At 63.9% G+C, this 42,605-nt stretch carries 42 protein-coding genes and 2 tRNA genes (1 of these 44 cut by a window edge); 31 read left to right on the top strand and 13 right to left on the bottom strand.

Features of this window, described 5'->3' with window-relative positions; all coding sequences use genetic code 11:
• The 3 genes from IEV82_RS13585 to IEV82_RS13575 all read left to right on the top strand — a co-directional run.
• Window positions 1-284: DUF2924 domain-containing protein (locus IEV82_RS13585; protein WP_188482573.1), on the top strand; the 284-nt coding region annotated here is incomplete at its 5' end.
• Window positions 284-1,609, top strand: coding sequence for a recombinase family protein (locus IEV82_RS13580; protein WP_188482572.1), 1,326 nt, complete (start codon window positions 284-286; stop codon window positions 1,607-1,609). The genes IEV82_RS13585 and IEV82_RS13580, both read left to right, overlap by 1 nt.
• Complete coding sequence (locus IEV82_RS13575; RefSeq protein ID WP_188482571.1) at window positions 1,606-1,989, top strand: ParB/RepB/Spo0J family partition protein; 384 nt, start codon at window positions 1,606-1,608, stop codon at window positions 1,987-1,989. Before IEV82_RS13580 ends, IEV82_RS13575 begins: the two co-directional genes overlap by 4 nt.
• 3 nt (window positions 1,990-1,992) lie before the next feature.
• On the opposite strand, the gene IEV82_RS13570 is transcribed toward IEV82_RS13575, so the two are convergent.
• Window positions 1,993-2,829 (bottom strand): protein NO VEIN domain-containing protein, encoded by an 837-nt coding sequence (locus IEV82_RS13570; RefSeq protein WP_188482570.1) that lies wholly within the window; start codon window positions 2,827-2,829, stop codon window positions 1,993-1,995.
• Window positions 2,830-3,227: 398 nt separating this feature from the next.
• A tRNA-Ser gene (locus tag IEV82_RS13565) sits at window positions 3,228-3,317 on the bottom strand.
• Between the two features lie 186 nt (window positions 3,318-3,503).
• On the opposite strand from IEV82_RS13565, the gene IEV82_RS13560 reads away from it, so the two are divergent.
• From IEV82_RS13560 to IEV82_RS13505, 12 genes are all read left to right on the top strand, one after another.
• Complete coding sequence (locus IEV82_RS13560; protein WP_373285221.1) at window positions 3,504-4,397, top strand: SPOR domain-containing protein; 894 nt, start codon at window positions 3,504-3,506, stop codon at window positions 4,395-4,397.
• A 32-nt stretch (window positions 4,398-4,429) separates the two neighbouring features.
• Window positions 4,430-5,602: a D-alanyl-D-alanine carboxypeptidase family protein gene (locus IEV82_RS13555; protein ID WP_188482569.1), complete on the top strand. Its 1,173-nt coding sequence runs from the start codon at window positions 4,430-4,432 to the stop codon at window positions 5,600-5,602.
• Complete coding sequence (gene tmk, locus IEV82_RS13550) at window positions 5,599-6,225, top strand: dTMP kinase (RefSeq protein ID WP_188482568.1); 627 nt, start codon at window positions 5,599-5,601, stop codon at window positions 6,223-6,225. Before IEV82_RS13555 ends, tmk begins: the two co-directional genes overlap by 4 nt.
• Window positions 6,222-7,349 (top strand): DNA polymerase III subunit delta', encoded by a 1,128-nt coding sequence (locus IEV82_RS13545; protein WP_188482567.1) that lies wholly within the window; start codon window positions 6,222-6,224, stop codon window positions 7,347-7,349. Before tmk ends, IEV82_RS13545 begins: the two co-directional genes overlap by 4 nt.
• Window positions 7,350-7,403: 54 nt before the next feature.
• A complete protein-coding gene (locus tag IEV82_RS13540) occupies window positions 7,404-8,207 on the top strand; it encodes a TatD family hydrolase (RefSeq protein ID WP_188482566.1) in 804 nt (267 codons plus the stop codon).
• The gene (locus IEV82_RS13535) at window positions 8,207-9,010 is read left to right on the top strand and encodes an MBL fold metallo-hydrolase (RefSeq protein WP_188482587.1); all 804 of its coding nucleotides are present in this window, start codon (window positions 8,207-8,209) and stop codon (window positions 9,008-9,010) included. The genes IEV82_RS13540 and IEV82_RS13535 overlap by 1 nt, the downstream gene beginning before the upstream one ends.
• Window positions 9,011-9,058: 48 nt before the next feature.
• Window positions 9,059-9,994 (top strand): AEC family transporter, encoded by a 936-nt coding sequence (locus tag IEV82_RS13530; RefSeq protein WP_188482565.1) that lies wholly within the window; start codon window positions 9,059-9,061, stop codon window positions 9,992-9,994.
• Window positions 9,995-10,048: 54 nt separating this feature from the next.
• On the top strand, window positions 10,049-10,699 hold the full coding sequence (locus IEV82_RS13525) for a GntR family transcriptional regulator (protein ID WP_188482564.1): 651 nt from the start codon (window positions 10,049-10,051) through the stop codon (window positions 10,697-10,699).
• On the top strand, window positions 10,696-11,724 hold the full coding sequence (locus tag IEV82_RS13520) for an AbrB family transcriptional regulator (RefSeq protein WP_188482563.1): 1,029 nt from the start codon (window positions 10,696-10,698) through the stop codon (window positions 11,722-11,724). The genes IEV82_RS13525 and IEV82_RS13520 overlap by 4 nt, the downstream gene beginning before the upstream one ends.
• Window positions 11,725-11,815: 91 nt before the next feature.
• The gene (locus tag IEV82_RS13515; protein WP_188482562.1) at window positions 11,816-14,152 is read left to right on the top strand and encodes a Tex family protein; all 2,337 of its coding nucleotides are present in this window, start codon (window positions 11,816-11,818) and stop codon (window positions 14,150-14,152) included.
• Between the two features lie 103 nt (window positions 14,153-14,255).
• Window positions 14,256-15,572 carry an acetamidase/formamidase family protein gene (locus IEV82_RS13510; RefSeq protein ID WP_188482561.1) on the top strand — a complete coding sequence of 439 codons (1,317 nt, stop codon included), beginning with the start codon at window positions 14,256-14,258 and terminating at the stop codon, window positions 15,570-15,572.
• Between the two features lie 115 nt (window positions 15,573-15,687).
• On the top strand, window positions 15,688-16,635 hold the full coding sequence (locus IEV82_RS13505; protein ID WP_188482560.1) for a DMT family transporter: 948 nt from the start codon (window positions 15,688-15,690) through the stop codon (window positions 16,633-16,635).
• A 57-nt stretch (window positions 16,636-16,692) separates the two neighbouring features.
• On the opposite strand, the gene IEV82_RS13500 is transcribed toward IEV82_RS13505, so the two are convergent.
• Window positions 16,693-16,778 (bottom strand) — tRNA-Leu (locus tag IEV82_RS13500).
• 171 nt (window positions 16,779-16,949) lie between these two features.
• On the opposite strand from IEV82_RS13500, the gene lipB reads away from it, so the two are divergent.
• From lipB to IEV82_RS13465, 7 genes are all read left to right on the top strand, one after another.
• Window positions 16,950-17,648 carry a lipoyl(octanoyl) transferase LipB gene (gene lipB / locus IEV82_RS13495; RefSeq protein WP_188482559.1) on the top strand — a complete coding sequence of 233 codons (699 nt, stop codon included), beginning with the start codon at window positions 16,950-16,952 and terminating at the stop codon, window positions 17,646-17,648.
• Window positions 17,649-17,716: 68 nt separating this feature from the next.
• A complete protein-coding gene (locus tag IEV82_RS13490) occupies window positions 17,717-19,645 on the top strand; it encodes a PhoX family protein (RefSeq protein WP_188482558.1) in 1,929 nt (642 codons plus the stop codon).
• Window positions 19,646-19,912: 267 nt separating this feature from the next.
• Window positions 19,913-21,586: a cytochrome c oxidase subunit I gene (ctaD, locus tag IEV82_RS13485; RefSeq protein ID WP_188482557.1), complete on the top strand. Its 1,674-nt coding sequence runs from the start codon at window positions 19,913-19,915 to the stop codon at window positions 21,584-21,586.
• A 118-nt stretch (window positions 21,587-21,704) separates the two neighbouring features.
• Window positions 21,705-21,926, top strand: a complete 222-nt coding sequence (locus IEV82_RS13480) for a type II toxin-antitoxin system CcdA family antitoxin (protein ID WP_188482556.1) — start codon at window positions 21,705-21,707, stop codon at window positions 21,924-21,926.
• A gap of 2 nt (window positions 21,927-21,928) precedes the next feature.
• Entirely contained in the window at window positions 21,929-22,228 is a 300-nt protein-coding gene (locus tag IEV82_RS13475; RefSeq protein WP_188482555.1) for a CcdB family protein, read from the top strand.
• 6 nt (window positions 22,229-22,234) lie between these two features.
• Entirely contained in the window at window positions 22,235-22,726 is a 492-nt protein-coding gene (locus tag IEV82_RS13470; RefSeq protein WP_188482554.1) for a DUF2244 domain-containing protein, read from the top strand.
• An 11-nt stretch (window positions 22,727-22,737) separates the two neighbouring features.
• Window positions 22,738-23,634, top strand: coding sequence for a hypothetical protein (locus IEV82_RS13465; RefSeq protein ID WP_188482553.1), 897 nt, complete (start codon window positions 22,738-22,740; stop codon window positions 23,632-23,634).
• A gap of 38 nt (window positions 23,635-23,672) precedes the next feature.
• Here the strand turns inward: IEV82_RS13465 and IEV82_RS13460 are convergent, their stop codons facing one another.
• Window positions 23,673-24,137 (bottom strand): GatB/YqeY domain-containing protein, encoded by a 465-nt coding sequence (locus IEV82_RS13460; RefSeq protein WP_188482552.1) that lies wholly within the window; start codon window positions 24,135-24,137, stop codon window positions 23,673-23,675.
• 185 nt (window positions 24,138-24,322) lie between these two features.
• On the opposite strand from IEV82_RS13460, the gene carA reads away from it, so the two are divergent.
• Window positions 24,323-25,486, top strand: coding sequence for a glutamine-hydrolyzing carbamoyl-phosphate synthase small subunit (carA, locus tag IEV82_RS13455; protein WP_373285223.1), 1,164 nt, complete (start codon window positions 24,323-24,325; stop codon window positions 25,484-25,486).
• A 65-nt stretch (window positions 25,487-25,551) separates the two neighbouring features.
• Window positions 25,552-27,363 (top strand): glycosyltransferase, encoded by a 1,812-nt coding sequence (locus tag IEV82_RS13450; protein ID WP_188482550.1) that lies wholly within the window; start codon window positions 25,552-25,554, stop codon window positions 27,361-27,363.
• Here the strand turns inward: IEV82_RS13450 and IEV82_RS13445 are convergent.
• On the bottom strand, window positions 27,354-28,004 hold the full coding sequence (locus IEV82_RS13445) for a GntR family transcriptional regulator (protein WP_188482549.1): 651 nt from the start codon (window positions 28,002-28,004) through the stop codon (window positions 27,354-27,356). The genes IEV82_RS13450 and IEV82_RS13445 overlap by 10 nt on opposite strands.
• Window positions 28,005-28,106: 102 nt before the next feature.
• Here IEV82_RS13445 and IEV82_RS13440 point away from each other — a divergent pair, with 102 nt between their 5' ends.
• The 3 genes from IEV82_RS13440 to IEV82_RS13430 all read left to right on the top strand — a co-directional run bounded on the left by IEV82_RS13440 (window position 28,107) and on the right by IEV82_RS13430 (window position 30,351).
• Window positions 28,107-28,751, top strand: a complete 645-nt coding sequence (locus IEV82_RS13440; protein ID WP_188482548.1) for a pyrimidine 5'-nucleotidase — start codon at window positions 28,107-28,109, stop codon at window positions 28,749-28,751.
• Window positions 28,752-28,839: 88 nt separating this feature from the next.
• Complete coding sequence (locus IEV82_RS13435) at window positions 28,840-29,085, top strand: hypothetical protein (protein WP_188482547.1); 246 nt, start codon at window positions 28,840-28,842, stop codon at window positions 29,083-29,085.
• A gap of 69 nt (window positions 29,086-29,154) precedes the next feature.
• Complete coding sequence (locus IEV82_RS13430; RefSeq protein ID WP_188482546.1) at window positions 29,155-30,351, top strand: UbiH/UbiF family hydroxylase; 1,197 nt, start codon at window positions 29,155-29,157, stop codon at window positions 30,349-30,351.
• Between the two features lie 46 nt (window positions 30,352-30,397).
• On the opposite strand, the gene msrB is transcribed toward IEV82_RS13430, so the two are convergent.
• The 4 genes from msrB to IEV82_RS13410 form a co-directional block, all read right to left on the bottom strand.
• A complete protein-coding gene (gene msrB, locus IEV82_RS13425; RefSeq protein ID WP_188482545.1) occupies window positions 30,398-30,871 on the bottom strand; it encodes a peptide-methionine (R)-S-oxide reductase MsrB in 474 nt (157 codons plus the stop codon).
• A 106-nt stretch (window positions 30,872-30,977) separates the two neighbouring features.
• Entirely contained in the window at window positions 30,978-31,547 is a 570-nt protein-coding gene (locus IEV82_RS13420) for a fasciclin domain-containing protein (protein WP_188482544.1), read from the bottom strand.
• A gap of 97 nt (window positions 31,548-31,644) precedes the next feature.
• On the bottom strand, window positions 31,645-32,358 hold the full coding sequence (locus IEV82_RS13415) for an anti-sigma factor (protein ID WP_188482543.1): 714 nt from the start codon (window positions 32,356-32,358) through the stop codon (window positions 31,645-31,647).
• Entirely contained in the window at window positions 32,355-32,897 is a 543-nt protein-coding gene (locus tag IEV82_RS13410; protein WP_188482586.1) for a sigma-70 family RNA polymerase sigma factor, read from the bottom strand. The genes IEV82_RS13415 and IEV82_RS13410 overlap by 4 nt, the downstream gene beginning before the upstream one ends.
• Window positions 32,898-32,986: 89 nt before the next feature.
• Between IEV82_RS13410 and cobS the strand changes: the two genes are divergently transcribed.
• The 4 genes from cobS to IEV82_RS13390 all read left to right on the top strand — a co-directional run bounded on the left by cobS (window position 32,987) and on the right by IEV82_RS13390 (window position 38,364).
• Window positions 32,987-33,973, top strand: coding sequence for a cobaltochelatase subunit CobS (cobS, locus tag IEV82_RS13405; protein WP_188482542.1), 987 nt, complete (start codon window positions 32,987-32,989; stop codon window positions 33,971-33,973).
• Between the two features lie 151 nt (window positions 33,974-34,124).
• Window positions 34,125-36,002, top strand: a complete 1,878-nt coding sequence (cobT, locus tag IEV82_RS13400; protein WP_188482541.1) for a cobaltochelatase subunit CobT — start codon at window positions 34,125-34,127, stop codon at window positions 36,000-36,002.
• A 176-nt stretch (window positions 36,003-36,178) separates the two neighbouring features.
• On the top strand, window positions 36,179-37,960 hold the full coding sequence (locus IEV82_RS13395) for an aminopeptidase P family protein (protein WP_188482540.1): 1,782 nt from the start codon (window positions 36,179-36,181) through the stop codon (window positions 37,958-37,960).
• Window positions 37,961-38,019: 59 nt separating this feature from the next.
• Window positions 38,020-38,364 (top strand): DUF427 domain-containing protein, encoded by a 345-nt coding sequence (locus IEV82_RS13390; RefSeq protein ID WP_188482539.1) that lies wholly within the window; start codon window positions 38,020-38,022, stop codon window positions 38,362-38,364.
• 16 nt (window positions 38,365-38,380) lie between these two features.
• Here IEV82_RS13390 and IEV82_RS13385 read toward each other — a convergent pair whose 3' ends face one another.
• From IEV82_RS13385 to recN, 4 genes are all read right to left on the bottom strand, one after another.
• The gene (locus IEV82_RS13385; protein WP_188482538.1) at window positions 38,381-38,971 is read right to left on the bottom strand and encodes a hypothetical protein; all 591 of its coding nucleotides are present in this window, start codon (window positions 38,969-38,971) and stop codon (window positions 38,381-38,383) included.
• A gap of 98 nt (window positions 38,972-39,069) precedes the next feature.
• Window positions 39,070-39,576, bottom strand: a complete 507-nt coding sequence (locus IEV82_RS13380) for a hypothetical protein (protein WP_188482537.1) — start codon at window positions 39,574-39,576, stop codon at window positions 39,070-39,072.
• 84 nt (window positions 39,577-39,660) lie between these two features.
• Window positions 39,661-41,337: a chloride channel protein gene (locus IEV82_RS13375; protein WP_188482536.1), complete on the bottom strand. Its 1,677-nt coding sequence runs from the start codon at window positions 41,335-41,337 to the stop codon at window positions 39,661-39,663.
• A 117-nt stretch (window positions 41,338-41,454) separates the two neighbouring features.
• On the bottom strand, window positions 41,455-42,605 hold the 3' portion of the coding sequence (gene recN / locus IEV82_RS13370; protein ID WP_188482535.1) for a DNA repair protein RecN. The gene runs 508 nt beyond the window's last position; 1,151 of the gene's 1,659 nt are visible here — the last part of the coding sequence; its start codon lies off the right edge, out of view; the stop codon is at window positions 41,455-41,457.

The raw sequence follows: 42,605 nt of genomic DNA, 5'->3' as shown, positions 1-42,605 counted from the left end.
CTGATCGCGAAACTCGGCGCATGCTGGACCTGCTGGCCGACGAGGTCAGCGGCACCCTGACACGCAAGAGCCAGATCGCCGATCCTCGCAATCCCGTGGTCGGCACGAGGCTGATCCGAGAATGGAATGGGGTCGAGCACACGATCACGGTCCTGCGGGACGGGTTCGAGTGGCAAGGCCGCCCCTACAAATCCTTGTCCGCGATCGCGCGCGCGATCACCGGGACGCGCTGGAATGGCTACCGCTTCTTCGGGTTGCGCGAACGAAAGCGGGGGAATGATTGATGGATCAGCGCGCAAATCCCATCCGCCGCCAGCGCTGCGCCATCTACACGCGCAAATCCTCCGAGGAAGGGCTGGAGCAAGAGTTCAACAGCCTGCACGCCCAGCGAGAGGCCTGCGAAGCCTACATCGCCAGCCAGCGCTCCGAGGGTTGGGTGCTGGTCCGCGATCAGTATGACGACGGCGGCATCTCAGGTGGGACTCTGGAACGGCCCGGCTTGAAGCGGCTACTGGAGGATATCGAGGACGGGCTGGTCGACGTGGTCGTGGTCTACAAGATCGACCGCCTTTCGCGGTCGCTGATGGACTTCTCGAAGCTGGTCGAGGTCTTCGACCGCAATGGCGTGACCTTCGTGTCGGTCACGCAGTCCTTCAACACCACCACCTCCATGGGGCGGCTGACGCTGAACATCCTGCTCAGCTTCGCTCAGTTCGAGCGCGAGGTCACGGCCGAGCGCATCCGCGACAAGGTCCGCGCTTCCCGCATGAAGGGCATGTGGATGGGCGGATATGTCCCGCTCGGGTACGATGTGAAGGACCGCAAGCTCGTGGTGAACGAGGAAGAGGCCGCCACCGTGCGGGGCATCTTCGAGAGGTTCGTCGAGGTCGGATCAGCGACCGTGCTGGCCCGTGAACTGCGCCGCAAAGGCCTCCGCAACAAGCAGGGCACCTTGGTCGACAAGGGATATCTCTACAGGGTGCTGGTGAACCGCGTCTATCGCGGCGATGCGGTCCACAAGGGCAAGGCCTATCCCGGCGAACATCAGGCCATCATCGACGCGCAGCTGTGGGATCAGGTCCATGCCATCTTGCGACAGAACCCGCGAAAGCGCGCCAACAACACCCGCGCGCAGGCGCCTGCATTGCTCAAGGGCCTGATCTTTACGGCCACGGGCGCCGCCATGACCCCGAGCAGCACGAAGAAGGGCGCGCGGCGATACCGGTACTACGTCTCGATGGACGTCATAAAGAATCGCGAACCCAGCGATGAAGGCATCCCGCGCCGCCTTCCGGCCGACCTCGTGGAAGCGGCCGTGGTGACCGAGTTGCGGCGGGTGATGCGCGCGCCCTCGATCACGGCACAGGTCATCGCCCACTTGGCGCGCGAGGGTCACGCCTTCGCTGAGGCCGACGTGATCTCTGCGCTGCAGACGTTCGAGGACGTCTGGGGCCAACTGTTCCCTGCGGAGCAGACCCGGATCGTGCAGTTATTGGTGCGCCGGGTCACCGTCACGTCCGAGGGGCTGGTCATCGATGTCCGGACCGACGGCGTCTCGGGCGTCATGCGCGACATGATGGCACCACGCAAGAAGGTGGCGGCCGAATGACGAATTTCGACGAGTCCATCCAGATCTTCGTGCCGCTCAAGGTCCGCAAGCAGAACGGGCGGCCGAAGATCATGCCGCCAGCAACCTATTTGCCGAGCGAAGACCGGACGCAGGATCCGCATATCCTGCGCGCCATCGGCCGGGCGTGGGGCTGGCGGCGGCGCATGGAGGCTGGCGAATTCAATACGGTCACCGATCTGGCGAAGGCCGTCGGGCTGGCCGAACGCCATGTCAGCCGACAGCTGCGGCTCGCCTATCTCGCGCCGGGAGTCCTCAAGCGCTTGGTTTACAAGCGTGAGGTGCCCGCCGTGACCCTGTTGAAACTGACCGATGTCGCGGCCCTGCCATGGCACGAACAGCCGGAGCGGGTGTTCGACTGAGGCTCAGTGAAAGCTCGCCTGAAACGTCGTCGCGGTCAGGGAGACATGCGCGTCCAGCGGCGGGTGCAGCTCGAACGCCTTCGGCTCGCGTGAGAAATTCCACAGCCGGAACAGACGCCATTCCGACCGTCGCTCCTCGGCCACGGCCAGTTCGTTGCGGGTGATGTGGAAGGGCGTGCGCTCCCATCCGTTCGTCGTCTTGACCTCGATCAGCCGCGAGAGCCCGTCCGGGGCGAAACTCGCGATGTCGTAGCCCGCGCCATCGCCATCTTCCTCCGACACCCAGCGCACCTTGCGCGCCAGATCGTCCCGTCCCGCCGTCCGCAAGGCCGCCCGCTCATGCGCCAGGACGCGCTCTTCGCCCGCGCGGCCGAGTGCCCGGTTGCGCTCGTCCCGGCCCGCCACGTCGAACTTCCGGGCGATGTGCAGCATCTGGTCCAGCTCCTGCGGCGGCGGCTGGTTCGACAGCGTCGGCGGCGGTCCGATCCAGATCTGCGCCGCCTCGCGTAGGCCAGCGGCGGGTTGCAGCCCCGGTTGGCGCCCGAGCCAGGCGGGGTTCAGCGCCAGCCACCGCGCCACGGCATCCACCAAGGTCATCTGGAAATTGAACGCGGGCTTGTAGCCGGGGACCCAGTCCTCGCCGAGCCCCTTCAGCACCGCGCTGATGTTCTGGTGCTTGAACTCGACGGACCCCTCGGACCGGTTGTTCAGCAGAGGCAGCAGCGCGCGGCGATGCGCGGCCTTGCTGTAGCGGCGCGCGGAGATGTCGTCGGCCAGCATCGCGAAGTAATCCGCGACGATCAGGTCGTTCTCTTCATCCGTCCAGGGCCCGTTCGACATTGCGCTAGGCTATGGGCGCGAAGTCTGTTTGTCATCAGAGACTTCCGGCAGGGTTTTCGCTGGTTTCGTCGACCGTACTCACTGCCGCGCTGAGCTCGTGATCGGCCGCCACGGAACCGTCCTCCCAACCGCCCTGCGCCTTCGTGTCAGTCTCCGTTACCAGATTAGCTTGCGAACGGGACGACCCCATGAACGCGGCAACCCATTGGAAATGCGAGGATGTTTTGCGCCGTCCCGTGGCCGTCGAGGGGCGCTCGAAGAGAGACGCAGGCCATTCGGAGACCCATTCCGCGTCAAGCGCCCAGTCTCCGAAGGGCGGATGGCCCTGCCAACGCCCTTTGAAACAAAAAGAAAAAAGGCCCCAATCGGGGCCCCTGGACGGATTCAGTATCTGAATGTGGCGGAGGCTCAGGGATTCGAACCCTGGGGACGCTCTCACGCCCAACGGTTTTCAAGACCGCCGCATTCGACCACTCTGCCAAACCTCCGGTGAGCGTTGGCATAGCGTCACAATTTCGATTCTGAAAGCGGCCGCGGGGGAAAATCTGCGCAAGGGTGCCGTCAGACTTTTCTTGACGCGATGAAGTCTGTAAGCTTCGCGCAAAACAACGAGCGGCGCGGGGCGACAGGCCCGGACATGCGCGCGCCATGGCATAGCAGAAGGCGAGCAGGCAATGGACATCAGGATCACCAACTCTCCGCTGTGGCACAGCTTAAGGACAACCGCGATGTGCGGTGTCGCATTGATCGCGCTTGCCAGCTGCGACGCCGCGACCATGCCCGCCTTCCTGCAGGGTGGCGGGGGTGCCAACGCGCAGGACGGTACGGCCTCGTCGGGCACACGCTCCACGCGGCTGGTCGAGCGGGATGTCGAAGCGCCCGAAGTTTTCCAGGTGAGCGAGAATGGCCTCTGGGACGGTCGCCCGTCGCTGGGTGGTGTCTGGGCGGCGCATCCGGATGTGTCCGAACCCGAACGCGTGATCATCCGCAACGAGGCCAACGGCAATTTCGTCATCGGCGCGCTGTTCCGCAAGGAACGCGAGACGCCCGGTCCGCGCCTGCAGATTTCATCCGATGCCGCCGCAGCCCTCGGCGTTCTGGCCGGTGCGCCGACACAGCTCAATGTCGTGGCCCTGCGCCGCGAGGAGGTGCCCGACGACGCCACCTCCGCCCCGCCGCAAGATGCGCCGGTGGGCGATGGCACTTTCGCCGCACCGACCGATGTGGCCGAAACCACGCTTGACCCGATTGCGGGCGCGGCAGCTGCCGCACTCGATGCCACACCTGCGGCTGCACCGGCCGCCACACCGGAACCTGCGCCTGCCACATCCACGCTGGACAGGCCCTTCATCCAGATCGGCATCTTCAGCATCGAACAGAACGCCAACAATACCGCAACCGCGATGCGTCAGGCCGGAATGGTGCCCACGGTGCTTGAACAATCCTCAAGCGGCAAGACCTTCTGGCGCGTGCTGGTCGGACCGGCACAGACCCGCGCAGAGCGCAGCGCCCTGCTTGCCAAGATCAAGGATACCGGGTTTACCGACGCCTATGCGGTCACCAACTGACCCCTCACCGCAGGTATGACAGGAGAGCTGCCATGATCCGCGACTACCGCGTCCTTGTTTCCGCCACCCTTGCCGCGCTGCTGTTGTCCAGCGTGTCGGCGTCCGCTTTTGACACGCAGGCCTCTGCGGCCTTTGTGCTGGACGAAAAGACCGGCACCGTTCTGCTTGCAAAAAACGCCGATGTGCCCTTGCCGCCCGCGTCGATGTCCAAGCTGATGACGCTGTACATCGCCTTCGAGGCGGTGCGCGACGGTCGGTTGCGCATGGACGAGGAACTGCTTGTATCGGCGCATGCCAATTCCTTTGGCGGCTCCACGCTCTTCCTGCGACAGGGCGAACGGGTGACGGTCGAAGACCTGATCCGGGGCGTGATCGTCCTGTCCGGCAATGATGCCAGCGTGGTTCTCGCCGAAGCGCTGTCACCCGACGGGACGGAAGCCGGGTTTTCGCGCATGATGACCCAGCGCGCCCAGCAATTGGGCATGAGCAATTCGATCTTCAAGAACTCCAGCGGCTGGCCCGCCGATGGTCACGTGATGTCGATGCGCGACCTGACCCTGCTCGCGCAGCGCATCATCGAGGAATTCCCGGATTTCTACAAGATGTTCGCGGAAACCGAGTTTCTCTTCGACGAGGCGGAATCGTCGAACCGGTTCAACCGCAACCCGCTTCTGCCTCTGAATATCGGGGCCGATGGCCTCAAGACCGGCCACACGCAGGAAGCGGGGTACGGTCTGGTGGGCTCTGCCAAACAGGGTGACCGCCGGGTGATCTTCACAATCACCGGGCTTGATACGGCGCGGGCACGGTCCGAGGAATCGGAAGCCATCGTCAACTGGGCCTTCCGTCAGTTCGCCGAAAAGACCGTCACCCGCGCAGGTGCGGTGATCGCGCAAGCCGATGTCTGGATGGGCGCAAGCGACACGGTTGACCTCATGGCCAAAGAAGACGTGACGCTGCTTTTGCCGAACACGCCGGGTCAGGATGTCACAGCGGAGGTGGTCTATACCGGCCCCATCGAGGCGCCGATTTCTGAGGGTCGGCAACTGGCCGAGCTGATCATCAGCCCCGAAGGCCTGCCTGAACATCGCATCCCGCTGTTCGCAGCCAGTGCAGTGCCCGCAAGCGGGTTCCTGTCGCGCATGATAAGCGTGTCGCAGGCTTTGATGGGTCGTCTGCAAGCCCCTGCCGAGGAAACGATGTGAACCGAGCCGGGCTGTTTCTCAGCTTCGAAGGCATCGACGGTTCAGGCAAATCCACACAGGCGCGTATGCTGGCGGACAGGCTGCGCAACGATGGTGTGGACGTGGTGCACACCCGCGAACCCGGCGGTTCTCCGGGGGCTGAGGAAATCCGCGCTTTGGTCTTGCAGGGTGATCCCGACCGCTGGTCCGCCGAGACCGAGATCCTGCTCTTCACAGCCGCGCGACGGGACCATCTGGAACGCACGATCCAGCCCGCGCTTCACGCGGGCAAGGTGGTCATTTGCGACCGGTTTGCCGACAGCACGCGGATGTATCAGGGCCTGTCGCGTGGCAACCTGCGGGCCAAGGTGGATGCGCTGCACGATCTGATGATCGGGGTCGAGCCTGACCTGACGCTTCTGATCGACATGGACCCCGCGCTTGGCCTCAGCCGCGCGAAAGCCCGCAACACGGTCGAGGAACGATTCGAGGATTTCGGCGCCAGTCTGCAAGAGGCGATGCGCGCAGGCTTTCTGGCTCTGGCGCTGGAATATGCCGACCGATTCCGCGTGATCGACGGCGCGCGCGATGCCGACAGCGTTGCAGAGGATGTCTGGGCTGCGGTAAGCCCGCATCTGACATGAGCGACCCAACACAACCAGAACCCGACCGGATCGAGGGCGCGCCGCATCCGCGCGAGACGCATCTTCTTTATGGTCAGGACGCGGCGCAGGCGGATTTCCTGCAGGCTTTCGGCTCGGACCGGCTGCATCACGGCTGGCTGATCACCGGCCCGCGCGGTGTCGGCAAGGCGACGCTGGCCTGGCAGATCGCGAGATTCCTGCTGGCGACGCCCCTTGTGCGGGAGGATGGCCTCTTTGGCGCACCGCCACCGCCCACCGATCTGCACATTGCGCCCGATCACCCTGTGTCGCGCCGCATGTTGGCCGGGTCGGAGGCGGGGCTCTTTGCGCTGCGCCGCCCCTATGACGACAAGGCCAAGCGCCTGAAGGCGCAGATCACCGTGGACGAGGTGCGCCGCCTCAAGGGGTTCTTTGCGCTCTCCTCCGCCGATGGCGGACGCCGCGTGGTGATCGTCGATACCGCTGACGACATGAACGTCAGCGCCGCCAATGCGATCCTCAAACTGCTCGAAGAACCGCCAGACCGCACGACGCTTCTGCTGGTCAGCCACCAGCCCTCTCGGCTTTTGCCCACGATCCGGTCGCGCTGCCGCGAATTGCGGCTGGCCCCGCTCAATGCCGCCGATATGGCGCAGGCACTGGCCGCGACCGAGATCGAACAAGACGTCTCGAACCCCGCGGCCCTTGCCGCGCTGTCGGGTGGGTCGGTGGGCGAGGCCGTGCGCCTGATGCAGCAGGACGGGCTGAAGCTCTACGCCGATCTGGTCAAGCTGCTCTCGACCCTGCCCGACCTCAGCCGTCCCCATGCCATCGCCTTGGCTGAAAGCGCGGCTGGCCGGGGCAAGGAAGACCGGCTTGACCTGCTCTTGGGTCTTTTCGACCGCGCGCTGACCCGGCTTGCCCGCACCGGCGCGCTTGGGCAGCCGCCAGACCCCGAGGCCGCAACACAAGAAGCCCAGACCTTTCAGCGCCTCTGCCCTTCGCCCGCCGCCGCCCGCACATGGGCGCAGATTGCGCAGGATCAGGGCGAACGCCTGCGCCACGGACGTGCCGTGAATGTCGAGGCGGGATCGCTGGTCCTGTCGAGCTTTCTGGCGTTGCAGGACGGCTGCCCTCGGCCCTGATCCGGGCGCAAGCCACGTCTTGACGCCCCTGCTCGCATCCCCGATACCACCCCCATGTTGACACCACGCATCACCGACAGCCATTGCCATCTGGACTTCCCGGATTTCGACGATGAACGCGCCGAGATCATCGCCCGTGCGCAGGATGCGGGCGTGCGGCGGATGGTGACGATCTGCACCCGGTTGCGGCTGGAACCGCAGGTGCGCGCCATCGCCGAAGCGTTCGACCCGGTGTTCTACGCCGCTGGAACCCACCCGATGAGTGCTGCGGATGAACCGCTGGCCACGGTGGAGGAATTGGTCGCACTGGCGCAACATCCCAAATTCGTCGGCATCGGCGAAACCGGGTTGGATTACCACTATACGTCCGACAGCGCCGAGGTGCAGAAAACCTCGCTCCGCGTGCATATCGAGGCGGCACAGGAAACCGGCCTGCCGCTGATCATCCACGCCCGTGCCGCCGATGACGACATGGCACAAATCCTCACGCAAGGCTTCAAGACCAAGCCCTATACCTGCGTGATGCATTGCTTTTCCTCGTCCGCGGATCTGGCCCGCGCGGCTCTGGACCTTGGCTTCTACCTGTCGATGTCCGGCATCGCCGCCTTTCCCAAAAGCCAGGAGCTGCGCGATATCTTCGCGAGCGCACCGGTGGACCGCGTTCTGGTGGAAACCGACAGCCCCTACCTTGCGCCACCCCCGCATCGCGGCAAGCGCAATGAACCGGCCTACACCGCCCACACCGCCCGCGTCGGGGCGGATCTCTACGGCATGGACTACGCCGACTTTGCCGCCCAGACCGAGGCGAATTTCGACAGGCTGTTCTGGAAAGCCGCGCAATACGAGGCTGCCGCGTGATGGGCGAGATGCGCTTTACCATCCTTGGCTGCGGATCGTCGGGCGGTGTGCCGCGCCTTGGCGGTATCTGGGGCGCCTGTGATCCCGACAACCCCCGCAACACCCGCCGCCGCTGTTCCATGCTGGTCGAACGGGTGACCGATGCGGGCATCACCCGCGTGCTGATCGACACCAGCCCCGACATGCGCGCGCAACTTCTGGGCGCCGGGATCGGCGAACTGGACGCGGTGATCTACACCCACAGCCATGCCGACCATGTGCACGGGCTCGACGATCTGCGCATGATCGTCTTCAACATGCGCAAGCGGCTGGCCGTCTGGGCCGATGGCGACACGCAGAACGACCTTTTCTCGCGCTTCGGCTATGCTTTCGTGCAGCCCTCGGACAGCCCCTATCCGCCGATCCTCGACATGCACACGATCAAGGGACCCGTTCAGATCGACGGTGCCGGAGGAGAGATCACCCTGACGCCGTTCAAGGTGAACCACGGCAGCATCGACGCGCTGGGGTTCCGCATCGGCGATCTGGCCTACCTGCCCGATGTCGCCGAGATACCCGAGGATGTCTGGACCGACCATCTGCAAGACCTCGATGTCTGGATTCTCGATGCGCTGCGCCGCGATCCCCACCCCACCCATGCGCATCTGGCCCTGTCGCTCGAATGGATGGCCCGCGCCAGGCCCCGGCGCGGTGTACTGACCAACATGCATGTCGATCTCGACTACGCCACGGTCGAGGCCGAGACCCCGGACCATATCACACCGGCCTATGACGGCATGGTCATCACGCAGCCACTGGAGTGACGCCAACCGCAGGATACGGCGGGCGAACCGAACGGGACATGACCTGACATGCAGGCGCTGATCGACATCATCCTGCCGGTCTTTCTGGTCATCGGTTTCGGCTACGTCGTGGCGTGGCGCGGGTTGATGAGTGAATCGTCCATCGACGGGCTGATGATCTTTACGCAGAACGTCGCGATCCCCTGCCTGCTGTTCCGCGCGATCTGGAACCTCGACATCGGTGACAGTTTCTCGGTGCCGCTGCTCATCAGCTTCTACACCGGGTCGCTCTCCTGCTTCGTCGTCGGCCTGTTTGGTGCGCGGTACCTCTTCAAGCGCGACTGGGAAGACGCGGTGGTCATCGGGTTCACCTGCCTTTTCGCCAATTCCGTCCTGCTGGGCCTTGCGATCACCGAACGCGCCTTTGGGCCGGACTCGCTCTCGGCCAATTACGCGATCATCGCGCTGCATTCGCCGTTCTGCTACGGGCTGGGCATCACGGTGATGGAGTTCGTGCGCGCCCGCGCCGCCAACAAGCCGAACCGTGATCTGCCCAAGATCGTCGCCAAGGCGATGTTCCGCAATGCGCTGGTGATCGGCATTGCCATCGGCGCTTTGTTCAACCTGCTTGACGTAAGCTTGCCCGCGCCTTTCACCGAAGCGCTGGACATGATGGTGCGCACCGCCCTGCCCGCCGCCTTGTTCGCGATGGGCGGCGTGCTCTACCGCTACCGGCCCGAGGGCGACATGCGGATCATCCTCTTTGTCTGCGCGATCAGCCTGCTCTTGCACCCTGCCATCACCTGGAGTGTCGGCACTGCCTTTGCACTGGAAGACAGCGCCTTCCGCAGCGCAGTCCTGACGGCGGCGATGGCACCGGGGGTGAACTGCTACGTCTTCGCCAACATCTATGGCCGCGCGCGCCGGGTTGCCGCGTCCTCTGTGCTGATGGCCAGCGCCCTGTCGGTGATCACCGCGTGGATCTGGCTGGGCACCCTGCCCTGACGCGTCCCGATCTCCGGGCTGTTCATCTTGTATCCAATCGGATACAAGAGCGACATGTCAGATACCGGGAAATCCACCCACTCCAGCGGTGAAGCCGCCTATGCCAGCCTGATCGAGGCCCTTCGCAGCGGCGAGTTCGCCCCCGGCGACCGGCTGCGCGAAGAGGATGTGGCCAAGCGGCTGGACCTGTCCCGCACCCCCGTGCGCGAGGCGCTGCGGCGGCTTGAGAACAACGGCATCGTCGAACACCGCCCGCGCATCGGCGCGGTGATCCGCAAGCTCAGCCGGACCGAGATCGTCGAGCTTTACGAGATGCGCATCGTGCTGGAACGCACCGCTGCGCGCATGGCGGCACAGCACGGGTCAGAGGCCGAGTTCGACGCGCTCGATCACATGAACGCCCGCATCCTCGATGCGCAGGACACCCCGACGCTGGGCGCCGCGATCAACCACGACTTTCACGAAGCGCTCTACCGCGCGGCGCGCAACCGGTTCCTGCTGGCGTCTGCCGAGGCGATCAACAACACGCTGATCCTGCTGGGCCCGACCACCTATCTTGATCCCGACCGCATCCGCATCGTCGTGTCGCAGCATGGCGATGTGACCACCGCCCTGCGCCAGCGCGACGGCGACCTTGCCGCCGATGCCGCAGAGGCGCATCTGCAAACCTCGCTGCGCTACCGGCTCAAGGGGATGTCGACGTGATCGTCCTGTGGCGCACCTTTGCCATCGCGGGTGTTGGGGTTGCGCTGTTCAAACTGCTGAACCTGCCGCTGCCATGGCTGATGGGTCCGCTTTTTGCCTGCCTTGCGGCGGCACTTGCGGGCATCCCGATGCGCGGAGTGCCGCTGCTCAACGACACGATGCGCACGATCCTTGGCGTTGCCGTCGGCGCGACGCTGACCCCCGCCGTGCTGGCGACCTTTCCGGCGATGTGGCCGACGCTGATGATGGTGCCGATCATGGTCACCGTGATCGGGGTGATCGGCGTGCCCTATTTTCAGCGCTTCTGCGGGTATGATTTCGCCACCTCCTATTACGCGACCATGCCCGGCGGGTTGCAGGACATGATCGTCTTCGGCGAAGAGGCGGGCGCGAATGTCCGCACACTCAGCCTGATCCATGCGACGCGGATGCTGGTCATCGTTGTGGCGCTGCCGTTTCTGCTGATCGGCATATGGGACGCCGACCTGTCGAACCCACCCGGTGCCCCGGCGACCAGCGTGCCGCCGCAGGAACTGCTGCTGATGGCGGTCTGCGCGATCACTGGCTGGCAGCTGGCGCAACGGGTGGGGCTGTTCGGCGCGTCGATCCTCGGGCCGCTGATCGTGACCGCCGCGCTGACCCTTGCGGGCGGGTTGCACAACCGTCCCCCGGCCGAGGCGATCTGGGCGGCCCAGTTCTTTATCGGCATGACCATCGGCACCAAATACGCGGGCATCACCATGGCCGAGATCCGCAAGGATCTGGCTGCCGGTCTGGGGTTTTGCCTGATCCTGATCGTGCTGACGCTGATCTTTGTCGAGGCGATCTACGGGCTGGGCTTTGCGCCGGGGATGGAAACCCTGCTGGCCTTTGCCCCCGGCGGTCAGGCGGAGCTGACGGTTCTGGCGCTGATCGTCGGGGCTGACGTGGCCTTCGTGGTGGCGCATCACATGCTGCGGATCTTCGTGGTGATCATGGGCGCGCCCTTGGCGGCGCGGGTGTTCAAAACGCGGTTTGCAAAGTAGCAAAGCCGGGTTTGCAAACCGAACTGCCCCCTTTTCTCTGGCCTTGGCCACGGGTATCAGGGGCGTCCGACCGAAGCAGAGGACAGCTGACGTGACCCAGACCGCCGACCGCATCGCCCGCACCATCGCCACCGATATCAGCGCCCGCCCCGATCAGGTGACCGCCGCCGTGAGCCTGCTGGATGGCGGTGCAACGGTGCCCTTCGTGGCGCGCTACCGCAAGGAAGCCACCGGTGGGCTGGACGACACGCAGCTGCGCACCTTGGCCGATCGTCTGGTCTACCTGCGCGAGTTGGAAGCCCGCCGCGAGAGCATCCTCGGGTCGATCAAGGATCAGGGCAAGCTGACCGACGCACTGGCCCGCGCCATTGCCGGGGCCGAGACCAAGGCCACACTTGAAGACATCTACCTGCCGTTCAAACCCAAGCGCCGCACCAAGGCAATGATCGCCCGCGAAAACGGGCTCGAGCCGCTGCTGCGCGCCATTCTGGACAATCGGCCCGCCGACCCCGAAACCCTTGGCGCTGCGTATATCACCGAGGCCGTGCCCACGACCAAGGACGCGCTGAACGGTGCGCGCGACATCCTGACCGAGGAACTGAGCGAGAACGCCGACCTGCTGGGCCGCCTGCGGTCCTTCATGCACGAGACCGCGCTGATCACCGCCCGTGTGCACCCCGGCAAGGAAGCGGTGGGTGCCAAGTTCTCGGATTATTTCGATCACCGCGAGAAATGGTCCACGATCCCCTCGCACCGGGCGCTGGCGATCCTGCGTGCCGCCAAGGAAGAGATCGTCACCGTCGATATCGCGCCTGACCCCGAAACCGACGCGCCCCGTGCTGTCGGCATCATCGCGGCATCCATCGGCATTCCCGGCAGTGCGCCGGGGGATGCGTGGCTGCGCGCGGCGGCGGACTGGACATGGCGCGTCAAGCTGAGCCTGACGATGTATGTCGACCTGATGGGCGACCTGCGCAAGCGCGCCCATGACGAGGCCATCGCGGTCTTTGCCCGCAACCTGCGCGACCTGCTGCTGGCCGCCCCTGCGGGGCCGCGCGCGACGCTGGGCCTTGATCCGGGCATCCGCACGGGCGTCAAGGCAGCGGTGGTGGATGCCACCGGCAAGGTGCTCGAGACCGCCACGCTTTATCCGTTCCAGCCGCGCATGGATGCGGCGGGCGCGCAATCCGCGATCGCCGCGATGATCCGCCGTCACGGGATCGAGCTGATCGCCATCGGCAATGGCACGGCCAGCCGCGAAACCGAACGGCTGGTGGCCGAGACGCTCAAGCACCTGCCGCAGGGCAGCGCGCGCCCCGCCAGCGTGATCGTGTCCGAAGCGGGCGCGTCCGTCTATTCGGCGTCGGAACTGGCGGCGCAGGAGTTTCCCGATCTCGACGTGTCGCTGCGCGGGGCCGTGTCGATCGCGCGCCGCCTGCAGGATCCGCTGGCCGAACTGGTGAAGATCACGCCGCAATCCATTGGTGTCGGGCAATATCAGCATGATGTGGACCAGCGCCGCCTGACACAGGCGCTCGACGCGGTGGTCGAGGATGCGGTGAACGCGGTGGGTGTCGATCTGAACATGGCCTCTGCGCCGCTTCTGGCGCGGGTCGCGGGGCTTGGACCTTCGTTGGCGCAGGCCATCGTGACGCATCGCGACGCGCATGGGCGGTTTCCGGCGCGCAAGGCGCTGCTCAAGGTGGCGGGGCTTGGCCCCAAGGCGTTCGAGCAATGCGCGGGCTTTCTGCGGTTGCGCGACAGCACCGAGCCGCTGGACGCCACCTCGGTCCACCCCGAAGCCTATGACGTGGCGCGGCGCATCGTGAAGGCCTGCGGGCGCGATATTCGCGCCATCATGGGTGCCCCCGAGGCGTTGCGCGGATTGCGCGCCGAGGCGTTCGTGGATGACCGCTTCGGCCTGCCCACCGTGCGCGATATCCTGTCCGAGCTGGAAAAACCGGGCCGCGACCCCCGCCCCGATTTCGTCACCGCGCGCTTTGCCGATGGCGTCGACGACATCAAGGATCTGCGTCCCGGCATGTCTCTTGAAGGCACAGTGACCAATGTCGCGGCCTTTGGGGCCTTCGTCGATATCGGCGTGCATCAGGACGGGTTGGTGCATGTCAGCCAACTGGCCGACCGGTTCGTCAAGGACCCGCATGAGGTGGTCAAGGCCGGGGACGTGGTGCGCGTGCGCGTGGTCGAGGTGGATGTCCCGCGCAAGCGCATCGGGTTGACCATGCGCAAGGACAACGCAGACGGAGCGGCCCCGGCGCAGGGCAGGAAAGCACCCGAGAAGACGTCAGAGCAGCCACGGTCGCCCAAACCGCAACGGGGGCCAAAGCCTGCACCGCAGGCCGCATCGCAAGGCGCGCTGGGTGATGCTCTGCGCAATGCGATGCTGGGCAAATCGAAATCCGACTGACCGCAGGCTCCGGCACCTGAAACGGTGTCGGATCGTCTTGTCTTATCCGGCACACATCCTAAGGTCCCTCCAACGTCATCACATTTAACGAGGGAAGCCACTCATGCCTGATGGAAGCAGCACGCCGTCGCGGCGCAGCGTTGTCGTATCCGAGTTCACCAACTCGGTTCTCGATCCCGATGCGCCGATGCTCGGCCCGATCGAGAACGGCGGGACGATCATCGCCAACACGGCACCGGGGTGCTGGGGCCCGATGATCACTCCGCGCCTGCGGGGTGGCCACGAGGTCACAACGCCGGTGTTCGTGCAGGGGGCCGAAGTGGGCGATGCCGTGGCGATCCGCATTCGCGACATCACCGTGACCTCCATTGCAACGGCTTCGGGACATGACAGCTCTCCCGAGGGGTTCTGTCTGGGTGATCCCTATGTCGCCGCGCGCTGCCCGGTTTGCGACACGGTCTGGCCGGAAACCCATGTCGAAGGGATCGGACAGGACGCGGTGAAATGCGACGCCTGCGGCAACGCTGTCACACCGTTTGCAATCGTGCATGGCTACACCGTCACCTTTGACGAGACCCGCAGCGTCGGCCTGACCCTGCCGCAAGAGGCCGCCGAAACCATCGCGCGCAATGCCGATCACTATGCCGCCCTGCCCGATGGCAGCCGCCAGCATTCGATCCTGACCTATGCGCCCTCGGACATGCCGGGCACGCTGGTGCGGATGCGCCCCTTCATGGGTCAACTGGGCACCTGCCCGTCGATGGCGATGCCCGACAGCCACAATGCCGGCGATTTCGGGGCCTTCCTTGTCGGCGCGCCGCATGATTACGCCATCACCGAAGAGCAGCTTGTCCAGCACAAGACCGATGGGCACATGGATATCGACGCCGTGCGCGCCGGTGCGATCCTTGTCTGCCCGGTCAAGGTGCCCGGTGCGGGCGTCTATATGGGCGACATGCATGCCGCCCAGGGGGATGGCGAGATCGCAGGCCACACGATGGATGTGTCGGGCAGCGTCACGCTTCAGGTCGAGGTGATCAAGAATTACCCCATCGACGGACCCGTGCTGTTCCCGCTCGAGGAAGACCTGCCGCCGCTGGCCAAGCCGTTCACCGATGCCGAAAAGGCCAAGGGTCAGAAGCTGGCCACCAAGTGGGGCGTGTCCGAGATCGACGCGCTGGCCCCCATTTCGGTGATCGGAACCGCTTCCAATCTGAACGCCGCCATCGACAATGGCCTTGCCCGTGCGGCGACCTTGCTGGGCATGACAGTCGCCGAAGTGCGCAACCGCGCGACGGTCAACGGTGCCATCGAGATCGGCCGTGCGCCGGGGGTCATCCAGGTGACGTTCCTCGCGCCACTGGCCAAGCTGGATGCGGTGGGCCTTGGCGATTACGCCCGCGAGCAATACGGGCTCTAGGACCCGAGATCGGGGCTGCGGCACAGCGATGTGATCCGCAGCCCCTGCCCCTTTGGTGCCGCAAGGCGTCGCAAAAGGCATAGACGCCGCCGGGGCGACGACCTATCCCGTTGGCATGACCACAGCAACTTCGATCCCCCCCTCCACCGACCGCATCCTTGCCGGTGTCGTTCTGATGCTGGGCTTCTGCGTGACCGCTCCCTTGCTGGACGTGGCGGCCAAGCTGGCGTCGAGCAGCATTCCCGTCGGTCAGATCACCACGGCGCGGTTTGTCGTGCAATGCGCGCTGATGGCGCCTTTCGTGTGGCTCATGGGGCTATCTCTGCGGGTGCCACGGGCGCAATGGGCGGCGCTGCTGTTCCGCTCGGCGCTGCTGTTCGTGTCGACCTTCTGCTTCATCGCCGCGATCCGCGTGATGCCTCTGGCCGATGCGCTGGCCATCGTGTTCGTGGCCCCGTTCATCGTGCTGCTGGTGGGCAAGTTCTACCTTGGCGAGGATGTCGGCCCGCGCCGCGTGGGCGCTGCGATGGTGGGCTTTGTCGGTGTGCTCTTCGTGATCCAGCCCAGTTTCGCGGCCTTTGGCAGCGTGGCGCTGTTTCCGCTCGGCACGGCGGTGGGATTCGCGTTCTACATCCTCGTGACGCGCGGGCTGTCGCGCAAGCTGCATCCGGTGGCGCTGCAATTCCACACCGGGCTGATCGCCAGCGTGTTCTGCCTGCCGGTGATGGTGCTGGCGAACGGCAGCGGATCGGCGCTGCTGGACCCGGTCTGGCCCGAGGGGATTGCATGGCTCTGGCTGTTCGGGGTCGGGTTCTTTGCCACGGTCAGCCACATGATGATGACCTACGCGCTGTCGCTCGCCCCTTCCGCCACGCTGGCACCGCTGCAATACCTGGAGCTGCCGGTGGCGACGTTGCTGGGCTATCTCGTGTTCCGGGATTTCCCCAACGCGCTGACACTGACCGGCATCGCGATCATCATCGGAGCGGGGCTCTACATGATCCACCGCGAACGCGTCACCGCGCGGCAGTTGATCACCGAACGCGCCGCGCCGCCGATCTGACGCAAAACCATCTGCCCCAAGGGGCATCTTTGCTTGCTATTCGAAATTTCGGGAAATTGGTGCGGTCGAGAAGACTCGAACTTCCACGGGTGTTACCCCACAGCGACCTCAACGCTGCGCGTCTACCATTCCGCCACGACCGCACTGTCTTGACTGGTAGGCGGGTGATTACCGAAGGTCGCAATCGGGAGCAAGGGCAAATTTCGAGAAACCTTCGCGCCCCCAGGCGATGGCCGTCGAGGGGGTGACATTGCGGCTTGCGGGCGCCATATCCCGATGATCAAGGAGGCGGGGCCGTTGCCCCGGTAGCGCGCATGGTTGAATGGATCATCTCCGACGGGCTGACCGATTACGACGAGGCCGTGGCCACGATGGAGGCCCGCGCGGCGTCGATTGCCGAAGGGTCGGCAGATGAGCTCGTGTGGCTGTTGGAACATCCGCCGCTTTACACGGCGGGGACGAGTGCCAGGATCGAAGACCTGAAAGACCCCGACCGCTTTCCCGTCTACCCCTCCAAGCGCGGCGGGCAGTACACCTATCACGGTCCGGGGCAGCGGGTGGTCTATGTGATGCTCGATGTCGGCAAGCGAGGGCGCGACGTGCGCTGTTTTGTCCAGGACCTCGAACGGTGGGTCATTGCGACGCTGGGAGAGTTCGGTCTGACCGGCCATATCCGCGACGGGCGGGTGGGCGTCTGGATCGAACGTCCCGACAAGAAACTATTGCAGGATGGAAAAATCGCCGAGGACAAGATCGCGGCGATTGGCATCCGTTTGCGCAAATGGATCAGTTTTCATGGCATCTCGATCAATGTGGAACCGGACCTGACCCATTTTGACGGGATCGTGCCCTGCGGGATCACGCAGTACGGCGTCACGTCCTTGGTCGATCTGGGATTGCCGGTCACGATGGAGGACCTGGATGTGGCGTTGCGTCAGAGTTTCGACGGCGTTTTCGGCGGTGCAGCAAAACTGACACGCAGCTGTCACGAATCTGATACGCGAATCCGGTGAATTGCTGTCGACCGGGGCGGCGCCAGTCGCCGCCGACCGGTATAGGCAATCATCATCGGACATGGATCATGACACCCAAAGATATTCACGACCTTTCTGCAGACGAGTGGGACGAACTGAACGACCCGCGCCCCGAAGGCAATGATTTCGACAAGGTGGTCGAGCGCGCGATTTCCCGCCGCGGCTTCCTTGGCGGTGTTCTGGCATTCGGCTCGGGCGCGGCAGTCATGGGCACGGGGCTGCTCAAGGGCACCACTGCAATGGCGCAGCCCGCGTCGCGCTTCCCCTTCACGCCAATCGCGGCCCAGACCGACGGCACCGTGCACGTGCCAGAAGGCTACAGCTGGAAAACGCTGGTCCGCTGGGGCGATCCGCTGTTCTCGGATGCCGCGAATGCGTATGATCCGAAAGCAGGCGTGTCGGTCGAATTTGCCGACCGCGTGATGGGCGAAAACACCGACGGCATGGAACTGTACAATGTCGACGGGCGCGAGATCCTCGTCGTGAACAGCGAATACACCAACAACAAGGTGAACCTGCCGCACCGCGAAGACGGTCTGCCGGGCAGCCTTGATGACGTGCGTATCCTGCAGCACCTGCAGGGCGTGACAGTCATGGAACTGGCGCAGAACGATGACGGCTGGTCGGTCGTGCTCGACAGCCCCTACAATCGCCGCATCCACCACAACACGCCGATGACCTTCTCGGGTCCGGCAGCCGGTCACGACCTGCTCAAGACCGAAGCCGATCCGACCGGCATGGCGTCGCTTGGCACGATGAACAACTGCGGGTCCGGCCGGACGCCGTGGGGCACCTACCTGACCTGCGAAGAAAACTTCAACGGCTATTTCGGCGCCGCCTCCGAAGTGTCCGCCGACTCCATGGTGATGGATGGCTTCAAGCGGTACGGCGTGTCCACCAAGGTTGATGCTGGCCGCTATAACTACCACGGCTTCGATGCGCGCTTTGACGTCGCAACCAACCCGAACGAGCCGCACCGCGCGGGCTATATCGTGGAAATCGACCCGGCAAACCCGGACATGACCCCGATCAAGCATACCGCTCTGGGCCGCTTCAAGCACGAGAACGCCGCTTACGGCATCGCCGCCGATGGCCGCGTTGTGGTGTACATGGGCGACGACGAGCGTGGCGAGTTCATGTATCGTTGGGTCAGCAATGGCATCTACGTACCCGGCGAGGACACATCCTCCCTGCTGGTCGAGGGCACGCTGTCGGTTGCGGTGTTCGAAGACGACATGAATGGTCGCTGGGTCCCGCTGACACCGGCAACCACCGGAATGGACGCGGCGCATATCGCGGTCTTCACCCGCATGGCGGCCTCCAAGGTCGGCGCGACCACCATGGACCGTCCCGAGTGGATCGCCGTTCACCCGAACGCATCCGAGGCCTATTGCTGCCTGACCAACAACTCGCGTCGCGGTGTGTTGAACGACGATGGCACCGTGCGCACCAATGCCGGTGGCGATCCGATGACGGTCAACGCGGTCAACCCGCGTGACACGAACAAATACGGTCAGATCGTGCGTTGGCGCCCCGAAGGCGGCGACCACGGTGCGGATGGTTTCTCTTGGGATCTCTACGTGATGGCCGGCAACCCGACCGTTCACGCAGACGGCCCGATGGCAGGCTCTGCGAACATCAACGCGGGCAACCTGTTCAACTCGCCCGACGGCATGGTCATCGACTCGACTGGCCTGATCTGGATCCAGACCGACGGCGACGACGACAACGAAGGCGACTTTGCCGGCATGGGCAACAACCAGATGCTGGCAGGCGACCCCGTGACGGGCCGCATCGAGCGCTTCCTGACCGGTCCGAACGGCTGCGAAGTCACAGGCCTGTGCTGGTCGACAGACCGTCGCACGATGTTCGTCGGCATCCAGCACCCGGGCAGCAACTGGCCCGATGGCGAGGGCAACCTGCCGCGGTCTGCCGTGGTTGCCGTCACACGCGACGATGGCGGCCTGGTCGGCTAAGCCGGACCCGTAAACAAAAGAGCCCCGGACACCCGAGCGTGTCCGGGGCTTTTTTCGCTGAGCCGACTTATTATTTCCGATCAAATACTAAAGCTGGATCTTGACCCTTCCGGCACCACCGGATCGCGACCCTGCTGCGACAATAAAGTTTGATCTGCGTCAAATACGTCCGTTGCCGCGACCTGCCTCACATTCTAAAACGTATATGGAACAAATGGCGCCGGAGAATCCCTGCGCCTTTTTATTGGGAACCATCAGGAGGCAGATATGGCAGACGCCGCCATTCACGGCCACGAACATGAAGACCAGCGCGGCTTTTTCACCCGCTGGTTCATGTCCACGAACCACAAGGATATCGGGATTCTCTACCTGATCGCCGCCGGTCTCGCGGGCTTCATCTCCGTGGCATTCACCGTTTACATGCGCATGGAGCTTATGAACCCCGGGGTTCAGTACATGTGTATGGAAGGCGCCCGCCTGACCGCAGCGGCGGTCGGCGATTGTACCCCCAACGGACACCTTTGGAACGTGCTGATCACCGGCCACGGCATCCTGATGATGTTCTTCGTGGTGATTCCGGCGCTGTTCGGCGGTTTCGGCAATTATTTCATGCCCTTGCAGATCGGCGCGCCGGACATGGCGTTCCCGCGTCTGAACAACCTGTCCTTCTGGCTTTTCATTGCAGGCACCACGCTGGCGATCTGTTCGGTCTTCGCACCGGGCGGCAATGGCCAACTTGGGTCTGGTGTGGGCTGGGTTCTGTATCCGCCGCTGTCGACCAATGAGGGCGGCATGTCGATGGATCTGGCGATTTTCGCGGTCCACGTCTCGGGTGCATCGTCGATCCTTGGTGCGATCAACGTGATCACCACCTTCCTGAACATGCGCGCACCGGGCATGACGCTTTTCAAGGTGCCGCTGTTCGCTTGGTCGATCTTCGTCACCGCGTGGCTGATCCTTCTGGCGCTGCCGGTTCTGGCGGGTGCGATCACCATGCTGCTCACCGACCGCAACTTCGGAACGACCTTCTTTGACCCTGCTGGCGGTGGTGACCCGGTTCTCTACCAGCACATCCTGTGGTTCTTTGGCCACCCGGAAGTGTATATCGTGATCCTGCCGGCCTTCGGCATCATCAGCCACGTCATCGCCACCTTCAGCCGCAAGCCGATCTTCGGCTACCTGCCGATGGTCTGGGCGATCATCGCGATCGGCGCACTGGGCTTTGTCGTGTGGGCGCACCACATGTACACCGTGGGCATGTCGCTGACACAGCAGTCCTACTTCATGCTGGCAACGATGGTCATCGCGGTGCCGACCGGGGTCAAGATCTTCTCGTGGATCGCGACCATGTGGGGCGGCTCGATCGAGTTCAAGACACCGATGCTCTGGGCGTTCGGCTTCCTGTTCCTCTTCACCGTTGGTGGTGTGACGGGCATCGTGCTGTCACAGGCCGCCGTGGACCGGGCCTACCATGACACCTACTACGTCGTGGCGCACTTCCACTACGTGATGAGTCTTGGAGCCGTGTTCGGCATCTTCGCGGGGATTTACTTCTACTTCCCCAAGATGACCGGCAAGATGTATCCGGAATGGGCAGGCAAGCTGCACTTCTGGACCTTCTTCATCGGTGCGAACCTGACCTTCTTCCCGCAGCACTTCCTTGGCCGTCAGGGCATGCCGCGCCGCTACATCGACTATCCGGAAGCCTTCGCCTTCTGGAACTACGTGTCGAGCTGGGGTGCCTTCCTGTCCTTCGCATCGTTCCTGTTCTTCATCGGCGTGATCGCATGGAGCCTTGTCAAAGGCCGTGCCGAGACCGCGAAGAACCCGTGGAACGAATATGCGGACACGCTGGAATGGACCCTGCCCTCCCCGCCGCCCGAGCACACGTTCGAGCAGCTTCCAAAGAGGGAAGACTGGGAAAAGACCCACGCACACTAAGCTTGGCGTGATCTGAAACGAAAGGCCCCGGTGGAAACGCCGGGGCCTTTTGCCATGAAACCTACCGTTGTTTGCGGGTAGGTTTTGCGGTATGTCTTGGCACCAAGGAGAGAGCCTCATGCCGCGCAAATCAACCAGCCTCAGCCTCGATGCCGACCTGATCGCCCGCGCCAAGAACGCCGGAGTGAACCTATCCCGTGCCGCCGAGGCGGGGATAAAGGACCAGCTTCGCCAAGCCGAAGCCGACCGCTGGGAAGAGGAAAACAAGGACGCTATCCAGGCCTATAATCGCCGGGTGGAAAACGAAGGCCTGCCCCTCGACGCCTATCGGAAGTGGTAGACATGGCGCAGCAATATGATGTCTATCGCACAGCCAACGACACCTATGTGCTTGTCCTGCAAGCCGACACGTTCGAGAGCCTTGCCACCCGCGTCGTTGCCCGGCTGGTGTCGGACAACTGGCCTGAGCCACCGCTCAAGAACCTGAACCCGAAACTGACCTTGGGTGATGTGACGCTTCGATTGCTAACAACCGAATTGGCGACCTTGACGAAAAAAGAGCTTGGGACACGTCTTGGGTCGGCGTCTCACCAGCGCGATGAGATTGTTCGAGCGACGGATCTTCTGCTGACAGGATACTAAGCCCCCATGCCGTATACATGGACTGACACGTCCCAGGACAATCTGGAATTGCGCCTCTGGCCGCATCAATCGCTGCCCGCCTACGGGTTTGCTGCAACGATCCTCGGCATCTTCACCCTGTCCACGATTCCGCTTTACGGGTTGATCGGGACGGTGCTGCTCTGGGGCATCCTGCCCTTCATGCTGCTGGCGCTCGGTGCCATGTGGTACGCGCTTCGCCGCAACGAGCGCGACCTTCAGATCATCGAGGTCCTCACGCTGACGCCGGACGATCTGCACCTGACACGCCAGACCCGGACAGGTGCGCCGCAGGAATGGCACTGCAATCCCTACTGGACGCAGGTCAACATGCACCAGAAGGGCGGGCCGGTGCCCCATTATGTCACGCTGTCCGGTGCAGGCAGAGAGGTTGAGATCGGCGCGTTTCTGAGCGAAGACGAACGCAAAGAGCTATACGCAGAGCTGAGTGACAAGGTTCGGCGCATCGCGACCCCCTGACCCGAGGCTCCATGGCACAGGTTCCCGCCGTCCCGAAACTCACCCGCGCGCGGCATCTTCTGCGCACGACGCTGTTGGGACGGACCGATCCGACCCCGGACATGGCTCCGTCGGAACGTGCGGCGCTCGCCCTGCGCGCAACCGGGCCAAAACACGCCAAGGCGCGTCAGGTGACGTTTCTGGTGCCGCTGGTCGGACCCGATCAGGTGGGCGATTGGAACGCGGTCGTGGCACGGCTGCACACGACACTTGCTGGCTTCATCGCGCAGGACAATCCCAACTGGACCGCCGCTGTCTGCTGTCAGGTGCGGCCGGACCTGCTGGATGATCCGCGCATCACCTACCTGCCCTTCACCGACCGCACGCCCGGCAATGACAAGTGGCGCAAGCTGCGCGTGCTGTCAGAGGCGTTGCCGGAGCATGCACCGGGGCCGGGCTATGTGATGTCCTTCGACGCGGACGATCTGCTGCGGCAAGGCATCGTGGCCGAAATGCTGAACCGGCAGGAACCGGGCGGCTACCTCGTGCAGTCGGGATATGTCATGGACGTGGCGACGGGGGATATTGGCCTCGCCGACACGCGCAGCGTGGGCGCGCCGATGCGTAAACCGTTCTGGAAGCTCTGCGGCAGCTGTGCCGCCGTCTATCACGACCCGTCAGACCCCGCTTCGACAGCGTTTCTGGCCGAGATGACACAGCACGAGCACAGGATGTTTCCGTACCTCGCCACACTGGCCGGTCGCAGGCTGGCCCCGCTGTCGCGGCCGTCGGTTTTGTACATGCTGAACCACGGCGAGAATTTCGGCGCGCGGCGCGGGCGGGTCGGGTACAAGACACGGTTTGTGCAGAACCACCGGATCGACGATCCCGACACGCTGGCCGGGATCAGGCAGGATTTCACGTTCTGACAGGGTGCTGGACGATGCGGCCACGCATCGCACAGCGGTCAGGCGTTGGACAGCCGGTCCTTCACCATGCCACCCACCACGCCGAAATCCATCTGGCCGGTGTATTTCGCCTTGAGCACGCCCATGACGCGGCCCATGTCGCGGATCGACGACGCTCCGGCCTCGGCCACGGCGGCATCCACGGCAAGTTCCACCTCGTCATCCGTCAGCTTGCGCGGCAGGAATTCCTCGATCACGCCGATTTCCGCCAATTCGCGTTCGGCCAGATCAAGCCGCCCCGCCTCTTCGTAGGTCTTGGCGGTGTCCTTGCGTTGCTTGACCATTTTCCCAAGAATGCCAAGGACTTCATCGTCCCCAACCCCCTCTTCGTTGCCATCCCCACGGGCGGCGATGTCGCGATCCTTGATCGCGGCGTTGATCAGCCTGAGGGTCGAGAGCCGTGCACTGTCCTTGTCGCGCATCGCCTGTTTGATAGACGTGTTGAGCCGGGTGCGAAGGTCCATGAATTCCTATCCCATGGTTGAACGAGCGCGCACCTTAAGCGAGGACAACTTTGGACGCAAGCGCTGACGGTTTCCACTAAGCTATTGAAAAATATGGAAATCACATTTTCCCATCTCCCTTGACCGCAAGGCGGTGCAGCCGTAGGTTCCGGTCGATTTTACCCCTGCGGAGTCGCGCCATGTCCATGCTGTCCACCGACAAACCGACCGCCTGTCTTGCCTTGGCAGATGGCACGATCTTCTATGGTCAGGGCTTTGGCGCCACCGGGACATCGGTGGCGGAACTGTGCTTCAACACGGCGATGACCGGCTATCAGGAAATCATGACCGACCCTTCTTACGCGGGGCAGATCGTGACCTTCACCTTCCCGCATATCGGCAATGTGGGGGTCAACCCCGATGATGACGAAACCGGCGATCCGGTGGCCGAGGGCATGGTTGTCAAGTGGATGCCGACCCAAAGCTCGAGCTGGCGCGCGGTGCAGGAGTTGAGCGGATGGTTGTCTGCCCGCGGACGGATTGCCATCGGCGGCATCGACACCCGCCGCCTGACCCGCGCGATCCGGCAGCTTGGTGCGCCGCACGTGGCGCTTGAGCACAATCCCGAGGGTGTTTTCGACCTTGCCGCCCTTGTTGAAAAGGCGCGGGCCTTTCCCGGTCTCGAAGGGCTGGATCTGGCCAAGGACGTGACCTGCGTGCAATCCTATCGCTGGGACGAGATGCGGTGGGCATGGCCGGAAGGATATGTCCGGCAGACCGCACCCAAGTACAAGGTCGTGGCCATCGATTACGGCGCAAAACGCAATATCCTGCGCTGTCTGGCCAGTGCGGGATGCGATGTGACCGTCCTGCCCGCCTCGGCCACCGCCGAAGAGGTGCTGGCGCACAGCCCCGACGGAGTGTTCCTGTCGAACGGTCCGGGCGATCCCGCCGCGACGGGGGCTTATGCCGTGCCGATGATCCAGCGCATCCTGAACGAAACGGACCTGCCGATGTTCGGCATCTGCCTGGGTCACCAGATGCTGGCGCTCGCCCTGGGCGCCAAGACGGTCAAGATGAACCACGGCCATCACGGCGCCAACCACCCGGTCAAGGACACCGAGACCGGCAAGGTCGAGATCACGTCGATGAACCACGGTTTTGCGGTTGACAGCCAGACCCTGCCGACGGGCGTTCTGGAAACCCATGTGTCGCTCTTTGACGGGTCGAACTGCGGTATCCGCATGGCCGACCGGCCGGTGTTTTCGGTGCAGCAGCATCCAGAGGCAAGCCCCGGCCCGCAGGACAGTTTCTACCTGTTTGAACGGTTCGCGGACTCGATGGCGGTGCGCAAAACCACTGCGAGCTGAGCACGAGTTAACCTGCGCTTAACGGTTTGAACGTTAAGTGTCCCTCGGAATGGTCCGGGGGGCATATGTTCGGCTGGTCGCAATCACGCATCGAAACACCCTTTATGCTGGAACAGGCGCATCGCTCCGGCGGCGCGCTTCTGCCTGCGGTTTCGGGTGACGATGCAGGACGCGTGCTGCACACAGCCCGGCAGCTTGCCACCCGCCAGCGGCGGATCAACCCGGACACCTATCCGCCGGACCCCGATCTTGACCGCCTGCTGCCGCCGGATTTTTGCCTCGAATATCGCGTCCTGCCCTGGGGTCGCGTCGGGGATGCGATCCTGGTCGGCACCATCCCGGGGCGCGACCGCACGCAGTTGCGCGATGTTCTGGAACACGTCCTCGGGCCCGTTCTCTTTGCCGAATTGTCCGAGGAGGATCTGCTTCGGACCATCACCTACCGGCATGGCGACTACCTTGCCGATCTTGCCGAACGGCTTGTGCCAGATGACTACAGCTGCCGCGACATCAACAAGCTGACCCTGTCCCGCGCCCTTGTTGCGTCGCTGTTCTTCGGCATCAGCCTTGCGCTGATCTACGTCTTTCCCAATGCCTTTTTCGCTGGAATCACCGCCGTTGCGGCGGTCAACCTGCTTGCCACTTTGGGCTTCAAGATCGCGATGCTGATGGCGGGGTACAGGAAACCTCCGTCCCGCCCGGTGGATGTGCCGCTGGCGGAAAAACCCGTGGTCAGCCTGATCGTGCCCCTGTTCGACGAGGCCGCGATTGCGCATGCGCTGGTGCTGCGGCTGTCGCGCCTGACCTACCCGAAATCGCTGCTCGACGTGGTGCTGGTGCTGGAAGACAAGGACGAAAAGACCCGCGATATGATCAAGGCGGTGTCCCTGCCCGGCTGGATGCGGGTGCTGCATGTGCCCGACGGGAAGGTGACGACGAAGCCACGGGCACTGAACTACGCGCTGGGGCACACGCGCGGCGACATCATCGGCGTTCTGGATGCCGAGGACGCGCCCGCCACAGACCAGATCGAACGCGTGGTCGAGGCGTTTCATCTCTCCCCGCCCAATGTGGCCTGCGTGCAGGGCATCCTCGATTTCTACAACACGAAATCGAACTGGCTGACGCGCTGTTTCACCATCGAATACGCTGTCTGGTTCCGCATCGTTCTGGCGGGTGCCGCGCGGCTGGGCCTGCCGATCCCGCTGGGCGGCACCACCGTTTATCTGAAGCGCGCGGCGCTCAAGCATGTGGGCGGCTGGGACGCGCACAACGTGACCGAGGACGCGGATCTGGGCATCCGCCTGTCGCGCTTCGGTTATCGCACCATCCTGATCCCCACGGTCACACGGGAAGAGGCGACCAAAGGCCATCGGGCGTGGATCAGGCAGCGGTCTCGCTGGCTCAAGGGATATATCGTCACCTACCTTGTCCACATGAGACGCCCGTTCCGCCTGTTACGGGATCTCGGCCTGCGCAAGTTCATCGGGTTTCAGTTCTTCTTCCTGACCACCATCGTTCAATTCACGCTGGCCCCCGCGCTGTGGACATTCTGGCTGGTTCTTTTCGGCATCGCGGTGCCCTTGTTCGACGTGATCCCCGCCGATTGGGCAAAGGGCCTTCTGGCCCTTTTTCTTTTGGCCGAACTGGTCACTCTGCTGACCGGCTTCGTCGCCGTCGCGCGCACGCAGCACAAGGGCCTCATGCAATGGGTGCCCATGATGTTCTTCTACTTCCCGCTCGGCGTTCTTGCCGTCTACAAGGCGTGGTCCGAACTGGTGTTCAAACCCTTCTACTGGGACAAGACGGCGCATGGCCGGTCCGAACCGGACATCCCCGGCGGGGACATTCATGCAACGATCGCGGATCAGAGGTGATCCTTGGCCTTGGAATCCAGCTTGAGCCGCGTCACGAAGGCGACCGAGATATGATCGCGCAGCGCGCGGTAGGCCGCATCCTCGTTGCGCTGCTGGATGGCATCGACGATCACCTGGTGTTCGGCAAGAGCGATCTCGCCCCTGCCTTGGGCTGCCAGCGACGTGGTCGCCATCAGCGCCATCGACCGGTGAACCAGATCAAGCTGCTGCACGAGGAACCGGTTGTGCGAGGCGAGATGGATCTGCTTGTGAAACCGCCGGTTCGCGCGCGCCAGCGACGAGGGGTCGTCCAGCAGGGCGCGGTCGTCATGCACCATGTCCTGCAAAACCTGCACCTCTTCCTCGGTGGCATGACGCGCCGCCAGACGCGCCGCCAGCCCTTCAAGCTCGGTACGCACGACATAAAGCTCGGCCATCTGATTGTGATCGAGCGAGGCCACGATCAGGGACCGACCATCGCGCGTCAGCAGGGACTGGGTTTCCAGCCGCTGCAGCGCCTCGCGGATCGGCGTGCGCGACATCCCGAACCGTTCGGCCAGATCGCTTTCCACCAGCCGGTCGCCCGGTCGGTAAATACCAACGTCAATCGCCTCGAGGATCGACGAATAGGCGTCCTTCTGGGGCGGCTTCACATCTTTCATAGGGCGTGATCCTTGTTCAGTTCCCGCAAGATAGCGCCGCTTTGGCAAAAGACGCAAGTTGAGCCATTGCCGCGCCCGACCGGCCCGCCTATTCTTCATGACATGGTCAAAAACGCTTTTCATCACGTCCGCCACTGGGTGTTCGATCTCGACAACACGCTCTATTCGCCCGCTGTCCGCCTCTTCGACCAGATCGAGGTGCGGATGACGAAATTCGTCATGGACGCGCTGAGCGTCGACCATGCCGAGGCCAACTCGCTGCGTCTGCACTATTGGAAGACCTACGGCACCACGCTGGCGGGGCTGATGCGCGAACATGAGGTGGACCCGGCGCCCTACATGCACGATGTGCATGACATCGATTTTACCGTGCTGTCCGAAGACCCGTATCTCGCGTCGCTGATCAGCGGTCTGCCGGGGCGCAAGATCGTCTATACTAACGGGTCCGAACCCTATGCCCGCAACGTGCTCAAGGCGCGCGGGCTGGACGACATCTTTGACGCGGTCTACGGCGTCGAACATGCCGATTACCAGCCCAAGCCCGAACGCGGCGCGTTCGAGCGGGTGTTTGGCCGCGACGGCACCGACACGCGCAGCGCCGCCATGTTCGAGGACGATCCGCGCAACCTCGCGGCACCGCATGCGATGGGAATGCGGACCGTGCACGTGGCCCCCGACGCCATCGTGGCCGATCACATCCACCACCACACGGCGGACTTGAACGAATTCCTGGCCCGCCTGACCTGACAGGCGACGCGCTGCATTGCGGCAATTTGCCAGTTTCAACACGCGGCGGGCTGCCTATCTTTCATGCAGACAGAATGAAGGGTCCGACATGTCCAGTTCCGAAACTGCCCCCGCGCCGCGCCGCAACCCGTTCTACGCCATCCCGGTTTTCGGCTGGATCGCCCGCGATCTGAACGAAGGCCCGGAGGACACGATCTATTACCTGCTGGTCGCGTTGGTGACCCTCGTGGTGCTGGCCGTGATGAAATGGGGCATTGTCGCGTTGACAATGGCGGCGCTGGCGATGGTGCCGGTGGTGATGATCATCCTGCTTCTGATCACCGTCGGAAAATAGGGTGCTTACGCATCAATTGCCCTGCCCAGCGTATAAGCCGGGTTCGATATCCAAGCGAAAGGCCACGCCATGACATATGACATCGTTGTCTCCGGGGGCGGCATTGCCGGGCTGGCCGCAGCGGCGGCGTTCGGGGCCGAGGGCCATTCGGTCCTGTGTCTTGATCCTGCGCCACCCGTGACCGACCGCAACGCCGAAGGGGCAGACCTGCGGACCACCGCGTTCCTGCAACCGGCGCAGGCGTTTCTGGACGAGATCGGCCTTTGGGCGCGGCTGGCGGATCACGCGATGCCGCTTCAGGTCATGCGGATCGTCGATGCGGGGGGCGAAGAAGCGAAAGCGCGCGTGACCAAGGAATTCAACGCCTCCGACATTTCGGACAAGCCGTTCGGGTGGAACCTGCCAAACTGGCTCTTGCGCCGGGAGTTCGTCGCGCATCTCGATGCGATGCAGAATGTCACCTTTCGCGCGGGCGTGGGCACGGTATCGCTTTTTACCCGCGAGGCCGAGGCCCGTGTAGGCCTCAGCGACGGGACCAAGGTGCGCTGCAAACTGGTGATCGCTGCGGATGGGCGCAATTCACCGATGCGCAAGGCGGCGGGCATCGACGCACAAACCACCCGGTTCGGCCAAAAGGCGCTGGCCTTCGCGGTGACACATCCGATTCCGCATGGCAACGTGTCGACCGAGATCCATCGCACCGGTGGGCCGTTCACGTTCGTGCCGCTGCCTGATCTCGACGGGCGTCCCTCGTCTGCGATTGTCTGGATGGAGGAAGGGCCGAACGCCGAGGCGCTGCTGGCGCTGGACACGGATGCGTTCGAAGAGGCGATGACCGCGCGGTCCTGCAGCCTGTTCGGGCCCCTGACGCTGGCATCGCGCCGCACGATCTGGCCGATCATCAGCCAGCATGCCGACCGGCTGAGCGGCGAGCGGCTGGCGCTGGTCGCCGAGGCCGCGCACGTGGTGCCGCCCATCGGGGCGCAGGGGCTGAACATGAGCCTCAAGGACATCGGCGCGCTGCGCGATCTTGCGCGTCAGGCGGGGGGCGACATCGGCAATCGCAAGATGCTGGACGCCTACCACCAGAACCGCATCGCGGATATCCGGGCGCGGGTCGCGGGGATCACCCTGCTGAACCGCACCTCTATGCTGAGCGCGCAGCCGCTGCGTGATATTCGGGCAACAGGGCTGGATGCGCTTTATACGCTCAAGCCGGTGCGCAAGACGTTGATGCAATTGGGGTTGGGCGCGCGGGGCGCGTAGAGTTTGCAAACCCGATCCGTCGGTTTGCAAACTCCGAGGCGAAGCGTCAGGCTGCGCGGAAGGTCAGGCTGACGCCGTTGATGCAATGACGCTTGCCGGTCGGCTGGGGGCCATCGTCGAAGATGTGACCCAGATGGCTGCCGCAGCGGCGGCAATGGCATTCTGTGCGCACCACGAAGAGCGATCGATCGGGTTTCGTGCCAATGGCATTGCTCTGGCCCTGCCAGAAGCTGGGCCAGCCCGTGCGGCTGTCGTATTTGTGCTCGGAGGCGTAAAGCGGAAGATCACAGCCCTTGCACAGGAACATGCCATCGCGGTTTTCGTCGTTCAGCGGGGACGAGAAGGCACGCTCGGTGCCCTCTTCGCGCATCACGCGATATTCCAGCGAGGTCAGCATCGCTTTCCACTCGGCCTTGGACCGCGTGATTTCGAACGTGCCTTCGGCAGCGCCCGCGCTTTTCGCCATGGCACCCAGGCCAAGGGCGGCAGCCGCGGTCTGCAGGAAATGTCGTCTCAACATCTGGTCCTCCTTCGTTGGTATAAGAGTGTGCCCCAGCCCGTCAGTCCACAAGACCGGGACACACACTTTTGCGCGATCTCTCACACCCCGCATGGGGGTTGGGGCGCTATTGAGCCGGCAAAAGCACGCGGTCGATCACGTGGATGACGCCGTTCGACTGGCGCACATCGGCAATCGTGACAGTGGCGTCACGCCCGTTCTCGTCCGTAAGGGTGATGCTGGAGCCGTCCATCTTGGCCTGCAGGGTGCAGCCGCCCACGGTCTGAACGGCATGCGCGCCGTTATCATCCGCGATCATGCCCGCGATGGCATCGGACATCGCGTTTGCGGCAACCACGTGACAGGTCAGGATTTGCGTCAGCTGCGCCTTGGCTTCGGGCTGCAGCAGCGCGTTCAGCGACGCATCCGAAATGCGATCAAAGGCTGCATTGGTGGGGGCGAACACGGTGAACGGGCCTTCGCTCATCAATGTGTCCACCAGCCCGGCGGCCTTGACCGCGGCGACCAGCGTGGTGTGATCGGCCGAATTCACCGCGTTCTCGACGATGTTCATCTCGGGGAACATCGCAGCTCCCCCAACCATCGGGTTCCCGGTTGCGGCATGGCTTTCGGCAAAGGCGGCCCCGGCAAGGGTCGTGGCGGCCAGAGCGGCGGTGATCAGTGTCTTGAATGTCATATCGTCCTCCAGTTTACCCCGCCAGGTCTCTGTGCGGGTCGGACAAAGACACGGGCCTCAGACGGCCCGCGTTTCAAGAAACGTGATCACATGATCATCACGAGGACGTGAGCTGCCCTGCGGCGCGCACCGCACCTGTGGGCGCACCTGTCGGTGATCCTCCGGGCGGTTCGTCGGATACTGCCAGAACCGCGCCGGGCATCAGCGCCAGCACCTCCTGCGGCAGGTCGATGATCGTGCTGGTGTCATCCCGAAGCAGGCCCAGCGACACCGGAGCGGCATCCCCGGCGATGAGCCACAGTTCGAAAACCCGGCCCTCGGGTGGCGTGCCTGCCGCGCGGATCACCTGAACGGCTCCGCGCGAGGTGTCGACATCGGCGCGGATCACCAGACCTTCGCCATCGGGCGTGGGCGCCAGTTCAGCCACGAGATCGGCGCGCAGCGCGTCTTCTTCGGGCGTGATGAGCCCGCTGCTGACCGCCAGCCACAAGGCCAGCGCCGCCGCGACACCACCCAACCCGTAGGGCCAGATCTGCTGCCAGAAGGATCGTTTCTCGGGTTTGAAGAGGCGGGTCTGCAACCGTTTGGCCACTTGAGCCGAGGGCGCGACCTCGTCTACCTCGTCAAGGATCACGGTGGCGAATTGTTCGTGCCACGCAATCACTTCGGCGCGCAGGTCGGCATCGCTCGCCATCCGCGCCTCGAAGGCCGTGCGTTCGGTGTCTGGCAAAAGACCCAGCGTGTATTCGGCCGCCAGAACGCGGTCATCGTCATCTTCGGGGTCAATGGGGGGCGTTGTCTGGTCGCTCATCGGCTCAAACACTCTCGAAGGGCCAAGAGGCTGCGGCGCAGCCAGGTGCGAATGGTGTTCAGGTTGACCCCCGTTGCCTCGGAAAGGTCGGCATAGCTGTCGCCGTCGAGATAGGCGCGGCGCACAAGGTGTGCGCGGGCGCGGGGCAGTTCATCCAGACAGGCGGTGATTTGCCGCGCATCGGCAGCGGCGACCGCAGTGGCTTCGGGTCCGGGTTTGCTGTCGGGCAAAAGATCGGCTGTCTCGATGGGAATCGGCGGCAGTCTGAGCGCACGGCGACGGTCCACCGCGCGGTTGCGGGTGATCGTGATCAGCCAGGTCATCGGGGAATACCCGTTGACCCTGTAACTGTCTGCCTTGTTCCACACCGTCACAAACACGTCCTGCAATACCTCTTCCGCTTCTGCGCGATCATTCAAAACACGCAGACAGACGCCAAAGAGTTTCGCCGAGGTCCGATCATAAAGGCGATTGAACGCCGAACGGTCGCCCATCGCTACGCGGGCAATGAGGTTTTCCACCTCTTCGTTGGGCGTCATCACTGAATTCCCCTGCCCTTTCCCTTGCTCCTCCCGCCAATATGTTGCACCACTCACGCAAAACCCAAGCTTAGAAGGATGTCCGCAACATGGCCGACGGGACGATCGACATCAACGCCAAACCGACAGAAGAAATTTCCGTACGCGAGGTGTTTGGCATTGATACGGACATGATTGTCCACGGCTTTCCCGAACGCACGGAGCGCGTGCCCGATGTCGACAGCACCTACAAGTTCGACCCGGACACGACGCTGGCGATTCTCGCGGGGTTTCGCAACAACCGCCGCGTGATGATCCAGGGCTATCACGGCACCGGCAAGTCGACCCATATCGAACAGATCGCGTCGCGGCTCAACTGGCCCTGCGTGCGCGTCAACCTCGACAGCCATATCAGCCGCATCGACCTGATCGGCAAGGACGCGATCAAGCTGGTCGAGGGCAAGCAGGTCACGCAGTTCCAGGAAGGCATCCTGCCCTGGGCGTTGCGCAACCCCACCGCCATCGTGTTCGACGAATATGATGCCGGTCGCGCCGACGTGATGTTCGTGATCCAGCGGGTTCTGGAAACCGACGGCAAGCTGACGCTGCTCGACCAGAACCAGGTCATCACCCCGCACAAGTATTTCCGCATCTTCGCCACCGCCAACACGGTGGGCCTTGGGGACACGACGGGTCTCTACCACGGCACCCAACAGATCAACCAGGGCCAGATGGACCGCTGGTCGCTGGTGGCAACGCTGAACTACCTGTCGATCGATGCCGAGACCTCGATCGTTCTGTCGAAGGCACCGCATTACAACACCGAGAAGGGCCGCAAGATCGTGCGCCAGATGGTCACGGTCGCGGATCTGTCGCGCACCGCGTTCATGTCCGGCGACCTGTCGACGGTGATGAGCCCCCGGACCGTGATCGCCTGGGCGCAGAACGCGGAGATCTTCCGCGATGTGGGCTACGCCTTCCGCGTGTCGTTCCTCAACAAATGCGACGAGCTGGAGCGCCAGACCGTGGCCGAGTTCTACCAGCGCTGCTTTGACGAAGAGCTGCCCGAGAGCGCGGCCTCCCTGAGCTTGGGCTGATGGGTATCGGATCGGCGGGGCCGATCCGACGTGCTGGGGGCTCTGCCCCCAGACCCCCGAGGTATTTGGAAACCGAAGAAGTTCAGGCCTTGCGCGTCAGGTCAAGGCTCGCGGTATTGCACGCCAACAAGCTGCGTGGAAAGGTCAGGCCATGAGCAAACCAACCGACAACCCAGCCGATCCGTTCAAGAAGGCGTTGGCCGAAGCGACCAAGGTCATGGCGCGCGACCCGGATCTGACGGTCAGCTATTCCGTTGACCCTTCGGGGATTTCCGGCGACGCGATGCGTCTGCCGCAGATCAGCCGCCGCCTGACCCGCGACGAGGTGATGCTGGCGCGCGGCACGGCGGATGCGATGGCGATGTATCGCCGCTACCACGACGCGGGCACCCATACGCGCTATGCGCCGCAGGGCGATCTGGCGCGCGAGCTTTACGAGAGCATGGAGACCGCCCGCTGCGAGGCGATGGGCGCGCGCGACATGCCCGGGACCGCAGGCAATATCGACGCCAAGATCGGACATGATGCGCTGCGGCGTGGCTATGACCAGATCAAGGAAGCGTCGGACGCACCGCTGGCCGAGGCGGCGGGCTACCTCGTGCGGCATCTGGCCACCGGGCGCGATCTGCCGCAGGGCGCGCAGAACGTCATGGAATTGTGGCGCGGGTTCATCGAGAACCAGGCGGGCGGCACTCTGGAAAACCTGCAGGACGTGCTGAGCGATCAGGCGGCCTTTGCCCGCTTCACCCGCGCGGTGATCACCGATCTGGGGTATGGCGATCAACTGGGTGATGACCCGGACGAGCTGGACGACGAAGCGCAGGATCAGGCCGAAGAGGGCAGCGACGACGATCAGGAGCCCGACAGCACCGGTCAGGACGAGGACGAGAGCGAGGACAGCGAAGCCAGCCCCGAATCGAGCCAGGACGAGACGCAGGATCCCAGTCAGGCGCAGGTCTCGATGGACGAGATGGCCGACCAAGAGATGAGCGACGAGACCGAGATGCCCGACGGCGAGGCGCCGCTCGAGCCGCCGCCACCTGCCCCGATGTCCGAAGCGGACCCGGATTACAAGGTGTTCGACGCAACCCATGACGAGGAGATCCTCGCCGAGGATCTGGCCGAGCCGGTCGAGCTGGAGCGGTTGCGCGCCTATCTGGATCAACAGCTGGAGCCGTTGAAGGGCGCGGTCAGCCGTCTGGCCAACAAGTTGCAGCGCCGTCTGCAGGCGCAGCAAAACCGGTCCTGGGAATTCGATCTGGAGGAAGGCATTCTTGATGCGGGACGGCTGGCGCGCGTGGTGGCGAACCCGACGACACCACTGTCGTTCAAGGTCGAAAAGGACACCGAGTTCCGCGACACCGTTGTGACGCTGCTGTTGGACAATTCGGGCTCCATGCGCGGACGGCCCATCTCCATCGCCGCGATCTGCGCCGATGTTCTGGCTCGGACCTTGGAGCGGTGTTCGGTCAAGGTTGAGATCCTCGGCTTCACCACCCGCGCATGGAAGGGCGGACAGGCCCGCGAGAAATGGCTCAACGAAGGGCGCGAACAGCAGCCCGGTCGTCTGAACGATCTGCGCCACATCATCTACAAGAGCGCCGACGCGCCATGGCGCCGGACCCGGCCCAACCTCGGGCTGATGATGAAGGAAGGCCTGCTGAAGGAAAACATCGACGGCGAGGCGCTTGAATGGGCACACCGGCGGATGCTGCACCGCTCGGAGGCGCGCAAGATCCTGATGGTGATTTCCGATGGCGCGCCGGTGGATGACAGCACCCTGTCGGTTAACCCGGCCAATTACCTTGAAAAGCACCTGCGCGACGTGATCGCCATGGTCGAGCGGCGGCGTCAGGTGGAGTTGCTGGCCATCGGCATCGGCCATGACGTGACGCGCTATTACGAACGCGCCGTGACGATCACCGATGTGGAGCAACTGGCGGGCGCAATGACCGAGCAGCTGGCGTCGCTGTTCGACAGCGATCCGCGGGCACGGGCGCGGCTCATGGGCATCAAGCGCGCGAGTTGATCCGATTGGATCGGACCGGCGGCGCCGGTCCAACAGGCGCGGCCCTTCGGGCGGCGTTTTGTGCGTATCTTGAAAGAGAGGAAGCCGGACACGTGTTCCGTCACCGGCTGTGCGAGGGGTTGCCTCTTTGCGCGTTTCCGGGTTCGCATGAGCAAAATTGAAAGAAAGACCGCGCCATGTTCCAGAGCTTTTCAGAGACATCCTCGCCCGATCAAGGACCGCCCCGGCTGGAGGCGCTGCGCGCAGAGATGGCGCAGGACGGTCTGGACGGGTTCATCATCCCACGGGCCGACGCGCATCAGGGCGAATACGTGGCCGAGCGGGACAGCCGCTTGGCCTGGCTGACGGGGTTCACCGGCTCGGCGGGGTTCTGCGTGGCGCTTGCCGACAGCGCGGGCGTGTTCATCGACAGCCGCTACCGGGTGCAGGTGCGCGCGCAGGTGGCGGATGTGTTCACGCCGGTGCATTGGCCGGAGGTGACGCTGGAGGACTGGATCACCCGGAACGCCGGGGCACGCGCGGTGATCGGGTTCGATCCGTGGCTGCACACGGTGTCGCAGATCCGCGACCTCGAGACGCGCGTCGGGGATGTCGTGCTGCGGCGGACGGAGAACCTCGTGGATCGCATCTGGGCCGACCAGCCGCCCGCACCCGCGACCCCGGCCTTTGCGCAACCTGTGGAGCTGACCGGCGAGACGCATGAGGCCAAGATCACCCGGCTGGCGGAAACCCTTGGTGCGGCAAGCTGCGCGGTGCTGACCCTGCCCGACAGCATCTGCTGGCTGTTGAACATTCGCGGCGATGACGTGCCGCGCACGCCCTTCGTCCACGGGTTTGCACTTTTGCATGCGGGCGGCAGGGTGACGTTTTTCGTCAACCCGGCCAAGCTTGCCGAGTTGGGCGATCACCTTGGGCCGCAGGTGCGGATCGAGCCGGTCGAGGCGTTCCTGCAGGCGCTTGGCGCTGTGACGGGGCCCGTCCAGATTGATCCCGCAAGCTGCCCGGTGATCGTGGCAGACACGCTGCGCGCGGCGGGGACGCCGATGATCGAGGCGCAGGACCCTTGTGCCTTGCCAAAGGCCTGCAAGACGCCAGCCGAGTTGGAGGGCGCACGGGCGGCGCATCTGCGCGACGGGGCCGCGATGGCACGGTTCCTGTGCTGGCTCGATCAGCAACCGGCGGGCAGCCTGACCGAGATCGACGTGGTCACACGGCTAGAGGCAGAGAGGGCTGCAACCAATGCGCTGCGCGACATCAGCTTCGACACCATATCGGGAGCCGGTCCAAACGGGGCTATCGTGCATTACCGCGTAACCGACAAGACCAACCGCCGGGTCGATGCGGGTCTGTTGCTGGTGGACAGTGGCGGGCAATATTTGGACGGCACCACCGACATCACCCGCACCATCGCCATCGGGACGGTAGGGCAGGAGGAGCGACGCGCCTTCACGCTGGTGCTCAAGGGCATGATCGCGATTTCACGGCTGCGCTGGCCCAAGGGGCTGGCCGGGCGCGACATGGATGCGCTGGCCCGCGTGGCGCTCTGGGACAACGGTCTAGATTACGGGCATGGCACCGGACATGGCGTGGGATCGTATCTGAGCGTGCATGAAGGCCCGCAGCGGCTGGCGCGCACCGGGACGGTGCCGTTCATGCCCGGCATGATCCTGTCGAACGAGCCGGGCTTCTACAAGGAAGGCGCGTTTGGAATCCGCATCGAGAACCTGATCATCGTCGAGGAAGCACCTGCCCTGCCCGGTCAGACCGTGCCCGAGATGTACCGTTTCGAGACCCTGACCCATGCGCCCATCGACACGCGGCTGATCGACACGGGACTTCTGACCGAGGCAGAGCGCGACTGGCTGAACACCTATCATGCCGGGGTTCTGGCCCGGATCAGCCCGTTGGTCGAGAGCGAGGTGTCCACGTGGCTGGCCCGGGCCTGTGCGCCTATCTGAGCATAGACATTTACATTTCCCGGCTAACCCCGGTACACGACACAAAAAGGGGACGGATCATGCAGAAACACATTACAGTCAGACCTGCCGAAGGCACCTGGGTCGTGCGCGCCGGTGGTGCGGTGATCGCGGAAAGCACCAATGCACTGGAACTGACCGAGGGCGACATGCCTTTCGTGATCTATTTCCCGCGCGCTGACGTGGCGACGGCCTTTCTGGACGCATCCGACTACCGCACGACCTGCCCGCACAAGGGCGAGGCCAGCTATTTCGACATCGTGTCGAAAAGCAAGACATACACCAACGCCGTCTGGAGCTACGAAACCCCCAAGGACGAGGTGTTGCAGATCAAAGATAACCTCGCCTTCTGGGTGCAGGACGGTGTTCAGGTCGAGCGGGTGTAACCGTCTGACAGCTTAGTCAGCGACGCCCGGTCAAGGCCCGCACCGTGCGGTAACTGTACCATAGCCCTTCGCCTGTCGCCGGATCGACGACGGCAATTCCGGATCTCTGGAAGGACCAGCTTTGGCTTTCGACGGCGTAGGCCCTCAGGTCTGCCCTCTTGGCCACGGCGGCGCCAAGGGTGTCGGCAAGCTCGGACAGGATCTCTTCGTCGGTTTTCTCGGGTGCCCAGGACAGGAACTCTGCCGACCAGTCATCAGAGGCATCAAGCGCCCGCGCCGACGCTTCCGGATCGTCCTTTGGGTAGGATACCGGCGTGTCCGCGATGGCGCTGCGCTGCAAGTCGAGGGCGATTTCTTCCAACGCGCGCAGAACCTCCCTCTCGGACCGGGCGCTGTCCGCCAGCGTGAAGGCAGCGACTTGCAGCAACGCCTTGCCAATCGCGGTCTTGTCGCTTGCCTTGGTGAGCGTCCGGGAGCCCGAGATGATCCCAACCCCTTCGCGCGTCACAATCGGGGTCATGGCCTGCCGAATGGCCTTGAGGTCCTCGCTCACCAAGGCGGCGTCTGCGCCTGTGTCGAATTCACTGACCGTGCTGGATGTCCGCATTGCCTGTCCCTGCTCCTTTGCTACTACATGTATTGCCCAGCCAAAACACACCAGTGTCGCGACAACGAATACCCGTCTTTGACTTGCGGCCATGACCCTCATCCTGAGATGGTTGGATCATAGGGTGTCGCGGGATCGTCGATCCCTGTTGTCAGTTCTGTCCGGTTGCCGAGGCCGCACTCGTAGACGGCCCGCTCTGCCGCGTGGCACAGCCCGTTGACCGCGCAGACACCACCACCCGGAGGCGCGCCCGGCGCACCTGCGACATGGGCCAGTTCGTGGAGGATCGTGGCCAGCACGCTCCACTTGCCGATGCGGAACGGTTTGGGACCGATCCAGATATCGTTGTTCGAATAGGTATAACCGTAATAGTCGATGGACCCGTCATAGTTGATCCACATGCTGTTGTTGCCCAGCATCGTCGTCAGGTTCACACCGGCGCCCAGACCGGAATAATACTGATCCGCCCGAGGCATGTTCTGCGAAATCCAGATCGCCTTGCGACGCGCCCAACGACATTGGTCGCGGTAGTTTCCTGCGGGAATGGGCGTGAAATTGTCACCATTCTCGCTACCGGCGTGATCGCCGATATTAATCTGTATCATTTTAAAATCCTCGAAAAAATATACTTATCAATAGCGCGAATATCGATTCTCAGCGAATGAAATTACGGTGTGGCCCATAGGGCCTTAGCTGTGCTCTTCCTCGGCTGTTGCCGCCAGCGCGCGGTTATAGGCCTTGAGGGCATCCACGTGGAACAGGGCGCCTTGCAGCACGGGCGTGTCCTCCGGCCCTTCGAGGCGGACCACCGGCAGGAAGGCGACGCCGGATTTATCAAAGAGCGGCAGCGCGGTTTCCAGCGTGGCCTGCGCCTGCACATAGAGCCCTTGTTCGATCATTGTCAGGCAGGCCTCTTCGTCGGCAGCGTTGCTGTCGGTCGGTTTGCGCATCACGCCTTGCACGCGGAACATCGCCAAGAGGTAAGCTTGGGGTCCGGCAGCAAGGTGAACGTTGCGCCGTTCCAGCTGGGTGAGGAAGAACGACCGATCCACCAGACGGGCTGACACGGCGGTGGACATCGACACCGACACCATCACCGCCAGACCTGTCTGCCAGTCACCCGTCAGTTCAAAGACGATCAGCGTGGTCGAAATGGGCGCCCCCAGCACCGCGGCGGCCACAGCACCCATGCCCGCCAGCGCATAAAGCGTTGCAGTGCCAGACTGGTCCGGAAACACCCCCGTGGCGATCAGGCCGAAGGCAAGGCCCGTCAGCGCGCCCAGCATCAGCGAGGGGGAAAACACCCCACCTCCCATGCGCCCGCCCATGGTGATGGCCACGGCAACGACCTTGAGCATGGCAAAAACCACCGCCTCGTGCCAGAGCAGCGCGCCGGTCAGGGCGCGCGACGTGGTCTCGTAGCCGACGCCGATGATATGCGGAAACCAGATCGCCAGCGCGCCCAGCATCACACCCGCCACCGCGGGGCGCAGCAGGTGCGGCAGGCCCATGCGGTTTTGCAGGCGCGAGCCCACGTCATCCGCGAGGAAAACCGCGCGCATCATGGCAACGGCCACCAGTCCGCAGACAAGGCCGAGGATGAAAAAGGCGGGCAGTTCGATGTAGAATTCGACCGTCGTGGTGCCCGGCAGCTTGAATTCGGTCACATCCCCGAACACGAGCCGGTTGATCACCGTGCCTGCCGCGCTGGCCACGACGATCGGGGCAAAGGCATGCACCGCAAAATGGCGCAGGATCACCTCGAGCGCGAAGAGCGCACCCGCGATGGGCGCGTTGAAGCTGGCTGACACAGCAGCGGCCACGGCACAGCCCAGCAGGTCGCGCCCGGTGATCCCGTCGGCGCGGATCGTGTTCGACACCCAGGACGAGATCATCGCGGCGATATGCACGACCGGGCCTTCGCGCCCGGAACTGCCCCCGGTGGACAGGGTGATCCAGCTGCAGATGGCCGATGCTATCCCTGCCTTCTTTTCGACGCGACCGTCGTTCAGCGCGGCGCCTTCGATCACGTCGGCAACCGACCGGACGCGGCCATCCGGGGTGAAGTAGTGGATGATCACCCCCACCACCAAGCCACCGCATGTGGGGATCAAGAGCAGCATCCACCACGGCAGGTTCTCGGCGTAGCTGTGGATGGTCGTGACACTGGGCGTGCCGTAGACGGTGGTTTGCAGCAGGGTGATGGCCAGCCGGAACAGCGTTGCCGCGAGACCGGCGGCAATTCCGATCAGGAGCGCGATCAGCCAGAACTGGAATTGCGACGGTCCCTTGTGGCGCAGCAAATCCCAGCCGCGCGCGAACTGTGACTTCATTGCCTGCAACTGACCACGCAAAGCTGGCGCCATGCCTAGCGGTCCTTTCGGGGAAAGCGAACCACGCCAAAAACCATCTGTTTACCTAGGGTTATTCAATGAGGTTGCGGTGTCCAGCCCTGTTGCGATCACAGTCTGTGACGGTGGGTGTCAGGACACATGTGCCAGAAGCGCCCGCGCGGCGGCGCGGGCCTCCGAGGTGATCGTGTCACCCGACAGCATCCGGGCGATCTCGCCCTCGCGGGCGGGCGCATCCAACGGCACGACGGTCGAGGTGGTCTGCTCGTTGGCGACCCGCTTTTCGACGCGCCAGTGATGCGCGCCAAGCGCTGCGACCTGTGGCGAATGGGTGACGACCAGAACCTGTCCGCCTTCGGCAAGCGCGGCCAGACGACGGCCCACCGCATCGGCGGTCGCGCCGCCGACACCGCGGTCGATCTCGTCGAAGATCATCGTCAGACCGGCATCGCGCTGTTCCGACAGGCAGACCTTGAGCGCCAGCAGGAAGCGGCTGAGTTCGCCGCCCGAGGCGATCTTGCCGATGGGTCCAGCCGGTGCGCCGGGATTCGTTGCGACAGTAAAGGCCACCGCATCGCTGCCGTCTGGTCCGGCAGGCGCGTCGGACATGTCGGTCAAGAACACCGCGCGTTCCATCTTGAGTGGGGCCAGTTCGGCGCAGACGGCTGTGTCCAGCCGCTTTGCCGCCGATGCACGGCTGTCGCGCAAGGCCATGGCCGCCACATCATAGGCCGCCTCGGCGCTGCGCAAGTCGGCCTGAAGATGCGTCATGCGGTCTGCGCCCTGATCCAGAGCTGCGAGTCTGTCGCGCAGGGTGTCGGCCAATCCGGACAGGTCATCCGGGGCAACACCATGTTTGCGGGCCAGCGCGCGCAGCGCAAAAAGCCGCTCTTCGGTAGCCTCAAGCTCGTGCGGATCAAAGTCGAGCGCATCGAGACAGACGCTCACGCCATGCGCCGCATCATCGAGTTCGGCCATCGCACGCGCAAGTGCCGCCAAGGGATCGTCGAGCCGCCCATCGGCAGCGTCGCTTGCCCCTTCGAGCCAGCGCAGCGCGTCCGACAGCGCGCCTTCGGCACCGTCCTGTCCCATGACCTGAGCGGCCCGGCTGATATCGTCCCGGATACGCTCTGCGCCCTGCATCATGCGCCGCCGCGCGTCAAGATCGGCATCCTCGCCCGGTTCGGGGGACAGCTTGTCCAACTCCGCCACGGAATGGCGCAGGAATTCTTCCTCGGCCTGTGCTGCCTTGTACGCGGCTTCCGCTTCGACCAGCGCCTTGC

Source organism: Marivita lacus (genome assembly GCF_014637725.1).
Taxonomy (GTDB): domain Bacteria; phylum Pseudomonadota; class Alphaproteobacteria; order Rhodobacterales; family Rhodobacteraceae; genus Marivita; species Marivita lacus.
This window is presented reverse-complemented; position numbering and strand designations above follow the sequence as displayed.

Bases quoted from the DNA above. Each gene is read 5' to 3' on its own strand.
- cobT (WP_188482541.1), top strand. From the start codon at position 34,125: ATGAGCAAACCAACCGACAACCCAGCCGATCCGTTCAAGAAGGCGTTG.
- IEV82_RS13385 (WP_188482538.1), bottom strand. From the start codon at position 38,971: ATGCGGACATCCAGCACGGTCAGTGAATTCGACACAGGCGCAGACGCC.
- lipB (WP_188482559.1), top strand. From the start codon at position 16,950: ATGGTTGAATGGATCATCTCCGACGGGCTGACCGATTACGACGAGGCC.
- IEV82_RS13530 (WP_188482565.1), top strand. From the start codon at position 9,059: ATGCAGGCGCTGATCGACATCATCCTGCCGGTCTTTCTGGTCATCGGT.
- IEV82_RS13535 (WP_188482587.1), top strand. From the start codon at position 8,207: ATGGGCGAGATGCGCTTTACCATCCTTGGCTGCGGATCGTCGGGCGGT.
- IEV82_RS13525 (WP_188482564.1), top strand. From the start codon at position 10,049: ATGTCAGATACCGGGAAATCCACCCACTCCAGCGGTGAAGCCGCCTAT.
- IEV82_RS13375 (WP_188482536.1), bottom strand. From the start codon at position 41,337: ATGGCGCCAGCTTTGCGTGGTCAGTTGCAGGCAATGAAGTCACAGTTC.
- IEV82_RS13475 (WP_188482555.1), top strand. From the start codon at position 21,929: ATGGCGCAGCAATATGATGTCTATCGCACAGCCAACGACACCTATGTG.
- IEV82_RS13575 (WP_188482571.1), top strand. From the start codon at position 1,606: ATGACGAATTTCGACGAGTCCATCCAGATCTTCGTGCCGCTCAAGGTC.
- IEV82_RS13560 (WP_373285221.1), top strand. From the start codon at position 3,504: ATGGACATCAGGATCACCAACTCTCCGCTGTGGCACAGCTTAAGGACA.
- IEV82_RS13430 (WP_188482546.1), top strand. From the start codon at position 29,155: ATGACATATGACATCGTTGTCTCCGGGGGCGGCATTGCCGGGCTGGCC.
- IEV82_RS13555 (WP_188482569.1), top strand. From the start codon at position 4,430: ATGATCCGCGACTACCGCGTCCTTGTTTCCGCCACCCTTGCCGCGCTG.
- msrB (WP_188482545.1), bottom strand. From the start codon at position 30,871: ATGTTGAGACGACATTTCCTGCAGACCGCGGCTGCCGCCCTTGGCCTG.
- IEV82_RS13465 (WP_188482553.1), top strand. From the start codon at position 22,738: ATGGCACAGGTTCCCGCCGTCCCGAAACTCACCCGCGCGCGGCATCTT.
- IEV82_RS13545 (WP_188482567.1), top strand. From the start codon at position 6,222: ATGAGCGACCCAACACAACCAGAACCCGACCGGATCGAGGGCGCGCCG.
- IEV82_RS13420 (WP_188482544.1), bottom strand. From the start codon at position 31,547: ATGACATTCAAGACACTGATCACCGCCGCTCTGGCCGCCACGACCCTT.
- IEV82_RS13440 (WP_188482548.1), top strand. From the start codon at position 28,107: ATGGTCAAAAACGCTTTTCATCACGTCCGCCACTGGGTGTTCGATCTC.
- IEV82_RS13435 (WP_188482547.1), top strand. From the start codon at position 28,840: ATGTCCAGTTCCGAAACTGCCCCCGCGCCGCGCCGCAACCCGTTCTAC.
- cobS (WP_188482542.1), top strand. From the start codon at position 32,987: ATGGCCGACGGGACGATCGACATCAACGCCAAACCGACAGAAGAAATT.
- IEV82_RS13470 (WP_188482554.1), top strand. From the start codon at position 22,235: ATGCCGTATACATGGACTGACACGTCCCAGGACAATCTGGAATTGCGC.
- IEV82_RS13445 (WP_188482549.1), bottom strand. From the start codon at position 28,004: ATGAAAGATGTGAAGCCGCCCCAGAAGGACGCCTATTCGTCGATCCTC.
- IEV82_RS13390 (WP_188482539.1), top strand. From the start codon at position 38,020: ATGCAGAAACACATTACAGTCAGACCTGCCGAAGGCACCTGGGTCGTG.
- IEV82_RS13490 (WP_188482558.1), top strand. From the start codon at position 17,717: ATGACACCCAAAGATATTCACGACCTTTCTGCAGACGAGTGGGACGAA.
- IEV82_RS13510 (WP_188482561.1), top strand. From the start codon at position 14,256: ATGCCTGATGGAAGCAGCACGCCGTCGCGGCGCAGCGTTGTCGTATCC.
- IEV82_RS13450 (WP_188482550.1), top strand. From the start codon at position 25,552: ATGTTCGGCTGGTCGCAATCACGCATCGAAACACCCTTTATGCTGGAA.
- carA (WP_373285223.1), top strand. From the start codon at position 24,323: ATGCTGTCCACCGACAAACCGACCGCCTGTCTTGCCTTGGCAGATGGC.
- IEV82_RS13480 (WP_188482556.1), top strand. From the start codon at position 21,705: ATGCCGCGCAAATCAACCAGCCTCAGCCTCGATGCCGACCTGATCGCC.
- IEV82_RS13570 (WP_188482570.1), bottom strand. From the start codon at position 2,829: ATGTCGAACGGGCCCTGGACGGATGAAGAGAACGACCTGATCGTCGCG.
- IEV82_RS13395 (WP_188482540.1), top strand. From the start codon at position 36,179: ATGTTCCAGAGCTTTTCAGAGACATCCTCGCCCGATCAAGGACCGCCC.
- IEV82_RS13410 (WP_188482586.1), bottom strand. From the start codon at position 32,897: ATGACGCCCAACGAAGAGGTGGAAAACCTCATTGCCCGCGTAGCGATG.
- ctaD (WP_188482557.1), top strand. From the start codon at position 19,913: ATGGCAGACGCCGCCATTCACGGCCACGAACATGAAGACCAGCGCGGC.
- IEV82_RS13580 (WP_188482572.1), top strand. From the start codon at position 284: ATGGATCAGCGCGCAAATCCCATCCGCCGCCAGCGCTGCGCCATCTAC.
- IEV82_RS13505 (WP_188482560.1), top strand. From the start codon at position 15,688: ATGACCACAGCAACTTCGATCCCCCCCTCCACCGACCGCATCCTTGCC.
- IEV82_RS13460 (WP_188482552.1), bottom strand. From the start codon at position 24,137: ATGGACCTTCGCACCCGGCTCAACACGTCTATCAAACAGGCGATGCGC.
- IEV82_RS13415 (WP_188482543.1), bottom strand. From the start codon at position 32,358: ATGAGCGACCAGACAACGCCCCCCATTGACCCCGAAGATGACGATGAC.
- IEV82_RS13540 (WP_188482566.1), top strand. From the start codon at position 7,404: ATGTTGACACCACGCATCACCGACAGCCATTGCCATCTGGACTTCCCG.
- IEV82_RS13380 (WP_188482537.1), bottom strand. From the start codon at position 39,576: ATGATACAGATTAATATCGGCGATCACGCCGGTAGCGAGAATGGTGAC.